Annotated in this window: 58 protein-coding genes and 2 riboswitches (2 of these 60 only partly in view); of the genes, 11 read left to right on the top strand and 47 right to left on the bottom strand. The window is 31.1% G+C overall.

From position 1 onward, the window contains the following. Window positions 1-491: the 5' portion of a hypothetical protein gene (locus ACKRLN_RS08860; protein ID WP_203128302.1), read on the bottom strand. 82 nt of this gene lie to the left of the window's left edge; 491 of the gene's 573 nt are visible here — the first part of the coding sequence; its start codon is at window positions 489-491; its stop codon lies beyond the left edge, outside the window. 84 nt (window positions 492-575) lie between these two features. Between ACKRLN_RS08860 and ACKRLN_RS08855 the strand changes: the two genes are divergently transcribed. From ACKRLN_RS08855 to ACKRLN_RS08835, 5 genes are all read left to right on the top strand, one after another. Then, entirely contained in the window at window positions 576-3,425 is a 2,850-nt protein-coding gene (locus ACKRLN_RS08855; RefSeq protein ID WP_416334888.1) for an insulinase family protein, read from the top strand. Window positions 3,426-3,497: 72 nt separating this feature from the next. After that, window positions 3,498-4,589 (top strand): 5-bromo-4-chloroindolyl phosphate hydrolysis family protein, encoded by a 1,092-nt coding sequence (locus ACKRLN_RS08850; RefSeq protein ID WP_416334887.1) that lies wholly within the window; start codon window positions 3,498-3,500, stop codon window positions 4,587-4,589. Beyond that, window positions 4,586-5,704 carry a toxic anion resistance protein gene (locus ACKRLN_RS08845; RefSeq protein WP_203128296.1) on the top strand — a complete coding sequence of 373 codons (1,119 nt, stop codon included), beginning with the start codon at window positions 4,586-4,588 and terminating at the stop codon, window positions 5,702-5,704. The genes ACKRLN_RS08850 and ACKRLN_RS08845 overlap by 4 nt, the downstream gene beginning before the upstream one ends. A gap of 8 nt (window positions 5,705-5,712) precedes the next feature. Continuing rightward, entirely contained in the window at window positions 5,713-5,973 is a 261-nt protein-coding gene (locus ACKRLN_RS08840) for a kinase to dihydroxyacetone kinase (RefSeq protein ID WP_203128294.1), read from the top strand. A 101-nt stretch (window positions 5,974-6,074) separates the two neighbouring features. Further along, a complete protein-coding gene (locus ACKRLN_RS08835) occupies window positions 6,075-7,502 on the top strand; it encodes a hypothetical protein (RefSeq protein WP_416334886.1) in 1,428 nt (475 codons plus the stop codon). 57 nt (window positions 7,503-7,559) lie between these two features. Here the strand turns inward: ACKRLN_RS08835 and ACKRLN_RS08830 are convergent, their stop codons facing one another. Together ACKRLN_RS08830 and ACKRLN_RS08825 are read right to left on the bottom strand one after the other, a co-directional pair. Then, entirely contained in the window at window positions 7,560-8,483 is a 924-nt protein-coding gene (locus ACKRLN_RS08830; RefSeq protein WP_416335397.1) for an IS3 family transposase, read from the bottom strand. Continuing rightward, window positions 8,417-8,956 (bottom strand): helix-turn-helix domain-containing protein, encoded by a 540-nt coding sequence (locus ACKRLN_RS08825; protein WP_416334885.1) that lies wholly within the window; start codon window positions 8,954-8,956, stop codon window positions 8,417-8,419. The genes ACKRLN_RS08830 and ACKRLN_RS08825 overlap by 67 nt, the downstream gene beginning before the upstream one ends. Before the next feature lie 393 nt (window positions 8,957-9,349). Here ACKRLN_RS08825 and ACKRLN_RS08820 point away from each other — a divergent pair, with 393 nt between their 5' ends. Continuing rightward, window positions 9,350-9,634 (top strand): hypothetical protein, encoded by a 285-nt coding sequence (locus ACKRLN_RS08820; RefSeq protein WP_416334884.1) that lies wholly within the window; start codon window positions 9,350-9,352, stop codon window positions 9,632-9,634. Between the two features lie 94 nt (window positions 9,635-9,728). Here the strand turns inward: ACKRLN_RS08820 and ACKRLN_RS08815 are convergent, their stop codons facing one another. From ACKRLN_RS08815 to pbp4b, 24 genes are all read right to left on the bottom strand, one after another. Next, window positions 9,729-11,132 carry a S41 family peptidase gene (locus tag ACKRLN_RS08815; RefSeq protein ID WP_416334883.1) on the bottom strand — a complete coding sequence of 468 codons (1,404 nt, stop codon included), beginning with the start codon at window positions 11,130-11,132 and terminating at the stop codon, window positions 9,729-9,731. Next, window positions 11,122-11,475, bottom strand: a complete 354-nt coding sequence (locus tag ACKRLN_RS08810) for a hypothetical protein (RefSeq protein WP_203126997.1) — start codon at window positions 11,473-11,475, stop codon at window positions 11,122-11,124. Before ACKRLN_RS08810 ends, ACKRLN_RS08815 begins: the two co-directional genes overlap by 11 nt. Window positions 11,476-11,490: 15 nt before the next feature. Beyond that, on the bottom strand, window positions 11,491-12,501 hold the full coding sequence (tsaD, locus tag ACKRLN_RS08805) for a tRNA (adenosine(37)-N6)-threonylcarbamoyltransferase complex transferase subunit TsaD (protein ID WP_416334882.1): 1,011 nt from the start codon (window positions 12,499-12,501) through the stop codon (window positions 11,491-11,493). Then, window positions 12,501-12,935 carry a ribosomal protein S18-alanine N-acetyltransferase gene (gene rimI / locus ACKRLN_RS08800; protein WP_416334881.1) on the bottom strand — a complete coding sequence of 145 codons (435 nt, stop codon included), beginning with the start codon at window positions 12,933-12,935 and terminating at the stop codon, window positions 12,501-12,503. The genes tsaD and rimI overlap by 1 nt, the downstream gene beginning before the upstream one ends. Before the next feature lies 1 nt (window position 12,936). Beyond that, window positions 12,937-13,608: a tRNA (adenosine(37)-N6)-threonylcarbamoyltransferase complex dimerization subunit type 1 TsaB gene (gene tsaB, locus ACKRLN_RS08795; RefSeq protein ID WP_416334880.1), complete on the bottom strand. Its 672-nt coding sequence runs from the start codon at window positions 13,606-13,608 to the stop codon at window positions 12,937-12,939. Continuing rightward, on the bottom strand, window positions 13,589-14,035 hold the full coding sequence (gene tsaE / locus ACKRLN_RS08790; RefSeq protein ID WP_416334879.1) for a tRNA (adenosine(37)-N6)-threonylcarbamoyltransferase complex ATPase subunit type 1 TsaE: 447 nt from the start codon (window positions 14,033-14,035) through the stop codon (window positions 13,589-13,591). Before tsaE ends, tsaB begins: the two co-directional genes overlap by 20 nt. 74 nt (window positions 14,036-14,109) lie before the next feature. Continuing rightward, entirely contained in the window at window positions 14,110-14,706 is a 597-nt protein-coding gene (locus ACKRLN_RS08785; protein ID WP_295885180.1) for an ECF transporter S component, read from the bottom strand. Window positions 14,707-14,769: 63 nt separating this feature from the next. Then, window positions 14,770-14,891: riboswitch (FMN riboswitch) on the bottom strand. Window positions 14,892-15,063: 172 nt separating this feature from the next. Further along, window positions 15,064-15,726, bottom strand: a complete 663-nt coding sequence (locus ACKRLN_RS08780) for a winged helix-turn-helix domain-containing protein (RefSeq protein ID WP_416334878.1) — start codon at window positions 15,724-15,726, stop codon at window positions 15,064-15,066. A 151-nt stretch (window positions 15,727-15,877) separates the two neighbouring features. Then, window positions 15,878-16,567: a 2,3-diphosphoglycerate-dependent phosphoglycerate mutase gene (gene gpmA / locus ACKRLN_RS08775; protein WP_295885174.1), complete on the bottom strand. Its 690-nt coding sequence runs from the start codon at window positions 16,565-16,567 to the stop codon at window positions 15,878-15,880. Then, entirely contained in the window at window positions 16,567-17,616 is a 1,050-nt protein-coding gene (locus tag ACKRLN_RS08770) for a rod shape-determining protein (protein ID WP_416334877.1), read from the bottom strand. Before ACKRLN_RS08770 ends, gpmA begins: the two co-directional genes overlap by 1 nt. Before the next feature lie 8 nt (window positions 17,617-17,624). Next, window positions 17,625-18,794, bottom strand: a complete 1,170-nt coding sequence (gene metK, locus ACKRLN_RS08765; protein WP_203127006.1) for a methionine adenosyltransferase — start codon at window positions 18,792-18,794, stop codon at window positions 17,625-17,627. Further along, window positions 18,794-19,267, bottom strand: coding sequence for a 2-C-methyl-D-erythritol 2,4-cyclodiphosphate synthase (gene ispF, locus ACKRLN_RS08760; protein WP_416334876.1), 474 nt, complete (start codon window positions 19,265-19,267; stop codon window positions 18,794-18,796). Before ispF ends, metK begins: the two co-directional genes overlap by 1 nt. Beyond that, on the bottom strand, window positions 19,264-19,986 hold the full coding sequence (ispD, locus tag ACKRLN_RS08755) for a 2-C-methyl-D-erythritol 4-phosphate cytidylyltransferase (RefSeq protein WP_203127008.1): 723 nt from the start codon (window positions 19,984-19,986) through the stop codon (window positions 19,264-19,266). Before ispD ends, ispF begins: the two co-directional genes overlap by 4 nt. Further along, window positions 19,987-21,087, bottom strand: a complete 1,101-nt coding sequence (locus tag ACKRLN_RS08750; RefSeq protein ID WP_203127009.1) for a PIN/TRAM domain-containing protein — start codon at window positions 21,085-21,087, stop codon at window positions 19,987-19,989. A 15-nt stretch (window positions 21,088-21,102) separates the two neighbouring features. Next, window positions 21,103-21,582 (bottom strand): CarD family transcriptional regulator, encoded by a 480-nt coding sequence (locus ACKRLN_RS08745; RefSeq protein ID WP_203127010.1) that lies wholly within the window; start codon window positions 21,580-21,582, stop codon window positions 21,103-21,105. Window positions 21,583-21,661: 79 nt separating this feature from the next. Next, complete coding sequence (locus ACKRLN_RS08740; RefSeq protein ID WP_203127011.1) at window positions 21,662-22,567, bottom strand: diacylglycerol/lipid kinase family protein; 906 nt, start codon at window positions 22,565-22,567, stop codon at window positions 21,662-21,664. An 86-nt stretch (window positions 22,568-22,653) separates the two neighbouring features. Continuing rightward, window positions 22,654-23,442: a hypothetical protein gene (locus ACKRLN_RS08735; RefSeq protein ID WP_416334875.1), complete on the bottom strand. Its 789-nt coding sequence runs from the start codon at window positions 23,440-23,442 to the stop codon at window positions 22,654-22,656. Beyond that, window positions 23,442-24,125: an ABC transporter ATP-binding protein gene (locus ACKRLN_RS08730; RefSeq protein ID WP_101540731.1), complete on the bottom strand. Its 684-nt coding sequence runs from the start codon at window positions 24,123-24,125 to the stop codon at window positions 23,442-23,444. The genes ACKRLN_RS08735 and ACKRLN_RS08730 overlap by 1 nt, the downstream gene beginning before the upstream one ends. Further along, window positions 24,118-24,483 (bottom strand): GntR family transcriptional regulator, encoded by a 366-nt coding sequence (locus tag ACKRLN_RS08725; RefSeq protein WP_416334874.1) that lies wholly within the window; start codon window positions 24,481-24,483, stop codon window positions 24,118-24,120. Before ACKRLN_RS08725 ends, ACKRLN_RS08730 begins: the two co-directional genes overlap by 8 nt. 170 nt (window positions 24,484-24,653) lie before the next feature. Continuing rightward, entirely contained in the window at window positions 24,654-25,214 is a 561-nt protein-coding gene (gene thiT / locus ACKRLN_RS08720; RefSeq protein ID WP_203127014.1) for an energy-coupled thiamine transporter ThiT, read from the bottom strand. Between the two features lie 27 nt (window positions 25,215-25,241). Further along, window positions 25,242-25,329: riboswitch (TPP riboswitch) on the bottom strand. A gap of 50 nt (window positions 25,330-25,379) precedes the next feature. Next, window positions 25,380-25,520, bottom strand: coding sequence for a hypothetical protein (locus ACKRLN_RS08715; RefSeq protein ID WP_416334873.1), 141 nt, complete (start codon window positions 25,518-25,520; stop codon window positions 25,380-25,382). 172 nt (window positions 25,521-25,692) lie between these two features. Beyond that, window positions 25,693-26,709: a Wzz/FepE/Etk N-terminal domain-containing protein gene (locus ACKRLN_RS08710; RefSeq protein WP_416334872.1), complete on the bottom strand. Its 1,017-nt coding sequence runs from the start codon at window positions 26,707-26,709 to the stop codon at window positions 25,693-25,695. Window positions 26,710-26,718: 9 nt separating this feature from the next. Then, entirely contained in the window at window positions 26,719-27,837 is a 1,119-nt protein-coding gene (locus ACKRLN_RS08705) for an EpsG family protein (RefSeq protein ID WP_416334871.1), read from the bottom strand. A gap of 118 nt (window positions 27,838-27,955) precedes the next feature. Continuing rightward, window positions 27,956-30,589, bottom strand: coding sequence for a penicillin binding protein PBP4B (gene pbp4b, locus ACKRLN_RS08700; RefSeq protein WP_296142065.1), 2,634 nt, complete (start codon window positions 30,587-30,589; stop codon window positions 27,956-27,958). A gap of 511 nt (window positions 30,590-31,100) precedes the next feature. Here pbp4b and ACKRLN_RS08695 point away from each other — a divergent pair. Both ACKRLN_RS08695 and ACKRLN_RS08690 read left to right on the top strand, forming a co-directional pair. Further along, a complete protein-coding gene (locus tag ACKRLN_RS08695) occupies window positions 31,101-31,517 on the top strand; it encodes a DUF1893 domain-containing protein (protein ID WP_203127019.1) in 417 nt (138 codons plus the stop codon). Continuing rightward, a complete protein-coding gene (locus tag ACKRLN_RS08690; RefSeq protein WP_295885010.1) occupies window positions 31,514-32,053 on the top strand; it encodes an ECF transporter S component in 540 nt (179 codons plus the stop codon). The genes ACKRLN_RS08695 and ACKRLN_RS08690 overlap by 4 nt, the downstream gene beginning before the upstream one ends. 31 nt (window positions 32,054-32,084) lie before the next feature. Here the strand turns inward: ACKRLN_RS08690 and ACKRLN_RS08685 are convergent, their stop codons facing one another. The 5 genes from ACKRLN_RS08685 to ACKRLN_RS08665 form a co-directional block, all read right to left on the bottom strand. Beyond that, window positions 32,085-33,146 carry a DUF4097 family beta strand repeat-containing protein gene (locus ACKRLN_RS08685; RefSeq protein WP_416334870.1) on the bottom strand — a complete coding sequence of 354 codons (1,062 nt, stop codon included), beginning with the start codon at window positions 33,144-33,146 and terminating at the stop codon, window positions 32,085-32,087. Next, on the bottom strand, window positions 33,139-33,495 hold the full coding sequence (locus tag ACKRLN_RS08680; RefSeq protein ID WP_203127022.1) for a DUF2089 domain-containing protein: 357 nt from the start codon (window positions 33,493-33,495) through the stop codon (window positions 33,139-33,141). The genes ACKRLN_RS08685 and ACKRLN_RS08680 overlap by 8 nt, the downstream gene beginning before the upstream one ends. Window positions 33,496-33,653: 158 nt before the next feature. Next, on the bottom strand, window positions 33,654-34,346 hold the full coding sequence (locus ACKRLN_RS08675) for a hypothetical protein (protein WP_296142070.1): 693 nt from the start codon (window positions 34,344-34,346) through the stop codon (window positions 33,654-33,656). Then, complete coding sequence (locus ACKRLN_RS08670) at window positions 34,343-35,344, bottom strand: glycosyltransferase family 4 protein (RefSeq protein WP_296142072.1); 1,002 nt, start codon at window positions 35,342-35,344, stop codon at window positions 34,343-34,345. Before ACKRLN_RS08670 ends, ACKRLN_RS08675 begins: the two co-directional genes overlap by 4 nt. Beyond that, complete coding sequence (locus tag ACKRLN_RS08665; protein ID WP_203127025.1) at window positions 35,313-36,473, bottom strand: glycosyltransferase; 1,161 nt, start codon at window positions 36,471-36,473, stop codon at window positions 35,313-35,315. The genes ACKRLN_RS08670 and ACKRLN_RS08665 overlap by 32 nt, the downstream gene beginning before the upstream one ends. A gap of 100 nt (window positions 36,474-36,573) precedes the next feature. Between ACKRLN_RS08665 and ACKRLN_RS08660 the strand changes: the two genes are divergently transcribed. Then, complete coding sequence (locus ACKRLN_RS08660) at window positions 36,574-36,924, top strand: SdpI family protein (RefSeq protein ID WP_203127026.1); 351 nt, start codon at window positions 36,574-36,576, stop codon at window positions 36,922-36,924. Window positions 36,925-36,942: 18 nt separating this feature from the next. Here the strand turns inward: ACKRLN_RS08660 and ACKRLN_RS08655 are convergent, their stop codons facing one another. From ACKRLN_RS08655 to ACKRLN_RS08645, 3 genes are all read right to left on the bottom strand, one after another. Continuing rightward, window positions 36,943-38,532, bottom strand: coding sequence for a hypothetical protein (locus ACKRLN_RS08655; RefSeq protein ID WP_296142075.1), 1,590 nt, complete (start codon window positions 38,530-38,532; stop codon window positions 36,943-36,945). A 1-nt stretch (window position 38,533) separates the two neighbouring features. Further along, complete coding sequence (locus ACKRLN_RS08650; RefSeq protein WP_295885027.1) at window positions 38,534-39,235, bottom strand: ATP-binding cassette domain-containing protein; 702 nt, start codon at window positions 39,233-39,235, stop codon at window positions 38,534-38,536. Window positions 39,236-39,352: 117 nt separating this feature from the next. Next, window positions 39,353-40,003, bottom strand: coding sequence for an HAD family hydrolase (locus tag ACKRLN_RS08645; protein ID WP_296142077.1), 651 nt, complete (start codon window positions 40,001-40,003; stop codon window positions 39,353-39,355). Window positions 40,004-40,192: 189 nt separating this feature from the next. Between ACKRLN_RS08645 and ACKRLN_RS08640 the strand changes: the two genes are divergently transcribed. Continuing rightward, entirely contained in the window at window positions 40,193-41,638 is a 1,446-nt protein-coding gene (locus tag ACKRLN_RS08640; protein ID WP_296142079.1) for a nicotinate phosphoribosyltransferase, read from the top strand. A gap of 31 nt (window positions 41,639-41,669) precedes the next feature. On the opposite strand, the gene ACKRLN_RS08635 is transcribed toward ACKRLN_RS08640, so the two are convergent. The 5 genes from ACKRLN_RS08635 to ACKRLN_RS08615 are packed head-to-tail and all read right to left on the bottom strand — an operon-like array spanning window position 41,670 to window position 46,949. Continuing rightward, entirely contained in the window at window positions 41,670-42,539 is an 870-nt protein-coding gene (locus ACKRLN_RS08635) for an ROK family protein (RefSeq protein ID WP_296142081.1), read from the bottom strand. Between the two features lies 1 nt (window position 42,540). Beyond that, a complete protein-coding gene (locus ACKRLN_RS08630) occupies window positions 42,541-43,326 on the bottom strand; it encodes a glycoside hydrolase domain-containing protein (protein ID WP_416335396.1) in 786 nt (261 codons plus the stop codon). Continuing rightward, window positions 43,316-44,662 carry a glycoside hydrolase domain-containing protein gene (locus ACKRLN_RS08625; protein WP_416334869.1) on the bottom strand — a complete coding sequence of 449 codons (1,347 nt, stop codon included), beginning with the start codon at window positions 44,660-44,662 and terminating at the stop codon, window positions 43,316-43,318. Before ACKRLN_RS08625 ends, ACKRLN_RS08630 begins: the two co-directional genes overlap by 11 nt. 15 nt (window positions 44,663-44,677) lie before the next feature. Continuing rightward, complete coding sequence (locus ACKRLN_RS08620) at window positions 44,678-46,060, bottom strand: glycoside hydrolase family 1 protein (RefSeq protein ID WP_296142084.1); 1,383 nt, start codon at window positions 46,058-46,060, stop codon at window positions 44,678-44,680. Between the two features lie 10 nt (window positions 46,061-46,070). After that, the gene (locus ACKRLN_RS08615) at window positions 46,071-46,949 is read right to left on the bottom strand and encodes an ROK family protein (protein WP_296142086.1); all 879 of its coding nucleotides are present in this window, start codon (window positions 46,947-46,949) and stop codon (window positions 46,071-46,073) included. Between the two features lie 44 nt (window positions 46,950-46,993). Between ACKRLN_RS08615 and ACKRLN_RS08610 the strand changes: the two genes are divergently transcribed. Further along, window positions 46,994-47,728, top strand: a complete 735-nt coding sequence (locus ACKRLN_RS08610; protein ID WP_203127035.1) for a MurR/RpiR family transcriptional regulator — start codon at window positions 46,994-46,996, stop codon at window positions 47,726-47,728. Here ACKRLN_RS08610 and ACKRLN_RS08605 read toward each other — a convergent pair. From ACKRLN_RS08605 to ACKRLN_RS08575, 7 genes are all read right to left on the bottom strand, one after another. Further along, on the bottom strand, window positions 47,725-49,002 hold the full coding sequence (locus tag ACKRLN_RS08605; RefSeq protein WP_295885049.1) for a glycoside hydrolase family 125 protein: 1,278 nt from the start codon (window positions 49,000-49,002) through the stop codon (window positions 47,725-47,727). The genes ACKRLN_RS08610 and ACKRLN_RS08605 overlap by 4 nt on opposite strands. A 15-nt stretch (window positions 49,003-49,017) precedes the next feature. Continuing rightward, window positions 49,018-51,648 (bottom strand): glycoside hydrolase family 38 C-terminal domain-containing protein, encoded by a 2,631-nt coding sequence (locus tag ACKRLN_RS08600; protein ID WP_416334868.1) that lies wholly within the window; start codon window positions 51,646-51,648, stop codon window positions 49,018-49,020. Next, on the bottom strand, window positions 51,645-52,946 hold the full coding sequence (locus tag ACKRLN_RS08595) for a beta-N-acetylglucosaminidase domain-containing protein (protein WP_416334867.1): 1,302 nt from the start codon (window positions 52,944-52,946) through the stop codon (window positions 51,645-51,647). The genes ACKRLN_RS08600 and ACKRLN_RS08595 overlap by 4 nt, the downstream gene beginning before the upstream one ends. Window positions 52,947-53,067: 121 nt before the next feature. After that, the gene (locus tag ACKRLN_RS08590) at window positions 53,068-54,603 is read right to left on the bottom strand and encodes an ABC transporter substrate-binding protein (RefSeq protein WP_416334866.1); all 1,536 of its coding nucleotides are present in this window, start codon (window positions 54,601-54,603) and stop codon (window positions 53,068-53,070) included. A 72-nt stretch (window positions 54,604-54,675) separates the two neighbouring features. After that, the gene (locus ACKRLN_RS08585; protein ID WP_203127040.1) at window positions 54,676-56,172 is read right to left on the bottom strand and encodes an ABC transporter substrate-binding protein; all 1,497 of its coding nucleotides are present in this window, start codon (window positions 56,170-56,172) and stop codon (window positions 54,676-54,678) included. Between the two features lie 22 nt (window positions 56,173-56,194). Then, window positions 56,195-57,121, bottom strand: a complete 927-nt coding sequence (locus tag ACKRLN_RS08580; RefSeq protein WP_295885064.1) for a carbohydrate ABC transporter permease — start codon at window positions 57,119-57,121, stop codon at window positions 56,195-56,197. Between the two features lie 8 nt (window positions 57,122-57,129). Further along, window positions 57,130-57,671 carry the 3' portion of an ABC transporter permease gene (locus ACKRLN_RS08575; RefSeq protein ID WP_203127042.1) on the bottom strand. Its footprint extends 472 nt past the window's final position, so only the last 542 of its 1,014 coding nucleotides appear in the window; its start codon lies off the right edge, out of view; it ends in the stop codon at window positions 57,130-57,132.

The raw sequence follows: 57,671 nt of genomic DNA, 5'->3' as shown, positions 1-57,671 counted from the left end.
AAATATTTTGAAGAATAATATCCAATTAAATAAACCACCACTGATAATATTAGGGTTGGAATTAGGGCTGCTTGTGTAAATTTTGATTCTGGGACAAATTTCATAACTACAATATAAGAAGTCCACACTTGAAAAAATCCATTTATTGGGACTGTAAGGTATATGTCCTTATATGATTTGTAATTTCTAATTAACAAAAATGTCAAAATGTCAGCCAAAAATGCACTTATCCAAATAGCTAAGACTCCAAATATTGAAAATTTTAGTAAAAATATTCCAAATACAAAAGAAACAAAAGAAATAACTCCAATTTTTTTAATCCTAAGTATTAGAGCAGTAAAAATAAAAGAAAAAGCAGGGGCCATGGCTAAAAGCCTACCTCCAGGTATTGGTAAAGACCTGCCCACAAAATATAAAACAGTACCTAAAACTACCATCAGGGCAAGACAAATTGCCATAACTGTTAGTTCCTGGGTTTTTATTTTCTTCATAAATCCTCCTAAAATATATCTCTGTAATTTTTACCCAATATCGATAAATATTTGTTGGAGTATAGTTAAAAAAACGGAGGAATTATGACTTACACTTTAAAGGAAAAACAAAATTACAAAAAAATGGGTGTTGAGGTTTATCTTTATGAACACGATAAAACCAAGGCACAAGTTGTATATGTAAAAAATGATGATAAAAATAAAACATTTGGTATAGGATTTAAAACTCCACCAACAAACTCTAAGGGCATGGCCCACATTATGGAGCACTCAGTTTTAAATGGGTCAAAAAAATATAGGACTCGCGAGCCATTTATGGATATGGCAAGTTCTTCGCTTCAAACTTTTTTAAATGCTATGACCTATCCAGACAAGACAGTTTACCCAGTTTCTAGCGAAAATGATAAAGATTTTTATAATCTAACTGACGTATATCTGGACGCTGTTTTTAACCCTAGTGTTCGCCACAAAAAAGAAATATTAGACCAAGAAGGCTGGCATTATGAAATTGATAACGACAAAATCACTGGTATTTCTGGGGTAGTTTATAATGAAATGAAGGGCGCTCTTACCGATCCTGATGAACTTGTTTACGATGATTTTATAGCCCATCTTTATAAAAATAGTCCTTATGAATACGAATCTGGTGGAGATCCAGCTGATATTTATAAAATTTCCTATGATGAATTTGTAAATTTTTATGAGACTCACTACCACCCTTCAAACGCTTATATATATTTTTATGGGGATTTGGATATAGATTTTTATTTGGACCACTTGGATAAGGAATATTTATCAAATTATGATTACAAAGACCTTGATTTTGAAATAAAGGTGCCGGATAATTATTATTCTGATATTATAAAATCAACTTATCCTGGCAATAGTGAACAAGAAAACGCTGATTACTTGCTTTATGGATTTTTGACTAAGGAAGGCCAAGATACAAAATACTATCTTACCCTCCTTATCCTCATTAGTGCCTTGTTTCACATGGATTCATCCAAAATCAAAAATGAAATCAACAAAGAAATTGACCCAGATGACTTTTCTGCAAGGGTTGGCTATGGGGTAAGAAGCTCAATAATTTTACAAGCCCAAAAAGCTGATGGAGCAAAACTAGATAAATTTGTTGAAATAATTGAAAATGGTTTGAAAGATGCTGCAAATGGCATGAATAAGGAAAGTTTAAAGGCAGCCTTTTCTATTTTTGAATATGGACAAAGAGATCAATTAATTTCTGTAATGCGAGGACTAACCTACTTTTTAATGTGGCAATTTGATAAGCCAATTTTTGAGACCTTTAATATAATTGACTACTTAGATGAGCTAAGACAACTAATAGATACAAACTATTATGAAAACTTCATCAAAGAAAACTTTTTAGACAATCCAACAAAGTTAATCTATATTGCAAAACCAAGTAGTGATTATACGGCTAATAAACAAAAAGATTTAGACGACTACATTGCAGATCTAAATAAAAATATGAATGATGAAGATTTAGCAAAAATAAAAAGCGATTTAGAAAGATTAGAAATCCACCAAAATAAGGCAGATACTGAAGAAGAAAAAGCCACAATTCCAGTATTAAATATAGAAGATGTACCAACAAAGCTAGAGAAAACTGCTCGTGAACTTATCGATGATAAATTCACCTATATTTACCACGATATTGATACAGCTGGTTTAATCTATACTTCGCTATATTTTGACATAAATCATTTAAATTTAAATGAGCTAGGTTATCTTTCACTTATAAATGACTTTATGGGCTCAGTTGATACAGAAAATATGGCCTATACCGAAATAGATGATGTGCTTTTTCAATACCTATCAAGCCCAAATTTCTCAAATGCATTTATAAATGTAAATGATAAGGATATTGCAAGACTAGAAAAAGTTTCATTTACATCAACTATTGAAACAGCTCAAAAGGGACTTGATTTGATGTCTGATTTTATGTTTAATTCCAAATTTGATAATCAAAAAAGGATTTTAGAAGTCCTTCGTATGAAAAAATCATATTTTGAATCTGGCATGTATGACCAAGGCCATATTTTGGCAATAAATAGAGCAAATGCTCATATCGATAAGGCTTCTATGATTAAAGATGAGCTTAATGGCATTGGTTCTTATTTATTCTTAAAAACTGTCATAGATGAAGTTAAAAATAATTTCGATGAATTTTTAAGTAAAATAAATAGCATTTACAAAAAAATATTTACTGAAAATCTAGAAATAAATATCACTTGCTCAAAAAATGATTTTGAGAAGATGAGAAAAATTATTAACGATAAATTTGATTCCTTATTAGAAAAACAAGATCAAGTAGAAATAGAATTTTATCCTAAATCTTATAAGGAAGCCATCCTTTCAAATGCAAATGTAAACTACATTTCAAAAACTGCAAATATAAAAGAATTTGGCGAAGATTTTGATGGTAAGCTCATGGTAGCTACTTCAATTTTATCAAATCCATACCTTTATGAACTTATCCGTGCTAAGGGCGGCGCATATGGAGCTGGAATCACTGCAAATAGATCAGGACTGATTTCAACATACTCCTACCGCGATCCAAATATTTTAAAAACTATTGAAAGTTTTGATTCTATTGGAGAGCTTACAAAAAACATCTCCCTTACAAGTAGAGACTTTGAAAACCAACAAATTTCATCAATGGGCTCTATTCTTAGACCAAAATCTCCATCTACCCTAGCTGATGAAGATTATGGTAGATATAAAAAAGAAAATCCATTTGATCCAGAAGAAATCTTAGCAGAAATAAAAAGCGCAAGTCTTGATGATATAAAAGCTTATGCAGATTTATTTGAAAAATCTATGCAAAAAGATAATTTAGTAGCCTTTGGCAACAGGGATAGTATAACAAAAGTTAAAGATAGCTTTGATAAGATAATTGATTTAGATGACTAATTTAATATAAATTAAAACTAATTTAAATTTATTAAAGATTAGGGTATGATATTAATAATACAAGGAGTAGCGATGACTGATAATAAAAACAATTTTAACTTTAATGATATAGATTTTTATGGAATTGGCGAGTCTATTAAGAATTCTGTTAATAATACCCTAAAAAAATTTACAGAATCAAAGGAAAAAACAGAAAACTTACCCCAAACTAGAAATAAAGAAGTGTGCGAACAAAAACCCCCAGAGCTTTCCAAGGCTAAGGGTTGGCAGGCAGCATCTATTTTATCAGGAATAATACTAATTCCTCCTACTATAGCATCTGTAATTGACTTCTTTACTTTTGGTGATATTGAGGGGTTTGTCATAATCTTATTTTTAATTGCGCTAACCCTATCCTTTCCTTATATTTCCTGGAAAGCTAGTAAAGAGTATTTTAGACTTACCAATAATTATGTGAGATTTTTGAGAGAACTTGGCAACAATACAGTTATTTCTATAAGAGATCTTGCAAGTGCAGTTGCTCAGACAGAAGAAAAAACTGTATCAGATCTTACAAAAATGATGAAACGCGGCTACTTTCATCAAGCCCGCATAGTAGAAGATGATTCACTTTTTATCCTAGACATCCCTACCTTTAGGCTTTATAAGGATAAGAAAAAAGAAATCCCTGAAGCCAGGGTAAAAACTGAAAGTGAAGATGAAGTTTTAGTAGAAGACTTAAGCTTTGAAAGATCTAGAGAAATCCTTGACCAAGGCAAAGTTGTCATAAACGAAATAAAGACAAGCCAAGCAAAAATAAATGATACAAACTTTAAAACAAATGTAGATAAACTTTTAAAAAATTCAAGAGATATACTAAATATAGTAGAAAAATATCCAGAAAAGTCCTACGCCCTAAATAAATTTAGCGACTACTATTTGCCAACTACCGCAAAACTAGTAGAAAGCTATTGTGATTTTGAAATGATGCGTACGAATAATTCAAAGATAACAAATTCTATGGGGCAAATAAACGAGTCAATAATTACTATTGGCGAAGCTTTTGATAAAATAAAAGTAGAACTTTTATCAGATAGGGCCATGGATATAAAAACTGACATTGACACAATAAACTTACTTTTAAACCAAGAAGGTTATGCAGAAGATGATTGGAGTAATCAATGAGTGATATAAAATTAACTTTAGACGGTGCCGATGAAAATGATAGCAAATTAGATAACATAACCAATGAAAGTCCTGATTTGGTAGAAAATAATGTAAAATTTTCTCCAGAAGAAGAAAAAATGATAGATGATTTTTCTAAAAAGATCAATCTTGAAGATACAAACATCATCCTTCAATATGGATCAGGTGCTCAAAAAAAGATTTCAAATTTCTCAGAAAAAACCTTAGATACAGTTCGTAATAAGGACCTTGGAGAAATCGGGGGGCTGCTTGATTCAGTTGTTATGGACATCCGTGATATGGAGCGTGAAGAAGCTTCTGGTCCCCTAGGATTTTTAAAAAAACAAGTAAATAAAGTAGAAGATTTAAAAGTCCGCTACCAATCAGCAGAAAAAAATATCGATGAAGTAGCCAAAACTTTGGAAAATCATCAAATAACACTTATGAAAGATATTTCAATGCTAGATCAGATGTATGACTTAAACGAAGAATACTACAAAGAAATCACCATGTATATTGAAGCTGGAAATAGAAAACTTCAAGAAACTTATGCAAGTGAAATCCCAGCCATAGAATCCCAAGCTAAAGAATCTAATTTGCCATTAGATGCCCAAAAAGTAAACGATCTAAAAGCTCAAGCAAATAGATTTGAGAAAAAACTTCATGATTTGGACCTAACCCGTATGGTGTCAATCCAAATGGCTCCACAAATCAGGATGGTACAATCATCAAACTCAATAATGGCAGAAAAAATTCAAACCACAATAGTAAATACCATTCCACTTTGGAAAAACCAAATGGTCTTAGCCCTTGGGATGAATCACACAAACCAAGCTATTGCCACCCAAAAAAGAGTAACAGACCTAACCAATGAGCTTTTAAGAAAAAATGCAGATACCTTAAAACAAAACACAATAGAAACTGCAAAAGCTACAGAACGCGGTATTATAGACCTAGATACAATCAAACATACCAACGACCAACTTATTTCTACAATAGAAGAAGTTAGAAATATCCAAATCGAGGGTAAGAAAAATAGGACTTTGGCCCAAGCTGAAATAGCAAGGCTAGAAGATGAACTTAAGAGAAATTTAACAAAAGGAAACAGTAATTAGGAGGAAATATGGTAGATATAGGAGATTTTAAATTTGATACACAATTGCTAATAGCAGGTGAAAATTTAGATGAAGATGAAATCTTTGATCACATTACAGAAAACTTTGAAGGAGACAGCCTACTTGCAGTAGGTGATGAAGAACTAATCAAAATCCACTTTCACACAAATAGACCTTGGGAAATCTTAGAATATGGAGCAAGCCTTGGAGAAATTCACGACATTGTTGTAGAAAATATGCTAAGACAAGCTGAGGGACTAAAAGGTTAATTATACTAAAGCTAGGACTTCTTGTCCTAGCTTTTTTTGATTGAAAAATCCTTAATTTTTAATATAATAATATAAAAAAGTATAAAGAGAAAGAGTATATTATGAAAATTAAAAATTACGGAAAAATACTTATCCTCACCCTTGCTATTGGCTTAGCCGCACCAGTTACAAACTCATTAGCAATCGATACGGAAGTAGAAATCCAAAATATAAATGAATTAAAAAATATTGATAAGGCTTCAAAAAATGAAATAGAAGCCTATAATAATTTATTAGAACAAAAAAACAAGGCTATCACTCCAAATCCAGAGCTAGAAAAAGATTTAGAAAATCTAGCAAACAGATTTGGAGAAGAATACAATCTACGTTATGATTTAAAGGCGAATATTGAACTAATAAAAAAAATAGATGCACAAAGCTTTAAAGAGCTCATAAAAGATAGCCAAAAAGTTTTAAATAGTGATGACCTTGCTAAAATTAAAGATCAAAGCGAATATCTAAAATCTTTAATTAGCCAAGAGCAAAAACAAGAGTCTCTTTTATTGACAGATGAAGAGATTAAAAATATAGATCTAGCCACACAAAACTTTATTACAAACGGCATTCTTTTTGAAGATGAAACAAGTGAAAAACCTCAAAATCTCGAGCAAAATATAAAAGCAGTCCAAAACTCAAAAGCTTATTACTCAGCTGATGTAAATCTAAAATCAAAATACGATGAGATTTTAAATAAAGCTAATGAAAATAAAGAAAATGAAAAAGCAAATGAGCTTTTAAATGATTTTCTAAAAAGTGCAGATAAACTGAACTTTGAAATCCCAGCATCTTTAGAAAAAGAAGATGAAACAGAGATAGAAAATCAATCATTTATAGCTGGAAATACAGATACAAGTGATCAAAATCTAATAGAAGAAAGTCAAACTATAGAAAATCCTACACAAACTACAGGATCATCAGCTACTCAAAACGAATCTGCTTTTTTAAAAAATGATAAAACAAGCAGTAAGTATAAAGAATTATCTGATGCCCAAAAAAGAGAACTTGATGCCATAGATACAAACAAAGATGCTAAATTATCAAACGAAGAGTTAGATGCATCAGCAAACTACACATCTGACCTAGGATCTGACTCATGGCTATATCCATTTACTGAAAAAGCATTAAGTGAATCAAATGCTGATGATAATAAAAAAGATAACGGGGCAGAAAATACTAATGCTGAAGTAAATAAAGATTCAGAAAATCAAAGCCAAGAAAAGGAAGTACCAAAAACAGTAACTATCGACAACGAAACCAAGTCTCCAGAACTAAATGATGAAGACAAAGATACAAACGAAGATACTGACGATGATAAAGAAGAAGAATTTAACGAAACAGAAGCCAACCAAACAGTAGCTCCAAGAGAAAATACTAATGCAGCAAGCATTGTAAAAACAGGTATAAAAAGTCTTGGATATGTAGTGGGTATATTAGTTATAGCCCTAGGCGCTTACTATTTCTTGAGTAAAAATCAAAAAAATAAAAAATAAGCAAAAAGCTAGGTTTTATGAGCTGAACCCATAAACACGGAATAACTTAATAATATTTTAAGCGGAATGTAATCTGTAATCAACAGGTGACATTCCGTTTAATTTTGTCTTTATTCTGTCTTCGTTGTACCATTTGATATATAATTCTATTTCTTTTCTTAATTGATCATAACTTGTAAATTCTACACCATAGTACATTTCTTGTTTTAGTATACCAAAGAAGTTTTCCATCGGAGAATTGTCTAGACAATTCCCTTTTCTTGACATACTTTGTATTATATTTAGTTTTCTTAGTTTACTAGACCATGAACTATGTTGGTAATGGAATCCTTGGTCTGAGTGTATTGCTAAATTGTCTTTAGAACTAATACCTTTTATTGCTTTGTCTAACATTGAGTTGGTCAGTTTAATTGTTGGGTGATGACTTAGTGTATAGCTAATTATCTCGCTGTTGTATGCATCTAGTATTGGTGATAGGTAGAGTCTATCTTCATGACCTTTAATTCTAAATTCAGTTATATCTGTTAACCATAGCCTATTAGGTCTACTGGCTTTAAAGTTACGATTAACTACGTTAGAAGCTATTTTACCTACTTGACCCTTGTATGATGAGTATTTTCTTGACCTAGTTTTAAATTTAGTGCATAAGAGTCCTTCTTGTTTCATGATTCTAAGAACTCTTTTATGATTTACTATTAAGCCTTTGTTTCTTAGAACTGTACTTACTCTTCTGTAGCCATACCTACCTTTAGTTTTTTTAACTACTAATTTAATTTCTTCTCTGATTTCTTTATCTTTGTCTTCTGGATTTTCTAATTTAATTTTCCACTCATAGTATGAAGATTTAGCAAGCTTAGCTACTTTTATCCATTCACTTGCTTTTGTTTCAGGATGTTCTTTAAGAAGATGAAGTATTATCTTTGTTTTTTCCTTGCTTCTGCTTCCTCTTCTAGTAGCAAGGCTTGAAACTTTTTTTCGAATAGTATTTGCATCTTTAGATATTTATTTTCTTCTCTAAGTCTTATTAGTTCTTCTCTTTCAGACTCAACTATTGTTTTTTCGTTCTTTGATTTCTTTTCTGATTTAGACATATCTTTCTTAGGCCTTCCTCTGTTATCTTCTAATCCAGATAAACCACGTTCTCGATATGCTTTCTCCCGGTTACATATTACTGATCCATTAGTGATATCAAAGTGCTCTGCGGTTTGCCTGTATGAGATATTATTGATTTGTCTATATTGTATTACAGATAGTTTAAATTCACTAGTGTATTTCTTGTTATTTTGCTTTTTAGTTAAGTCGTAAAACCCTCCTGAGTTATATTTGTTAATCCAATTTTCTAGAGTGCTATCAGGTATATTGTATTTGTTTGCTATTGCAGGTCGTCCACCTGTTTGACCTGATAAGTACTCCAGAACTAATTTAATTTTAAATTTTTTTGTATATTTTGGCATGAAAAAACCCCTCAATCCATATTCCGGATTTTGGGGTTCAGCTCATTTATCCTAGCTTTTTTAATTGTATAATTTCCAATGACTAATTATCTAATCTCCTAATTTTAATATAAGTTTATTATTTATATATACTATTCATTTTAAGTTTCAAAGATATTCAGCTACTGTTTTATAATAGATAGTATATAATTTTATTTACATTAAATGCTACCTCATAACAAAATACCTATTTGTGTACTTTTAAATATAGTTGTTAAAAATATAATTTTTGAACTTGAATACTATATAATCAGAAGTAGGATTATATTAAATAACCGAAAAAGTTACAAGAAAAGAGACAATGTTGTTAAAACCCATTTATATGGTGAGTATTTTTTGAGGAGAAACAAAGAGATGGATGATGACAAAAAAAGCAAGTCAATGCTATTAAAGTTAATGTGGTTAGACTTTATATTTGGGGTAATAGGAATTATTATAGCCTATCAAATAACAGACAGTAATGTTTCAGACCTCATTTTAAGTAGGACTGGAGGAAGTACTTATGTTAAGGATATAACCTATTCTACGTATTTCTTAATTAAGCCACCTTTACTTATATACTCTGTCCATAGAATATATACCGGCCTTAAAAAACTAGTAATTTATAGCCCAAATTTAGCTAATAAATCTGACAAGTAAAGTTTAAATATAACATTTGTAATAAAAAATATGAGAATTTGATAAATTCTCATATTTTTTTATTTTTCTAATTATAATATTAAATTTTTTATTTTTAAAAATTACCCGCCTCTATTTCTTGGATAGTTTCTATAGAATTTTTAAAGGAAGATGATTCTATATCTGGTACTGTGCGTTTTTCTGCATCTATTGAACCATCTGGTGCATAGCCTAGAGTATTTGTATAGGTAAAAACTAGGCCTGAATTTGGCATAACATCATTTATCACTCCTAGGGTTATCCCATCTCCTCCGGTTGTCTCACCGATTAGGCTTGCTGATTCAGAATTTTTCATAAAGCTTGCCATGCCTTCAGCGGCTGAAAATACCGCTTTATCAACCATTAGATAAATATTTCCATCAAATCCATATTCTTTGTTAGATTCATCAGGGTTTACTGTAATCGTGTCTTTTATATAGTAGTCAAAGTTTTTAAGATCACTTGAATGTTCTAGCTTTACCCCTGAAATATCAACATTTTTTAGGGTTTCGATATTTAAGGTATCATCTGCTAAGATTAATTTGGCCCTATCTGAGTCTTTGAAAAATAAGTGGTTAGTTACTGATTTTGGGCTTTTTAGGATTTTTGGTAAAAGGAATTTTTGCCAATAATCCATATTGCCCCCGTAGTTTTCACGGATGTCTATTATTAGCGCCTTATAAAGGTGTTTATTTCTTAAAAACTCATCTAAAATCGCCTCATCTTGGCTAAATTTTTCTGGGTCAACCATAGAATTTATCTTTAAAATAGCAATTCCTTCTGCTGGACTTTCAAGACTTAAATTCGTCTCTTGTTTTTTATTCATAAATGAAAGGGCTCTTTTTTGGGACTTTTGACCTGAATCTAACGTTTGCTCGCCATCTAGGTCGTAGCGATTTCTCACTACTTGCTTGTTCATTTTTAAAAATTCATAATAAATTGATGGGGTATTCCAATTTTTGGAATAATATTTTAACGTGTTTTGAACATAAGCTTTATCTGCAATCCTAGCGTGGGAATTGTTAAGCTCTCCTATAATTCCTGTCATCTCGTCTATAAATTCTTGGTCAGTTTTTGCATTTTCTATGCGTTTAAGATATTTATTATAGGAGCCAATAAAATCAACATTATACTCTCTTTTTAAAACTCTAAAAAATGGATAATTTGCCTTAAGTTCCTTAAAAACATAATTAAAATCTTCTATCATTTCTTTATTTGTTAGATCTTCTGGTTTTTCTGGAGCGGGCAATTGTAATTTTGGTGGTGTTTGCAAGTCTTTATACCATTTTAAATAAGAGGCAATATCATATTTGTCAATATTATCTGGGAAAAAAACATCATCACTACCGTTAAATCCCCCATCATTGACAATAGTTTTGGTTCGCCTTGCTTCTAGCTGGTCTAATCTTCTTTTTGCACAAGAGGTACTTGTTAGCATAAAAACGAGGACTAGACAAAAAATCTTAATCTTATTTTTCATCAAATCCTCCCCTAAGTACATAATCCCTTTTTAACAAATCATAGATTACAGGGATATTTCCTATTGGATTTACAAGTGAAAAGACAACAATTGCAATAACGAGGATATTTAATCTTTTCCTCTCGCTTCTTGCAATTGCACCTAGACTTACATTTCTAATTCTTAATACAGCTATCCCGTAAATAAATGCAAGGATTCCGAAGATAATTTCAAAGATTTCTTTATAATAAATCCCAAATACCAAAACCCCAATACCAGCTAGTATCCAAATTACAGAACTTATCGTTTGCATTTTATTATATTTTTTTAATAAGTCTAAGTTTTCACTTCTTTTTCTTCTCATAATTTATATTATATCTTAAATTTCTAAATTTGGGTAAACTTTCATAAATTTATCAGATACTTCACCTGCTTGATAGTTTAAATACCCTGCCATGGCAATCATTGCTGCATTGTCTGTGCAAAGTTCAAGGGATGGATAATAAAATTTGATATTTTCTTTAGCACATTCTTCTGCCATACGTTCCCTTAATCTACTATTTGCTGCAACTCCGCCACTTAGGGCAAATTTGTCAAAGCCTGTTTCTTTTAAAAGTCTCATGGATTTTTCTACCAAAACATCCACAACTGCCTCTTGAAAACTTGCAGCAAGGTCTGCCTTATTGATTTCATTTCCCTTTTGTTCTTCTTGGTTCATATGGTTTAAGACCGCTGTTTTAAGTCCTGAAAAAGAAAAATCATATGAATCTTTTTCAAGTCTTACCCTTGGAAAATCTATGGCAGATCCATTTCCTTCTTTGGCAAGTTTATCAATTTTTGGACCACCTGGATAGCCAAGCCCCATTTTTCTTGCAACTTTGTCATAGGATTCACCCGCTGCATCATCACGAGTTTTGCCTACTACTTCATAATCTGTGTAGGAATTTACTTTTACAAGATAAGTGTGTCCTCCACTTACTACTAGTGTTACAAATGGAGGTTCTAAGTCTTTATGGGCTATATAGTTTGCACAAATATGACCTTGCATATGATTTGCACCAATCATAGGTGTATTTGTTGCAAGAGATAAGGCTTTTGCAGCAGATATTCCCACCAAAAGCGAACCCATAAGTCCTGGACCCTTGGTAACTGAAATCAAATCTATATCATCATAGCTAAGATTTGTATCATCCAAGGCTTTTTTTATCAAAGGATTTATAGCTTCTAGATGTTTTCTACTTGCAATCTCTGGCACTACCCCACCAAAAAGTGTATGAATGTCAATTTGAGATGATATTAAATTTATTAAAAGCTCTCTATCATTTTTTAGAATTGCTACACAGCTGTCATCACAGCTGGTTTCAATTCCTAAAGTATAAAAATCTGTCATTACAATTCCTTTTTCATATTATAGGCATCTTCACCAAGTTTTTGGTAATAATTTTTTCTAATGCCCATTATTTCAAAACCAAATTTTTTGTATAAATTTATAGCTGGTATGTTGTTTGTAGAAACTTCTAGCCAAACTTCTTTTATATTTTTTGAAAGACTTGTTTCTACTAGGTGGTTAAGCAAAGCTGTAGCAATGCCCATCTTCTTATATTTTTTATTTACTGCTATGGTAAATATTTCCGCCTCATCCATTACATGGCTTGATATATAAAAACCAACCACCTTGCCGTCTACTTCTGCAACATAATGATTTAAAAATGAATTAGATTTCAAATCTTTTATAAGATTTTTCTTAGACCACGGTTCAAAAAATGCCTGGTTTTCTATGTTATAAACCTCATCTGCATCTGAAATTTCCATTTTTCTAATCATTTTACACCTTATTCTTTTTCTCGTATTCTCTTTCTGCTTGGGATTTTCTAAGGTAATTTGGGCTAATTTCAAACAAATCTGGGCTATCATTTATATGAATAAGCCCTAATCTTATAAGAGACTTGCCAATGCAATTATTAAAATTTATAGGCAAAGTGTGGGCATTTTTAAATTGCTCACAATATTTTTCGCTGATTTCTCCTATAAGTTCTACTTCCTCTTTTAAATCATCAACAAGTTTAATAAAATCTTCTATCTCATAAAGGTCTTCATTTATGATTTCATTATAATCCTTATCATAAACTGCTGCATAAACCCTATTACCTCTAGCATCTAGCATAGGTGCTTTTAGTTTTTCACTTGAAGAATTATTTGCAAGGGCCAAAAGCGTGCTAATTGGTATAAGTTTTTTTTCATTTACTTGCGCTAGAGTTTTTGCCACAGTCATTCCAATTCTAAGACCTGTAAAAGATCCTGGCCCCTCAGAGATGACAAAGGCATCTATCTCTTTAATAGTCATCCCTAATAAATCCAATAAATTTTCAATCATAGGAACCAAGGACTCACTGTGAGTTTTTTGCTGGTTTACATTAAAATCCCCAATAATTTCATTATTACTTGCAATAGTTACTGTAGAAATCATAGTTGAGGTGTCAATTGCTAAAATATTCATTTATCTCTTGCCCCTTTTTTGTATCATCTAGGATTTTAATCTCACGAGTATCTTTATCTATTTTTGAAATCTCGACATTTATCATATCATTTGGCAAGAAATCGCCTCCATTTTCTGCCCACTCTATGAATGTAATGGCATCATCTGGATAAAAATATGTTTCAAAGTCGATTTCTAAAAGCTCATCAGGATTCTCTATTCTATATAAATCAAGGTGGTAAATGGTTTTTTCCCCCTCGTAAATATTTACTATAGAAAATGTCGGAGAGGAGCTATCTTTTATATTAAAATACTCAGCAATAAAGTTGGTAAGGGTGGTTTTGCCAGCACCCATATCTCCTATTAAATTTATAACATCATTTTCTTTTAGAAGGGATGCAAATTTATATGCAAAGCCCTTCATTTCATTTAAATTACTTATAATCATAAATCCTCTTTATCTTAATTATTATACTATTTATAATAAAAAAATCCCTAGATAATCTAGGGATGACTTTAAATTTAAAATTTAAGCGATGGTGATATGCGTTTGTATAGTATTTGAGTTACGATTGATTCGATAGCACCTTTTATAATATTAAATGGAGCTACTGAAAAAATCATAAGTGTGATGTAATTATTTACTAGTGAATTACCAGGAATCATACCTGCAAATGCTTCAAGATCCATATTCATCACCTTGGCATAGATTGGGAAAACTACAAAGGCATTTGATAAAGTTGCAACTGCACTCATAGCAATGACACCAAAAACAAGGGCTAAAATCGAATTTTTGCGAGTTTTTTTGTCTCGATAAATAAGTGATGATACCAAAACAAAGGTAGATCCCACAACAAAGTTAGATAGTTCCCCAACACCGCCTGTCATAGTTTTACTTAGGTTAAGGACATTTTTAATAAGCTGGATTAAAACTCCATACAAAGGCCCCATGGCAAAACCACCAATTAGCGCTGGCACATCAGCTAAATCAACTTTCATAAAGGGTGGAGCTATTGGAATAGGCAATTGAATAAACATCAATAAATACGAGATGCCCGCCAAAATACCAACTTTTACCATTCTGTCTAAACTAAATGATTTACTTCTTCTTTGAATCATAATTACCTCCTAAAATGGGCAAATAAAAAATGCCCTGATCTTGGGGCACGAAAAAATACAAAATATATACTTCTCCCATCCAGACTATAACTGTCGGTTTTGGAATTGCACCAAATCAACCAAAAAAAATGGTTCGCAGACTATAACTGCCGGTTTAGGAATTTCACCTTACCCCGAAACAAGCCCCTCTGGCTAATGGAAGAGTCGCGCCTTAAGCGCGAAAATACCGCAGACGCCAAAGGCGTCGAGGACCAAACTTGTTCCATTAGGGAGAGACTAAACCTATTTAGTTCTTGACAATATTATATCACAATCAAAACTCAATATCAATTACTTTTGAAAACAATTTCACAAAAATCAATCTTTTGGTTTACAACTATCCAAAACCCACTTATAGCCCTTGCGGTTTATGGTTTCTATTGGATTGAGATTTGCTTTTTTAAACTCAAGGCGGATTTTTCTGATATGCTCTCTTACAGACCTTTCTGTGGTCTTCATGCCTTTTTTGTTCATGGCTTCCACAATGTTATCCTTACTTAAAATTCTACTCATATTTGAAATTAAAACTGAGCAAATACTAATTTCAAATTTGGTTAGGTCTAGGATATCATTTCCAATCCTAAATATGCCATTATCCTCCTCCATTGTACAAAACCCAAGTCGGACAATATTTGTATCATTGATCTCTTCTACTTTTTCAAATACTGAGTTAATAAACTCCTCACGAGTATTTGAATGGATGACAAAGTCTTTATCATCTAGTTCTTGCTCATAAGGATTGTCTGTGTTTCTCTCTGTTAGATAAATAACAGGTGTAGTAGTCGTTTGCTTTATGTATTGAATCACCTGCAGACACTTATTGTAAGTCATATCAACCAAAATTAAATCGTATTCACTAAGGTCTAGATCTATAAGATCTTCCATTTGTTCAAATTTATGTATAACTACTTCGTTTTTATCAAATTGGGAATTTAAGAGAGATGAAACACCGTTTTCGTATTCGACTGATGCTATTTTCATATCTACTCCTTTTCTTCATTAATTATAGCCTTTTGGCATATAAATGTAAAGATTTTTTATATAAATTTGCATCGCATTAATATAAAATACAAATTTAACTGAACTTTGTCAAGAAAAAAAGACTTGCCTATGACAAGCCTTATATCAAAATTTATAAATAGTATTTTTTAGTCATTTTTAGATCATCATCTAGTTCGTAAACTAGTGGTTGACCTGTTGGGATTTCTAAGTCCATAATATCTTCGTCAGAGATACCTTCGATGTGTTTAGCTAGTGCTCTTAGTGAGTTTCCGTGAGCTGCTACTAGAATTGTTTCATCTTTTAGTAGTTGTGGTGCAATATTATCAAAGAAATATGGTAAAGCTCTTTCTAGAGTAATTTTTAAGTTTTCTGCTGCTGGAATTACATCTTTTGGCAGATTTTTAAATTGTCTCATGTTTAGTTGTTCTTCTTGAGCTTCTTTTGATAATGTTGGAGGAAGTGTATCATAAGATCTTCTCCAAATGTGAACTTGTTCATCCCCATATTTTTCTGCTGTTTCTGCTTTGTTTAATCCTTGTAGGGCACCGTAGTGACGTTCGTTTAGTCTCCAAGATTTTTCTACTGGGACAAATAATTGTTCAGAATATTCTAGGACATAGTTACAAGTTTTGATTGCTCTTTTTAAGATTGATGTGTGAGCGTGGTCAAAAACTATGCCGGCTTCTTTTATTTTTTTACCAGCTTCAATTGCTTCTTGTTGGCCTTGTTCAGATAAATCTACATCTACCCAGCCTGTGAATTTATTTGCAAGATTCCATTCACTTTGGCCGTGTCTTACCATTACTAATGTTTTTGTCATTATCTTCTCCTTAGTTTTTCATTATTTTCTAACTCTTTTTGCTTAGCTTTTACGGAATCATCAGCACCTTGGTCAATCTCATCAAGCCATGTTAGTGCTCGTCCTGTACCAATGACTACACACTGGTCAGCATTTTCCGCAATATTTACATCTATTTGAAATTTATCAGCTAGTCTTTGGCGTAGGCCAATTGTGTATGCTCCACCACCTGTCAGGATAATTTGTTTTTCGTAAATATCTGCTGCAAGCTCTGGAGGAGTTACCTCTAATACTTTTTTTACCCCATCTACAATCAAATCAACATAAGGCTTGATAGCAAGCTCTATTTCTCCCACAGGTACAAAAACTTTTTGTGGAAGTCCAGTTGAAATTTCTCGTCCTGTAACCTCAATAGATCCATCAAAGTCGGTACTACCTGCTTTAATCTTCACTTCCTCAGCCTTATTATCTCCTAGAAGTAGACCATATCTTTTTCTAATATAATCTTTAATTGCAGTATCAAAAGTAAGACCAGCAACTGGCACTGATGTACTTGCTATAATTTGTCCCATAGAAATTACAGCTATATCAGTAGTTCCCCCACCAATATCTACTATTAATTTTCCACCAGCATCTGTAATATCAATTCCAGCACCAATTGCGGCTGCTAAAGCCTCTTCTATTAGGTATGTTCTGTGAGCTCCTGCATTTTCGCTTGCTTGAAGAACCGCTCTTTTTTCAACTTGAGTTGCCCTACTTGGCACACAAATTAGCACGTCTGGTTTTAAAAGAGCTTTGCTTAATGACTTATCTAAAAAATATTTTAGCATACGTTCAGTAGATGGAAAGTCCGCTATGACTCCGTCTTTTAAGGGCATGACTGCTTTTACATTTCCTGGAGTTCTACCAACTAGTTTTTTGGCTTCATCTCCCACAGCAAGTATTTCATCTTTTAAAACATCAACGGCAATTACTGATGGCTCACTAAGGACAACTCCCTTGTTATTTACAAAAACTAAAACTTTGGCTGTACCAAGGTCTATAGCTACACTTCTTCTAATCCTTGCCATTTTTTCTCCTAATATTTTTTAAGTTCATCTACCTTATCAAGGGCTTCCCAAGTAAATTCTGGATTGTTTCTACCAAAATGACCGTAGCTTGATGTATTTTTATAAATTGGTCTTAGTAGATCCAAATTATCAATAATTGCTTGTGGTCTAAAGTCAAAGTTTTCTTTTACAATTTCTAAAAGTCTTTCATCTTCGTATTTACCTGTTCCAAAACTATCAACATATATTGAAAGTGGACGGGCAACACCAATTGCATAGGAAATACCGATTTCAAGTCTATCAGCAAGACCTGCGGCAACCATATTTTTAGCTGCATATCTTGCCATATAAGCTGCAGATCTATCTACTTTTGTAGGATCTTTTCCTGAAAATGCTCCACCACCAGATTTTGAATATCCACCGTAGGTGTCTACAATTATTTTTCTACCAGTAAGCCCGCTATCGCCTTTTGGCCCACCGATTACAAATTTACCTGTTGGATTTACGTAAATTTTAGTATTTTCATCAATTAAAGATGGATCAATAACTTTATTTATTACTTCAGCTATGATATCTTCCCTAATTTGATCAAGTGACACATCTTCTGTATGTTGGGCAGAAATTACTATATTGTCAATACGAACTAGTTTATCATCATCATATTCAACTGTCACTTGAGTTTTGCCATCTGGTCTTAGGTAGTCAAGAACTTTATTTTTACGAACTTCTGTAAGTCTTTGAGCAAGCTTATGGGCATAGTTTATAGAAACCGGCATATATTCTTCAGTTTCATTATCTGCATATCCAAAGATAATTCCTTGATCTCCTGCTCCAATTTGATCGTATTTATCATTTGTTGACTTAAATTCTTGGGCACTATTTACCCCTTGGGCAATATCTGGTGATTGCTCAATTAAAGATGTAAGAACGGCTACATTTGAGTGATCAAATCCAATATTTGGATCATCATATCCAATTTCTTTTATAGTTTGGCGGACGATTTGTTCTACTGGTGCATAAGCTGTTGTAGAAATTTCTCCAACTACTAAAACTAGGCCTGTTGATGTTACAGTTTCACAGGCTACTCTTGCATTTTTATCTTGTTTTAAACACTCATCTAAGATTGCATCGGAAATTCTATCACAAACTTTATCTGGGTGTCCTTCTGTTACTGATTCACTAGCTATAAATCTACGCATCATTTCTCCTCTAATATTACAACTGCACGAGCTTCAATTCCTAGACCCTCTCCAGTAAAACCAAGGCCTTCACTTGTGGATGCCTTAATGGATACATTATCTGGGTCAGTTTTTAAGTGCTCTGCTAATAAGTTTTTAATTTTATCTCGTCTTGGGCTGATTTTTGGCATCTCACAAATGATAACTGTATCAAGATTGCCAATTTTATAGCCCCTTTGTTCCATAAGCTCAACTACATGATCAAGTAGTTTTAAAGAAGATATATCCTTATATTGAGGGTCGGTATCTGGAAATAATTTTCCTATATCATCTTTAGCTAAAGCCCCTAAAATCGCATCCATAATGGCATGGATTAAAACATCTGCATCAGAATGCCCCAAAAGGCCCTTTTCATAATCAAATTTGATGCCACCTAGGATTAGATCTCTATTTTCTACTAGCCTATGAACATCATAGCCTATTCCAATTTTCATTTATTTTCCTCAATTTCTTCTTGATTTTTTATATAAGCTCTTGCAAACAGGATATCTTCATTTGTGGTAATTTTGATATTTGAATACTCTCCCTCCACTACCTTTACTGGAGTTTCCCTATCAAAAAACTCAAATAGCTGGCTGTCATCAGTTATTTTAAATTCGCTTTTTACGTATTTTTCATACATAGAAAAGATAGTTTTTTTATCAAAGGCTTGGGGAGTTTGGACATTATAAACAAAGGCCCTATTTGGTGTAAAATCAACAACCATATTTTCATCCAAAATCTTTACCGTATCCTTAGTTTTTGTTGCAGTTATCACTGCCTTATATTCTTTTAGTTCACAAAGAGTTTTATAAAAAAGCTCTCTACTTGCAAAAGGTCTTACCCCATCATGGGTTAAGACCAATTTACAATCTTTATTTAAGGCTTTTAGCCCTTCAAATGTCGATAGCTCGCGTGTGCTGCTACCATAAACATATCTTACTTTTTTAGAAAATTTGTCATTTTTTAGTATTGATTTGATAATATCTTCATCTTCTTTTCTGATGACTAAAATTATTTCATCAAATTCATCTATACTTGTTACAGTTTCTAAAGTACGTTCGATTATTTTTTTATCATCTATGTTTAAAAAGGGTTTGTTGATATCGCTATTCATACGTCTGCCTGAGCCTGCAGATGTGATTATAGCTGATAAAAATTTGCCATCAAACATTTATTCCCCTTCACTTTTTACAAATATCATACGTCCTGCAGAAGTTTGTAAAACACTGGTTACAACAGCATTTATAGTTTGGTCGATAAATTTATCTCCATCTTCTACTACTACCATTGTACCATCGTCAAGATATCCTACACCTTGATTTTTACTCTTTCCTTCCTTGATGACATCAATTCTCATACGTTCACCAGGGATTACAACTGGTTTTAGGGCATTTGCAAGATCGTTTATATTTAAAACAGGTATGCCTTGGACATCTGCAACCTTGTTTAGATTATAGTCATTTGTAAATACTTTTGCTCCCAAATCTATGGCAAGTTTTAGCAATTTACTATCTACTTCCTTAATATCAGGATAGTCTTGGTCTGTTATTTTTAAATTTATCTTATCTGACTTTTTAATAGCATTTACGATATCTAGCCCCCTGCGGCCACGTTCACGTTTAAGATCATCTGGACTATCTGCAATGTGTTGGAGTTCTTCTAATACAAATTCAGAAATGATTAGGTCTCCTTCTAAAAAGTCTGTTTCGATAATATCTACTATTCTACCATCAATGATTACTGATGTATCAAGTACTTTTGGACTTGCTGGAGATTTGCTCCTATCAAGTTTAAAAGTAGATTTTAAGTCTTTACTATCTTTACTAGTTTTAAACAAGTTGACAAAATCATCGCTATTTTTAGCTGCCACTCTCCAACCTAAAAAACCTAAACCAAGATATAATAAAATAGATAATAGCACAAAAATTGAATTGCCCACATAAGGTAATTGTAGGCTGGTTAAAGGTCTTGAGATTAAAGTTGCAATTAAAATACCTAGTATTGCACCAACTGTTCCAACTATCAGTTTGCTTGCCGGTATGTCACTCATTTGGCCTTCAAGATTTGAAATACTGGCTATAAATTTATTTGCAAAGGATGCAAATATTACATAAAATATTACCCCACCAATTAGACCTGCTATGACATTTGCAATAATAAATATAATGCCGCTTGGTTCAATAATGAAACTTGCGGCATTGACTACATTTAAAATTACTATGCCAAGGACTACCCCAATTAGCGTGATAAGAATTTCAAAAATTCTTTTCATAACACTCCTTGTTTTTTAAAGTCCGATAGACTCATCTATCATTTGTTCAGCTTTTTCTTTATCTAGAGAACCTGCCATGACCAATTCGCTAGCCATGATTCTTCTTGCTCTATTTAACAATTTCTTTTCTGTGGTTGATAAACCTTTTTCCTTATCCAAAATTGTAAGATTTCTAACCATCTTAGCAATTTCAAAAATATCGCCTGACTTAATAATTTCTTGATTTTCTCTGTATCTTACATTCCAGTTGTTAGACATTTCTGTTGGTTCATCATCCAAAATCTTAAGTACTTCATCGCCTTCTTCTTTGCCGATGACATCTCTTATGTTCATTTTGTCAATATTTGCTATTGGAATTGAAATATCCATAGAACCAATTGGCATTTTTAGGATGTAATAATCTTTTACCTCTCCCAAAAATTCCTTTTTTTCAATAGAATCAATAGTACCCGCACCGTGGTTCGGATATACGATTTTATCGCCGATTTTAAACATTTTTACCTCCTAGGTTCTCATTATTATTATAACAAATTTGAACCCTTTAGTAAATAAAATAAACTTTTGATAAAATCTGTTAAATCCTAGACCTAAGTCCTGTTCTCATCCTAATTTTTTGTCTTAATACCCTAATGTCAGCTAGGGTTGTTGACCCTCCATATTCTCCATCTAGGGACCAGGCTACTTTTTGATTAGTTCTTACTATAAATTCGCTACCTTGGCGAAAGATTAGCATATCATTTTCTTTTCTATTTGTTAGACCAAAAACTATTTTATTTATATCTGCAAGAGACTGAGGTCGTTTTACCATGGTTAGCTCAAAAATTCCATCAGAAAGTCCTACATTTTCACCAGTTATGCCTACAAAACCACCGACAGAAACAGAATTTGTAACCATAAAGTGGATAAATTCTCCACCTATGATTTCGCCATTTACTTCCACTTCCATTTTATATGCTGGTATGTTAACTAGAGGTAAAGTTTGCTTTAATCCTTCAAAAATATAGGCAGAACGGCCAAAAATATTTTTTACATCTTGTCCTGTACTATAAGAAACTTCTGCAATAGTTCCAAAGGCTGCTACATATACAAAATACTTTTCATCTAGTCTTCCAATATCTATATTTTTTTGGTAACCACGGCTAGCAACTTTTGTTGCTTTTTCAATATCTGCAGGAATATTTAATGATTTTGAAAAATCATTTGTTGATCCTGTTGGAATATATCCTACCAGCGGATTTATATCAGCTTTACAAACTGCAGATATAACTTCATCAAGGGTTCCATCTCCACCACTTACAAAGATTTCATCAAAACGATGACCCATTTTTTCTACTATGTAGCGAGCATCCCCTCGACTTTGAGTTGCATAAATGCTTGTTAAATATTCTCTTTCGCTAAGATAATCTACTATCCACGGCAAGTATTCATTTATAATCCTTTGGCCACTATTTGGATTGTAGACAAAAAGGGCATCTTTCATGGTATCTCCTTTATTTCTTTATTTAAGAAAAATATACACTTTATAGGATTTTTGTAAATAAAAAAGATGCCAATCTGGCATCTAATTTACGCTACGGATAGCTTGTCTTTATGGATTTTAAAAGTTGATATATAAAATATTGCTGTGATAATTAGGTTAAATAAACTTGGCAGAATCACTGTTTTCAAAAATGGTGCATTTTCCGCTACTTCAACCCTCAATTCTCCTGAAGTGGCAGTTGTCATATAGTCAGCTAAAATCCACCCTTGGAATTTAGAGAAAGTATATCCAACAATTATAAATATAATTGAAAATACAATTGCTGAAGCAGACTTTGAAGCTCCAAATATTCTAAGATGTCCTGCTGTGTTTGCAAAAGTAATCATAGCTGCAAAAGCAAGCCCAAGCATAAATAAATTTAGAATAACTCCAAAAAATATTTTGCTATCCATCTGGCTAATAGTAGTTGATATATCTCTAAGCATTTGCCAAATGCTGATTGCTTCAGTTGATTGAGTTCTCATCAACAATATAAAATTTATAAACATAGATACAATAATTACCAAGCCTAAAAGTATATAATTTATATATCTTGCTCCTGTTACTTGACTCGCATCAAATGGCAATGCTGAGTAAAATGATGCATTATCAGAATAAAATCTCTTGTCATCATTTTTAGTCATAATTACCAGAGAAATAAGCGGTCCCATTACTAAAAGTATCCCAGAAAGTACCATTCCAATACCAACTAATGCTGAGTTATTAAAAATATTGATTAACTGAGAAAAAATCATAACTGCAGCTAAGGGTAAAAATAACCACAAAATTATAGATTTAATATCTTCCTTAAAAATTTGTCCGAGTAATTTTCCCATTACATAACCTCCGTAAAGTAATCTTCTACACCCATTTGATGTTTTAATCTTATATCATCTACAGTTTCATTTATAATTATTTGTCCATTTTTTACAAAAACAGCCCTATCCAAAATTTTTTCAATTTCAGCAATCAAATGAGTAGATATTAGTAAAATCCCATTATAATCAAAATTTTCAATAATAGTATTTATTACCATCTTCCTTGATTTTGGATCAACACCGCTTATTGGCTCATCTAATAAATAAATTTTTGCTTGTCGGCTAAGTGTTAGGGCAATTTGGATTTTTTCTCTCATACCCTTTGAACATTCTCCAAGTTTTAATTCACTTGAGATATCAAAACCCTTTATCAGTTCATAAAATTTGTTGCTATCAAAATCATCATAAAATTTCTCATATATGCTAACCACTTCATCTATTTTTGTTTTTTTATCCAAAGGCAAGTGGTCTGGTTGATAAGAAACTATAGTATTTGTACGCCCTCCTGGTTTGGATCCATTTATTTTTACAGAACCCATATAATCTCTTTCAAGGCCTGCAAGGATTCTAAGCAAAGTTGTTTTTCCTGATCCATTTTCCCCAACTAGGCCAATTATTTGCCCATCTTCCAAAGTTAAATTTACATTATCTAGGGCTGCCTTACCGCCATAGACCTTGGTTAAATTTTTTATCTCAATCATTTTTCTCCTCCCAATATTTTTTTAATTGGTTAATCGCTTCATCTTTTTTTAAGTTTAAACTTTCTGCACCGCTTATAAAATCATCCGCTATTTTATAAAAAGAATTATCTTCTAATTTAGAAATTAAGTTTTGATCATCTGTTACAAATCTTCCGGCAGTCCTACGAGTTTCTGTAAAACCTGCACGCTCAAGCTCTGCTAGTGCCTTTTGGACAGTATTTGGATTTACCTGATAAAGGCTTGCTAGATTTCTCACCGAATCAATCTTAGAGCCAGCTTGCCATTCACCAGTTGATATTTTTACCTTAAAATCTTCTAGAAGTTGCAGATAAATCGGTCTTGATGCATCAAATTCCATCCGCGCCTCCATTAATTTTTGTATTATTGTATTACTATCTTAGTACAATAATATTATAACCGCTATATTTCATTTTTGCAAGTAGAAAAATAAAAAAATATTAGATAGAAAAAAATATTGAAATTTAGATAAAAAAAGCAACCCCTGAGGATTGCTAATATTTATTTCACTTATAGATCTAGTAAATCTTTGGTAATGAAATTCTTTAATAAGAATAATATTACTAGGGCAATTGCGTATTCTACTGCTAAATATGATGCATTATAAACTATTGAATATACTAAAGCATTTTGTCCTTCTGGAGCATATGATGAGAAGAATACTACACCTGATAATACATGTGTTATATATCTTGCAATAATTGCAATAAATGTTCCTTTTAATACTGGAGCAAATGAACGTGTTCTTTTAAATTCATCTGAGAAAAGTCCTGATAGACCAATGAGTCCGTATGGTAATGGGTAATCTAGGATTGCTTGTATAGGGTGAATTATATATCCACCAAACATCATATCTAAGATTCCATATACAGCTCCGATTAAAAATCCTTTTTTAGCACCGTATCTAAGTGAAAATATGATTAGTGGAATCATTTGGCCTGGTGTGATTTCTCCACCTTGTGGCATTTTAAATAATGTAAAACGCGCTAAAACAAATGATAGGGCAATTGCAAGTGCACCTTCCACTAGCATCTTGGTAGTCCAAGATGATTTTGTCTGATTATTTTGCATAAAAAATACCTCCTTTTGCACATACTTATAGAGGTTTAGACACTTTCCTCCGCAAGCATTACCTTGACCAGGTTAAGGGTATGTTCTCAGCCAACTGGCACCCCTAGTGCATATTTATTATATTACATAAATAAAAAAATGCAAAAATAAAAGGGCTAATAGCCCCTATATTTCTTTTAGATATTTTGTTTTTATATATAAAGAATCACCGTTAAAATCTACCCTTATAAAGCCATTTTCACTTTCATTTAAAATCTTAACAACCGATCCCTTTTCCAATTTATCATATGCAGTAGATTCATCCATTTCTGCATAAATATCAGTTTTTTCACTTACTTCATAAAGTCCACCAATCTGTGGGTCGTCTTGTTTTTGATTTTGTTTTTGATTTTGATAAATTTCTATATTTTGATCCTGGTAACTGTCCTCATTTTTGCAAGAAGTTAGTATAAAAAGGCAAAGAAATAATAAAATTTTTTTAATAATAAATCACCCCTAAAAGATCAATCCCAAGTCTTTTTAGTTCTTTTACTGCATTTTTCAAATCATTTTTTAATGCATTTTTTGAAACTAAAAGGATTTTGTAATCTTCATACTCTGCAAAATCAATTGCATCTGAGCTATTGAAATTTGATTCTTTAATTAAAATATAAGGATAATTTGCTTTCAGTCCCTTTAATTCTTCTAAAATATTTTTATCACTTTGAGGGTTAATCTCTACTGCGTTTAGTACTTCTGAAATATCTGTACTAATATTTTTGTTATCATTATTTTTATTAAGCTCGGATATACCTATCACGGCAGAACCTGCATTTGTTTTTATTTTTCTTTTTACTTTTGCAAGCTCAGCTTCCTTATCTTTTGTAAGATCAGCTAAAACTTCGTAATCTAGTTCGCGGATATCATCAGCAGAGCTTATCTTATCTGAAATTAGTTCTCTAAGTATAAGAAGTAATATTCCAATTAGCGCTCCTACTATTAAGCCTAAAACTGCAAAAATTATGCCACGTAACTTTGAGGCCTTATTTACAACTACATTTTGTAAATACTCGATGTTTTCCATACGCAGATAATTTCTTGCATAAGACCTAAATTCTTCTGCAATTAATGTTAGTGTATCTTCTGCTCGTTTTTCATTTGAATCTTTGTAAGTCAAACTAATTACCCCGCCTTGAGGGTTGACATCATAATCAAAGTTTTTTGAAACCATTTTGCTATCCCAATCTGGATCTATTTTCTCTGTAACAGTTTCAAATAAATTTTCTGATTCTAAAAACTGAGAATATACATTGGCAAGTTTTTCATTTAAAATCAGCTTATTATAGGTAATTGGCTCATCATCATTACTTGTTACAATCAATACAGCCTCAGCCTCATAATCTCCCGGTAAAATATTTTGAGTAAAATAAGCCAAAAATCCAATTAGTAGGGCTGGAATAATAATCAGCCATTTATTTTTTTTGATTGCTTTTCTAATTTCTTGTGTTGTTAACATAAATATCTCCTATTTTAATGAGTGAATCGCATTTAAATTTGTAAAGAAAAAGTCATAGCTTGGCGCCTTGGCCATTAAGAAAATGGCGTATGGGATTAGGAAAACCACTATAGCAAGGGTAATTAAAAATTTGCCCAGCTTATCTATATTTTTTACTTTTTCTAAGACTAAAGGTATATAAATAATTTCCAAAATTGTAAAAAAGGTTGAAAATCTAAAGGCTATGGCTGTTGATGACCTAAATACTAAAAGTACTAAAAGAGCAAACCACATAGCCTTGATACTTGCTTCTTCTATGGAAAATTTTCCAAAATCTTTTTTCTTAAAGTACATCAATGTAGTGATAAATAAGGCTGCTGCAAAAATTATCCTTGGGTCATAAAACTTCATTGCCCCAGCAAACTGTCCAGTAAAGGTGTAGTTTAAAACCTTAGTTGCCATTCGCCCCAAACCAATTGCCGATAAAATTTGGGCAAGAATTCTAAACATAAGGCTAGAAAAAACTGATGCAAGCAAAGCAGCACCTGCAGTTAGTATCTTAAAAAATCTACCAATATCAAAGGCCATAAAAAATAAAAATGGCAACAGTATTACGCTAGCCCTATGAAAAGTCATAGCAAATAAGAAAAATAAAAAGCTTTTAAAAAACTTTTTGCTGACAAAAAAATCTATACTCAAAAGCCCAAGTCCTATGGCAGTTGCAGTTCTTGCCGTTTGCATATCAAATTGGATAAAAATTGGCAAAAATATAATTGCAGATAAAAATGGATTTGCACTTTTCTTTATGGATATATATGCCACTGGTATTATGGAAAGGGCATTCATAATTACAATTATCCACTGCCTTGAAAGGTTAAGAATATTTATCAAATAAGAAAATAATCTAAAGGCAAACTCTACTGGATAGGAAAAGTTTAAAACTTTTGAAAAATCTACTCCAATATCTTTTGCAAACCATAGGTAGTTGTAATAATCTGCATCCCCAGATCCTCTGAAAGCTGCAAAGGCAAACATTATAAAAAACATGAGTCCAGCAGCAAGATTTTTCTTGTTTTTGTCCTTAAATTTTATGAAATTGTTGATTAAAAATAAGCAAAGCTCACTTAAAGTAAATAAAGCAAATCCCATATTTTCCCCTTAATATGAAATATTATATCATTGCCTTAAAATTTTAAAAAGAATTTTAGGTAAAAAAATAAAAAACAGGTCTGAAATATTCATTTAATCAGATCTGTTTTTTATTATTTTATTCTAAGGATTCACTTGTCCACTTATAAAAGTCATAGGCAATATTTTTCCAATAGTTCCAGTTGTGCTCATTTTCTTTTGAATCTATTTTAAACTCAGTATTAATATTACTTAGTTTTAAAGCATCTACAAATTTATTTACATCATCAAATGGTACAGTTGAGTCACCTAGTGAAGTTCTTATATAAAAGTCAACATTTGAATTATTTTTTATATAAGTTTCTGGATGCATTTTTTGATAAAAATCATCAGACCATGGCTTATTAGCTTCTTTAAAAGCGTGATTATTTTTTCTTATATTATTATCTTCATCAAGCTTATACCAAACAGCTGGAGATATCAAGGTTGCTTTTGAAAATTTGTCAGGATACTTAAGGGCAAATCTTGCTGCACCATATCCACCCATAGATATGCCACCAATAGCTCGAGAGTTTCTAGAGTTTTTTGTATTGTAAGTTTTATCAATATATGGAATTAAATCTTCCATAATAGCTTTCTCCATTTTCATACCATCGTTTTGATCAATATAAAAACTATTAAATCCATCTGGAAATACTACTATCATATCTTTGCCAGTTTTTTTTATAACTTTATCCAAGATAGTTTTAGAGTCAAATCTCTCCAATAAATTTGTATGATTGCCTCCCAAGCCGTGTAACATGTATAAAACTGGATATCCACCAGCTTTTTTAGAATCGTAATTCTTTGGTAGATATACATTATAGTTCCAATCGAGTTTTAAATTTGGAGAATAAAGGGTACTAGTTACTCTTTGACTTGGTTTTTCTTCTTTTAAAATATTATCAGCTTTTTTAAATTCTTCTAAAATATTATTTACTTCTATTAGAGTCTTATATTTTTCCTTATAATAGTCATTTACATTTTTTAAAGCAATATAGTCGTTAATTTGTCCAATATTAAAGTAATCATCATTTTCTCTAATTAATCTTTCTTTGCCCTTTAAAAGCTCATCTGATAAGGCAATAATTTGTTCTGGAGAGGACTCTTGTAATGATTTATAAAGCAAAGTTGTAATTGCTCCATATCCCGCTGATAAGGATTGGTCTGAATAAAATACATTTGGATTGTTTTCCTTATTTAAAACTGGAGAGTTTTTCTTATTTGTAAGTAAAGTTATAACCATATTTTCTACTGGATCTATAACTGTTAATGTACCAGTCCAACCAGTATGACCATAGGTTTTTGAGCTAGCAAGATTTGAAAATGCCCATGCGTACTTACCATTTCCCATAAGTCTCCAACCTAAACCATAAGATGGATCGATTTGTTTTGGTCTAGTAAATAAATCTTGAGTTTCTTTATCCCAAAAAATAATATCCCCATATTTTCCATTATTTAACATAATATTAGCAAGTTTTGATAAATCTCTGGCATTTGAAAATAAACCCGCATGTCCACTTATCCCATTCATAGAGTAAAATGCTTTTTCATCGTGGACTTGACCCCAAATTGTATCTCTTCTAATATTATTAAAATCAACTTCGCCATCTCTCGTATTTCCATTTAGTTCAGTAGCTGCTGTGTCATATTTTTCAAATCCATTTTCCAAAGGATTAAATGTAGTTCTAGTAAGCCCAAGAGGTCTTACAAAACTTTCATTGAAATATTCATCTAATTGCATTCCTGTAACTTTTTCAATAATAAAACCTAAAAGCATATAATCTACATCAGAATATATAGTATCTTTTCCAGGTTCATATTTAAGAGGTGTTTTAAAAATCATATTTAGAGTATAATTTTTATTTTGAGAATACAAGTCATTTTTCCCGTTTTTTACACCATCATCTTTATCATATTTTTCATTATGATACTGAGGATCTGCTGGAAAACCTGCCTGGTGCATCAAAATATCTCTTATACTTATATTATTTTTTCCCTTTATGATATCAGCATCAGAATCTTTAAAATCGTCAAAATATTTATTTACCTTATCATCTAAGTTTATTTTTCCTTCATAAACTAATTTTTGAAGAGAGTAGTTAGTAACATACATTTTTGTATTACTAGCTAGATCAAACATAGTTAAGTCATCAACTCTATCTCTTTTTTCCTTTTCAATTGGTCTTCCATCTTTATAATAATTATTTTTATATCCAAAATTATGATTATAAATTTCTTTATTATCTTTCATTATAGAGATTTGACCACCAGCAAAGTCTTTCTTAACTTCTTCATCTAAAATTTTTTCAAGCAAATCAGTGGTGCCTTTATCCAATGTCTCTTTTTTTGTTTCTAAAGGCTTTTCTTCTTTACTTGCTTTAATACTTACATTAGTTTGATCTTTAGAATCTAGGACATCTAAGTAATTCTTACCATCAGCTATATTTTCATCTACCTCTTTTTGATCAGATACTTTCTTTCCATTCAAATAAATTTCACTATCGTCAAAATCATCAATTTCAACTTCGCTTTCCCCTTTTTTTGCATCAAAAGCAAAAGATGAATTTAGTAATATGGAATCGTCATATTCACTTATATCTTTGGGAAACGAATAATCATAATAGATAATGTTTTCATTACTTGAATCCTCATTACTATAATTAGCATCAGAAGCAAAAGAAACGCCTGGAAATAGTAAAGCTACAGATAATATCAAAATGCTTTTTTTCACAATTACCTCCTTATATGAAAACTTTTTCAAGATTATTTTATAACATCCGAAATAATATTTCAACATAAATTTATATCATTTAAATAAATTATTCAACATTTTAATTTACTTATAATATTAAACAAATTCTAAATTTAACACTAACTTTACAATTCTTTTATAAATGCAAAACATTTATGCATTAACATAAATACCAAGGAAACAGTTTGAAGCTGACAGATTGATTTTCATCGCAAATGCGTGCTCTTCCTTAATAATAAATTTGTGTCAACTGTTTACCTTTCCGGGTACAAAAGTCTTAACCCTCAAACTTTTGTGCTTCTCTCACAAACTTAAAAACTCTTCTTAGCATAAATTTTTGCAAAAAATTTTAGTGAGAGTAATCAACAGTCAAGCTGCGGCCTTGGCTGTTTTTTTGTATAAAAAATTATTTTGATATATTTCCTTAATAATAAATCATAAAAATTTTAGCTCTTTTGAATGTAACAAATAAATATGCTAAAATAATACTATGAATAATATTAATTTAGCAAAGACTACACTATTAGAAAATAACCATTCTATAGTTGTAGTTAAAGAAGATAAAGTTGTTTATAAGTCGGATAAAAATGGCTTATTACCTATTATCGATATTTATGACAGTGATGAAAACATCTTAAAGGGTGCAGCTGTTGCAGATAAAGTTATAGGTAGGGCTGCCGCACTTATTTTGATAAAGGCAAATATAAGTGAACTTTACACAGAGCTTATATCAGAAAATGCCATTAGTATTCTGGATGATACAAATATTAAGTATCAATATAATAAGAAAGTAAAGGAGATTAGGAATAGGGATAACACTGATATGTGTCCTATGGAAAAACTTTCCCTAAGCACAGATGATGCTGATCAGTTAATAGCAAAAGTTAAGGAGAAAATTAATAAATGAATACAAAAAAATTAGTATATTCAGCAGTTTTCTTGGCTTTAGGGATATTATTTCCAATGATATTTCACACTTTAGGCCTACCTGGCCAAGTACTATTGCCAATGCATATTCCTATTTTTCTAGGAGCTTTAACACTTGGACCTATTCCAGGTTTATTAATTGGTTTAGTAACCCCAATTCTGTCAAGCCTACTTACTGGTATGCCTCCAATGGTGCCTATGGTTCCAATTATGGTTTTTGAGTTAGCGGCTTATGGATTTTTTGCTGGATATTTTTACGAAAAATACCAAAAAAATGTATTTCTTCCTTTAATCGGAGCTATGATTATTGGTAGAATTGTAGCAGGAATTGTTGCATCTATTGTATTTAATGTATTTAATATGGAAGCTATAAGCATCATTCCATTTATAACTGGATCATTTGTAAAAGGACTTCCTGGAATAATTTTAGCACTTGTCCTAGTGCCTCTTGTCTATAGATGGATGCCAGCTAATATTAAAAATGATTACAATCCAACAACAAATAGGATTGCTTAATAAAAAAAAGACCTTTCTAGGTCTTTTTTTATTATCTAAGATTTATTTTACCAAAGGCTGCTGATGCAATGATTTCTATATCTGTTTTTTCTAGATTTGTAGAAACTTCATAGCCTTTTTCTTTTTGCATTTTGTTTTTAAATTTATCGCTTAAGTTTAATCCTTGGCTTAAAACCTCTGCTTTTATTTCGCCAGCATATGATTCGCTATCTATTACGATATTACCAAATCCTGAGTTTAAGTCGATTTTTTCGCTTTCTTTGATATTATAAATTCTAATATTTCCAGAATCTGTGTCTGCAAATAAATTTTTAGTATTTAGGCCATCAACTCTAATATTTCCGCTAACTGCATCAATTTCTGCTTTTTCACCGCTGATATTAGCAAGATAAATAGATCCATTTACATTATCAATTGTTAAATCACCATTGGTATTTTTGATATCAACTTTTCCATTTGTATTTTGAATGTCGATATCTCCTTGAGAGTTAATAACATTTACTTTTGCATTGATTGAGTTAATGCTGGTATCTGTAAAGTCAACATCTTCAATTTCGATATTACCATTTACTAGGTTGATATTTAGATTTTCGTATAAATTTTTGCCTAGGGCAATTTTTATAATTGAAGTTGCTTCAAGGTTGTGATAGGCTTCATTGACAGTGATATTTAAATCATCTTCAATGATTTCGATATCTAAATAATCAAGAAGTTCACCTTTTTTTGACCAAATATCTTGGTTAATTGTAATAGCAGAGTCATTTGCTCGCTCGATTAAAATTTTACCAGATGGGATATCAATATTGATGTTATTGATTTCATCATCAATTCTCATTTCTTTATTTGTATTTACTTGACCTTTGATGTTGTATTGGTTGATATCAATATTTTCTAGGTCAATATTTGAAAGTGATTCAAAAGCATCAGTTGTTTTTTTGATGACACTTTCTATAGATTGGTTAATCCTTGCCATAAAGTCGCTATCATTACGGCCTTTTTTATTGCCAATGGCACTTAGTAAGTCGTTTGCTTCTTCGACAGTGATTTTACCTTCCTTAAGCATTTCTAAAATTAATTGTTTTTCATCATTCATCTTTTAATTCCTCCAATAATTCACGTGCTTGGTCAGCTGTGATTTCACCATTATCAAGCATATTAAGGATATCTAGACGGCTTTCTTTTTTATCGATTTTACCACCTAGTTTTGCTACTAATTTATCTATTCTATTTCTAACTGTTGGATAAGAAATACCGATTTCTTCTCCTACATCTTTAATAGATCCTCTTTTTTGCAAAAATAATTCTATAAATTCTTTATCTTCTTTATCAAGTCTTGAAAAGTTATCAATTTCAAACTCACCACTTACTTCTGTATAGCAACTATTACATCTATATGATGTGATGATCATCTCGTCACCACAGTTTGGACATTTATTAATCATTGATAGCCTCCTTTTGATAATAATATACTATCACTTTTAATTTTTGTAAAGTCTATTTTAATATTTTTAATATTTTTTGTTATATTTTTAAATTTATGAATTACAATTTGATAAATCATACTTTTGAGCAAATAAAAAAAGACTTGAATTTTCAAGTCTTATAAATAATCTTTCATCCAATATGATTTTAATGTACGGACTATCCATAATATGGTATTTACCATAACAACTGCCAAAAATAGCATTCCTAATAGTAAAAATGATGCCATGCTTATATCGTTATTAAATATTTTTGGGGGAAGAAAGTTATATAAAAATGCTGATACAAAGAAAAATACTATCCATTTTATGCTGGTTTTTAAATTGCCATCAAAATCTGGAAATATAAATTGCTTTTTGCCATAGCGATTTGCAAAATCATCTCTTTTTCTTCTGATTTCTTCACGTTTATTTTTATCTGCTTGGTCAATTTTTGCTGAGTAATAGTGCTCCATGTCTTCATTACTTGTAGCATATTTTAGCAAGTTATCAACTTCATTTTGGCTGTTATCTTGATTTAGAATTTTGCTGGTAATGGATGCTTTTGATTTGTAGGTCTTGCGTTTTTCTCTTAAATCTTTTAACTTTTGGATATCTCTTGTATCTAGCAAAAGTTTTTCTGTTTCAGCCTCATATTTTCTTTGGTATTTCAAAATATTTGTAAAAATAAATACAAATACCAATATGACAAACATTTGGGCTATTAAGACCATTATCTCTCCTGCATTAAAAATTGTTGCAAGGCCCATAAATAGGGCTGGGATTAGGATTGTAATAATGGAAAGACCCAAAAATTTTAAAATAGATCTCATAAATTAAGTACCTTTTCGTAACACTCCACCAGACGTTTGCCGGTGTTTTCTATAGATTTTTCGGCAGCTTTTTTATAGCCCTCTTCTTTTAATGATGGTAATTGTCCCTCTAGTATTCCTTTTATTTTTGTTTCAAAATCATCAATTGAAGACCCCTTATAAATATTTTTGCCATCTACATAATCATTTTCAAATATTTCTATATCACGAATTAGAATGTCTGCCTTACAAGCTAGGGCTTCTAAAAGCACTATTCCTTCTGTCTCTTCGTGGGTTAAAAATACATATAAGTCTGATCCGCTGTAAGCTTCTCTAAGGTCAGTACTTGAAATATAGCCTGGAAAATGTAGATTTGAAGGGGCTTTTTCAATTAATTTTTTAATTTCTGCTGGCATTACTGCATGATTTAGCTTACCGAACCAGACAAATTCGTATTCTGGCATCTTCTTAGCTAAGTAAACAAAATCATCAATACCCTTTCTTTTAATAGGCAAACCTACTGATATTATAGATTTTTTACTCTTATCTAAGCCATACTTATCATAAAAATTGTCCCTATCAAAATCCCTATCTTGCCAAAAATCTAAGTCAATCCCATTTGAAACGACTTCAATAGGTCTTTTTAGATCATAGGATTCTAAAATTTCCTTAGAATAATCAGTAGGGGTTAAAATCAAATCTCCTTTGTTGTAGCAATATTCTAGCCATTTTTTAAAGGCGGGGGCAATTTGATTTGAAAAGGTAAAAGAATTTTTAAAGTCTTCCTTTGTAGAGTGGGCATGATAGATTACCTTTTTCCCCTTTCTTTTTGCTTTTTCTGCAAAGCTCACAGATTTTGGAAAAACTGTATTTATGTGGACAATATCAAAATCTTCCTTCTCATTTAGGGTAAAATTGCAATCCACAAGTGATAAGGCCTTGATTTGGTGGTCAATTGCCTTGCCTACTCCACTTTCTTTAACTGTATCATAATCTTTTGTATATAAAAGAACTTTCATAATCAAACTCGTTTATTGCTTTCTCATATAAATTTTCACACTTGCGACCAAAACTTTCTACAGAGAAATTATCTAAAGCATATTTTCTAGCATTTGCTGATAATTCTTTTTGGTAATCTGGATCTTCTAAAACTTTATAAATATATTCTTTGTATTCATCAAAATTATTAAATCTAAATCCATTAAAGCCATTTTTTAAAACACCATCTAGGGACTCATCATCACGGCAAACGGCAACTAAACCATTTGAAAGTGCTTCATAATAAGTAAGTCCTTGGGTTTCTGAAGTGGATGATGTAGTAAATATATCTGCTGCTTGGTAATATTTATTTACCTCACTTGGATCAACCATGCCCACAAAATGAGCATTTGCCTTTATTTTTTCATTATAAGCTATAAGCTTATCATTGTGAGGGCCACCACCTACTATAAAAAATTCAATATTAGGATCATCTAGCCTATGGTAAAAATCTATCAATTCCTCAATATTTTTCTCCTCGCCCAAACGTCCTAGATATAATAATATTTTTTTATCCTTTGGTATATCAAGCTCATCCCTTAAATCCTCATCATATAATTTTCCAATATGGACTCCGGTTGGAATTACTGCAATTTTTTCTCTATCTATATTATAAGACTCTAAAATATTTGCAGTTTTTTCAGTAGGGGCAATCATATAATCGCACATATCTGAAAAGTTTTTGCTAAAGGCTGCCACAATTTTTACACCTGCGCGTTTATTTTTTGTAAAATAGTGGGTGTAATCTTCATACACTGTATGATAGGTGTGGACAAGGGGGATATTTAAAATTTTTGCCAAAGTTTTTCCCATTACAAATGTAGAAAACTCACATTGGCTGTGAACAATGTCTGGCTCCCATTTTCTGATATTTCTTAAATGAGTTTTGGCCAAAATATTTGTAATACGAGCTTCTGGATATATTCTTTTTGCAGAAAGAGATCCTATGTAGTACACTTCCTCAGTTTGATAACTAGAAATGGTGTTTGAAAGTGTTAAGACTCTTACTTCGTGACCTTGACTTTCTAAATAATTTTTTAAATTTAATACTGATCTAACTACCCCGTTTACAACAGGATAGTACCAATCGCTTGTTATAAGTATTTTCATAAATTCCTCTCATATTACTATATTAGCTATTGATCCTTTTTACAATTCATCTTTAATTATCAATTTATTTTAGTATAGTTTATTTGAAATGAGGTGAAAAATGGGACCCCTAATTGCAACTGACATCATGCTTTTAATATTTAGTATTTATATAGGAATATTTTTTAGGCAATTTCATAGTGGCTATCCAGAAATGAAAGTAGGTTTTCACTTATGGGAAGTTTGCTATAATCAGGATACTTGGGAATACGGCAACAAATTTGCAGGCAATCTTTCAATTATCCTAGGCATATTATTTTTTGGAATTATTTATCCTATTTGCCTATATCTTAAGCTTGAAAGATCCTATATGACAGGCCTTATAATTATATTAACAATCCTTTTTCTTTTGCTATTATTTCTTATAGTGAAAATAAGGATGCGCAAAAAATTTAATCTAAAAGATAAATAAGACGGTGCTCATACTGTCTTATTTTTTTATCCTAAAAGTATTTTTGCCATAAATTTTAACTAGCGCATGAAAAATAATTATTAAAATAAGCATTATAGTGCTTACAATAATTAAAGTTAATTGTCCATTAGATGTTTTTCCAATAATCAATGGAATAAAAATTACATTTGCATAATTTAATATATTGTATAAAACTTTGTAGCCATGTCCAACATTAGCAGCCTCAAAGTTAAAGGGTTGGAAAATATAATAAATAAATAGTTCAAAGGCCATATAAAATAAAAAACTTGCTAGTACAAAAATCTCACATACAATTAAATTTTTAATTCCTAGTGCTGGGAAAAGTACAAAAGCTAAAGCATTTATCAAAATCCCCGATAAAAGGCCAATTAAATTTATCTTTAATAAAGATTTGTATCTAAGCTTATACATGGCAAAAATCGCCTCTTCCTCCTTATAAAACCCATATTGGAGCAAGGACCTATCGCAGTTTAAAAACATAGCCCTGCTAGAATTTGGATTATTAAAGAGTATCGATACAAATATTGATTGAGTTAATAGCAAAATATTTTCCATAGCAAAGTTAGATTCACCAAGTTTATATTTTGCAAAGCCTAGGGCAAGGGCAGCTATGGCAAAAATAATACCAGCTTTTTTTAAAATTGGTTTGGCAAGAAGTCTCTTGTGCCTTGTAAAAAATAAATTGTTTAAAAGTTCATAGCCACTTCCATTTTCTTTTTTACCAGCTTCTATGTCAGTATCTTTTAAGGCCAAGCTATCATTGGCAATTTGATCAAAATCTAGACTTATATTAACTTCTTCGTCCTTTGCATCCTCTAATACCTTGCCATAGTCATCTAATTTTAATAGATATTTCATTGCAAAAATAGATCCTATAAGGCTAATTACAAATATTACCAGCAATATAAGAGTGTTATAAGTCTTTACATTCATAAGGATTACAAAAAGAATTATAAAGGATAGGATGTTTACCCACCACTTATCCGCATAAATTTCCTTTTGATTATTTGAAATCCTTAGTGTAAAGGTGTTTGAAATTATTCTTACAAAGGCAAGGATAAAGCTTAGTAAAAATCCATTTTTGAGACCTAGAAATATCGCAAAAGCAAAGGCTCTTCCAAATCCTATCCTAAGGGGGTCAAAAACTCCTCTGATTAATCCACTTTCTTTAGGTGCCAATCTGTACTGATTATTTAGATTACGCATATCAACCTTATTGCCCGCAATACTGTTTGAATTTATGGCAGCACTTAGGTAAAAGGCTAAAAATGATAGGTTTGATAGGGATAGGTCGACAAATTGATTAGTCCCAAGTCCATCAAATTGTCCTGGACTTTTTATAAGCCAGAGGATAAACCCTCCAAAAGCCAAAGCCATAAAGTAAGCAAAAATGCTTTTTAAAATCTGACCCAGAACAGAAAATATGGGCCCTAGGGCATAGACAAATTTTTTAAACCCATAAGCCCTATATTTTTCTCCTGTGTATTTGCCAATTATTGGCAGATGGTGGAAAAAATAAATAATTTGGTTGATATTTTTGGCCAGATTTGCGTTTTCTATAATCCTATATTTTTTGTAATATTCCATACTAATCCTCCTTTTGGAGTAGGTCAATGACCCTATCTTCAAAATCAGGATTATTTTTTATTTCCCTATCCACTTCCTCTATTTGACCCTTATGTAATAAAACTATCTCATCTGATATGTCCTTGGCTAGGTCTAAAATGTGGGTTGAAAATATTATAATATGGTCATGTTTTATAGACTTTATGAGGTCTTTCATTTCTTTTTGAACAACTACATCTAGGGAATTAAGGGGCTCATCCATTAAAATAACTTTTGGTTTTAGTATAAGAAACATCATCATTTGAAGCTTATTTCTCATCCCAGTCGAATATCCTTGGATAAGTCTATCCTTATCATCTTCATCAAATTTTACTAGGTCAAAATAATAATTAGGATCAAGGGACCCTGCAATTCTTTTTCTATTTACATCTATAAAAAAATTTATAAACTCCCTAGCAGTTAAAAATCTTGGTAACTCTGGCTCTGCTAGCATAAAGAATACATCCTTACTATCAAGATTTATTTTTTCGTCATTATCTATTAGATAAATCTCCCCACTATCTTTTTTAAGTTCTTTTGCAATCAAAGAAAAAAGAGTAGTCTTTCCAGCTCCATTTCTTCCCAAAAGAGCATAGATAATCCCTTGGTCAAATGTAGCATCTAAATTTCTTAAGACACTCTTTTCTTCAAATTGTTTTGATAAGTTTTCAATTACTAATTTCATTTTTTCTCCCATCCCAAGATTATTTCACAATAAGGATATCAGAGAAAAATGATAATATCTAGTTTTATTAATAGTATTTAATAACATTTTAAATATATTTAATAAATTAACGCTTTATTATAGCCTTTTTATAGATGTAATTTCACTTGGTTCATCTATAATTGCATTTGGATTTTCTGCCTCTAGCACCTCACGATCTCTAAAGCCCCATGAACATCCTATGGTAAATATGCTAGCATTTCTCCCGCATCTCATATCTACTTCACTATCGCCAAAGTATAAAATATCTGAAAATGGCACATCAAAATGGTTGGCGATAATCATAATGCCTTCTGGAGATGGCTTTCTTTTATAATCTTCCCTATAACCTAGGATGTAGTCAAAATATTTTTCGCCAAAAATAGATTTTAACACTCTATTACTGGTTTCATCTGGCTTATTAGAAAAAGCAGCTAATATTTCCCCATTTTCCTTTAACTTATCCAAGGACTCTTTGACTCCATCAAAGGGTTTGGTTAGATGTAGGGGATCGTTGTTGTAAGACTCGTTGTATCTATTATAGATTTCTTCTTTTAATAGCTCATCTCCGGTAAATCCAACATAATTTAAAGTTTTATCCAACAAAACTCTGGGGCCATTGCCGACAAACTCTCTAGTTTTTTCTTTGGGAACTGATTTTAATCCGTATTTTTTGAAAGTTTCGTTTATATGAAAGTTTATTGAATCAATAGTATTTAAAAGTGTCCCGTCGATGTCAAATATATACATTTTACCTCCTTTACAAAATTTAAGCTCTTAGTCTATCTTTACCCTAATAGAATAATATTTTAATATTATTTTGGATAAAGTATGAGAAAAGGGCATAATTATTGGTAAGAATAATTTTGCAAATGTTTGCAATTTTGTCCCATTGTATATACAATTAAAGAAGAAAAAGATTTTGAAAAGAGGGTTTTTATGAGTAATGTAAGAAATTTATCCATGCTCAGTGATTTTTATGAATTTACCATGGCCAATGCATATTTTAACCATGGTATGAAGGATACAATTGCTGTTTTTGATGCATTTTATAGGACAAATCCTGATGAAGGTGGATATTCAATATTTGCTGGGCTAAATGATGTAATTGATTTTATAGAAAATCTACATTTTACAGAAGATGATATAGCTTATCTAAAAGAAGTGGGAGATTTTTCAGATGGTTTCCTAGACTATCTTCGTGATTTTAAATTCACAGGTGATGTATGGGCCTTTCCTGAAGGATCAGTTATGTTTCCAAATGAGCCAATCATCACAGTTAAGGCTCCAATTATAGAATGCTCTATTGTGGAAACATACCTATTGCTTTCTATGAATTTTAATTCACTGATAGCTACAAAAACAAGTAGAATAGTAAAAGCAGCTGGCGATAGGCTCGTAATGGAATTTGGTGCTCGCCGTGCCCAAGGTGCAGATGCTTCTCTAACAGGAGCTCGTGCTGCTTTTATAGCTGGCGCACCAGTATCAAGTAATACTCTTTCTGCAAAAACATATGGTTTTAAGCCATCTGGAACTATGGCCCATGCTTGGATTCAAGCCTTTGATAGTGAGTATGAAGCGTTTAAAATTTATGCAGAAACTTATCCAGAAAATTGTACTCTACTAATTGATACCTACGATACAATTAATAGTGGATTGCCAAATGCCATGCGTGTGTTTAAAGAAGTTTTGGAACCAAAAGGCCTTACTGGTGGGGTAAGACTTGACTCTGGAGACCTTGCATACTTATCTAAAGAAATTAGAAAAATCCTAGATGATAACGGATTTACTGATACTAAAATCGTTGCAAGCAACTCCCTAGACGAATTTAAAATCAACTCCTTAACTGCTCAAGGGGCAAAAATCGATGCCTTTGGTATTGGTGAAAGACTTATAACTAGTAAATCTGATCCAGTTTTTGGTGGCGTTTATAAACTGGTAGGAATATACGAAGATGATGAATTAAAAGCACGTATTAAAGTTTCTGAAAACGTAGAAAAAATTACAACACCAGGATTTAAAAAAGTTTACAGACTTTATGATAAGGAAACTGGCAAGGCAGAAGCTGACTATATCACTCTTCGTGAGGAAGAAGTTGATGAAAGCAAACCACTAGTTATTTTTGATCCATTATTTACTTGGAAAATGAAAAAAATGGACAATTACGAAGCTCGTCTTATGCAAGTTCCTATTTTTGAAAATGGAAAATTAGTCTATGATCAACCATCTATAGAAGAAATCCACGACTACTGCAAAAAAGAACTAGATAGTATATGGGATGAGGTAAAAAGATTTGACCAACCGCACAATTATTATGTAGACTTATCCCAAGACCTATGGAGCCTAAAGCAAAATCTAATTTTAGAAGCTAAAAGAGGATTATAGATAAATATTTTTTATAGAAAAAGGAGACTAGCTAAAAGTCTCCTTTTTCATATTCTTCTTTAGCAAGTATATAGCCACCTATAAGTCCTGCTTCATTTCCTAAATTTGGGAATACTATATATTCTTCACTACTTGGTAAAATCAAATACTCTCCTTTGATTTTATCAAATTCCTCTCTAATTTTTTCTATCATACCATCCTTATTTGCAACTCCTCCACCGATTATTATTATATGAGGTCTTAAAATTGCAGTATAAGTATATAAAACTTTAGCAATATATCTTGCTGTTATTAAAAAAGCAGGATGATCAATATCTAACTCTTCACCTTTGCTACCCGCTCGTTTTTCAATAGCAGGACCTGAACAGAGTCCTTCAAAACAGGAATCGTGATAGTCACAAACGCTTTTAAAGTTATCATCAATTTCTCTTGATATTTCAATATGTCCCATTTCTGGATGAGAAAAGCCTTCGACTATCATTCCATCAACTATAAATGATCCACCTATGCCTGTTCCAATTGTTAAATACAAAGAACTCTTCTTATTTCTAGCAGCTCCTAAGAAAAATTCTCCTACCCCAGATGCTCCAACATCTGTAGTAAGTCTGATTGGGATATCCAAATTATTCTTTAAAGTTCCTATCAAGTCAAAGTTTCTCCAAAGTTTTTTTGGTGTTGATAAGATGTAACCATAACTTTTAGAATCTTTATCCAAATCAATAGGTCCAAAAGCTCCTACTCCTATAGATTTTATCTTCTCTGTTTTAAAAAAATCACTTACTTGTTCTAAATTTTTATTTGGATCTTCTGTTTTTATCCTTATTTCTTTTATTATTTTTCCATTCTCATCAAATATGGCGCACCTAATTTTTGTACCACCTAATTCTATTGAACCATACATATTATTCTCCTGTTTCTGGCACTAGGCCTAAAGTAAATTTAATTTCACTTGCATTTATAAATTCTCTATGAGACATTTTTCTGTCCTTGTAAACTTTACCATTAACTTTCATTGTCTTGATAAATTTCTTTTGATGGTAATTTTCTTCAGTAGTTATTTTTAAAATATTTCTATTTGCAAGTTTTACATTTATTTCATCAAAAAATGGAATACCTATTATATATTCTTCTTTCCCTGGCGCAACTGGATATATACCGATACTAGATAGTATAAACCAAGAACTAAGTGAGCCGTTGTCTTCATCGCCTGGATATCCCTTAAAATCATAGGAAAAATAATTTAGTAAAAGTTCCTTTACTAAAAGTTGTGTTTTATAAGGCTTCTCTACATAATAATATAAATAAGGCAAATGAAATGAAGGTTGGTTTGATATTGCTATTTGACCAAAGTGTGCAGCTTCTAATTCTTTCATTTCATGAATTACTTCTCCATACGATCCAATTTTGAAATCGGATGTCTCATTTGCTATTTCATCAAGTTTATCTTCAAAGGCCTTTTTTGATCCAAATAAACTGACAATACCTTCAATGTCATGGTAAGCATTAAAACTATTTTGAAAAGCAGATCCTTCAGTATAAGGCGAACCCCAACTAAATTTATCAAACTCTTCATTAAAATTACCATTTCTATCCTTGGCCCTAAACCATCCTATATCTTTATCAAAAAGATTTTGATAAGCTTTAGATTTTTTATAGTAAGTATTTGCTAATTCATCTTTAGCTAAGATTAGCTAAGATTTCAGCTACTTTTCCTATAGAAAAATCTGACAAGCTATTATCTAAAGTTTGGTTTACTGATTCGTGTAAATCAGCTGGTACATATCCTAATTCATCCATCAGATTTGCACCAAATCTGCCATACTTACTCTTATTATTTTCTGGTTTTGCGGACTTTATCATTGCTTCTAGCAGTATTTCTGACTTATCATTTCCTATTTTTTTTGTTAAAAGATCAGCTATAGTATTATCAACTAAAGTTCCTGGCATCATTGATCTCTCATCTGGCGATAGCCATTTTGGTAAAAATCCGGTATCTATATAAGTATTTATAATTCCTTCTAAAAGATCTTCTAAAAATTTGGTGTCAATTAAACTAAGAAGGGGAAATAAAGTTTTTTGCCCATCCCAAAATCCTATATTTGTAAACAACTTTCCATTTTTTATTGTTTTATTAAAAGTATCATAGTGGATTTCTTTATCGTCTTTATCAATTTCAAAAAATCTCATAGGAAATAAGTACGCTCTATATAAGCAGTGGTAGAAAAATTTTCTTTGTTTTTCCTTGCTGTATGAATTGTATTTTTGGTATAAATCATCTTCTTTTCTTATATTTATTTCAAAATTATTAAAAACTTTTTCCCATTTTTTACTTGTAGATGAAACTAATTTTTCAAAATCTTTTTCTAATCGTTGATGATTTATAATAGCTTGGTCGATTGAAATAAATGAAGTGCTTATATATAAATTTGTATTTTTACTATCAGTTATTATTTTATAAGCAGATTCCGTATTTTTTAAGTCAAAATCATTATCTAAGTCAATTACAATATACATTGTAAAATCTTCATCTTCACTATCATAGCAATTTTTTACACTCCCTAAAATTAGCTTATCTTTTCTTTCAAGAAAAAGACCATCTGCATATATTAAAAAATTCGCTTTTGTATTTGCCTTATAGCTAATAATTCCAGAATAAATATCATTAGTAATTTCTGCTATTGACCCATCTTCATATATTATTTTATTATAATTAGGCCTAAAAATAGAGCTAGTGGTATCATATTTAATATTTTTTTCTAAATCAAAAGGGAGTATTGTAAGATATGAATAATCCCCCATCCATGGGCTAGGTTGATGGGTTAATCTGAAACCTTTAAAGTTATCTTCATTTGGATTAAACCACCATTCATTTTTATCAACATTACTTTGCACTGCAAAATAATTTGTTCCATGAGGCACACCTACTAATGGTAAGGTATTTCCATTAGAAAATTCTCTTTTAGAGTCCGTTCCAATCCTTGTATCAGTAAATCTAAAATCATTTAAAATTTCTTTTATAGACATATTATTTTTTCCTATTTAAAGTTCAAAACCATTATTTTCACTTAATTTCTTAAACCATTGACCTGACTTCTTTATTTTTCTTTGGCCAGTATTTAAATCTAATTCTACAAGACCATATCTATTTTTATAGGCATTTAGCCAGCTCCAGCAATCTATAAAAGTCCAAAGTTGATAACCCTTACAGTTTGCTCCCTCATTGATAGCCTTACTTAGCCAGTATAGGTGTTCTTTTATAAAATCAATCCTATAATCATCTTTTATCTGCCCATTTTCTCTAAATCTTTCTTCATTTTCAACACCCATACCATTTTCTGAAACTATCCACTCTATGTTTTTATAATTGTCACGGATATTTATTGCAATATCATAAAGGGCTTTTGGATATATTTCCCAACCTCTATATGGATTCATACGTTTGCCTGGCATATCATAAGTTAAATAATATTTGCTAGGCATAAAAAGTGCATCCTCTTTATATTGATAAGAATTTTCCCTCACTCTTAGGGGCTGATAATAGTTTACTCCTAGAAAATCAATAGTATTTTCTTTTATAATTTCAAGCTCTTCTTGGCTATATTCCGGAGTGAGTTTTTCATTTTTTATTAAGTTAATAAGTTTTTCAGGATATTTTCCAAAGACTGAAGGATCTAGAAATGAGGATTTATTGATTAATTCTGCCATTTCTGCTGCTTTTAAATCACCATCATTGTTGCTTCTTGGATAAGCTGGTGTTAGATTTAAAATTATTCCAATTTTTTTATTAAAATCCATTTGTTTATAGTTTTTAATAGCTAAGGCTGAGGCAAGCTGAGTGTTAAATGCTGCTTGGACTGCTTTTTTAGGATCTACTTCTGCTGGATAGTGATAACCATAAAGATATTGGCATTCTACTTGGACTATCGGCTCATTAAAGGTAAACCAACCATCTACTAAATCATCAAAAAGTTCAAAGCATTTTCTAGCATAATCCTTATAAGCTTCTACGGTTTTTTTATTAGTCCAGCCACCTATATCCATAAGATACATTGGCAAGTCAAAGTGAAATAAGTTTATATAAAGAGTAATATTTTTTTTGCGAATCCTAGAAAAATAATCTCTATAAAAACTAACAGCTTTTTGATTTATCTTTCCATCTATATCTGGTATAAGCCTAGCCCAGTTTATAGATGTCCTATAAACATTTTGTCCAGTTTCTTCTAACAAGTCTACATCAGTTTTATAATTGTTATAAATATCTGTCGTTTTACTTGGCCCTACTTGCTTATAAAATTTATACGGATCTATTTTATACCAATAGTCCCATATATTCTCAGATTTATTGTCTATATTTCCTGCACCTTCTGACTGAGTGGCTGATGTAGCCGTTCCATATAAAAATCCTTTAGGAAATTTAATCATAATTCCTCCTTTACTTTAATAATCTTTTTTCTTCTATAGATTGTTTTAAATTTGCGTAGGCCCCGTATAAGTTATTATCATTAAAAAACGATACAGGGCTAATCTCTATATCTATAGATTTGAAAACCCCTGTGTTTAATTTGTTTTTAATCTCTCTTACAAATCTCTCATCACTAGAAATAGCCCCTCCTAAATAAATTTTTTCTGGATTTACAGTATAAAAAATATTGTATATTCCCATGGCTAAGTAAGTAAACATCTGGTCTACTTCTGTAAAATAGGGTTCTTTTTTTTGCATGTATTTATCAAAAATTAAATACGTACTTTCATCTATACCATATTTTTTTATCATTTTTCGCCTGATATTTGGTAGAGTTGCTAGTTTAGAAAAATTATCAAAATTACCTTCTTCATTTTTTAAAAGCATATAGCCAAATTCTCCAGCTTCTAAGCTTTTACCTTTTATAATTTTGCCATTTTTTGTTATAGCTCCACCTATACCAGAGCCTATAATTAAAAAAGCTAGATAATTTTTATCAACTTTCCCATAAAAAATCTCCGCTAAGGCAGCACAATTTGCATCATTTTCAATGGCCACTGGGAGATTAAATTTATTTTTTATTTCCATGGCAAAATTATATTCTGTAATAAACTCAACTGCGGATTTTCCGTAAATATTGCCTGTAGAAGAATCAACAGTTCCTGGAGAAGAAAATCCTATGCCATCAAGCTTGTGGTTTTTAGCAAACGAATTAATTTTATCTTCAAAAAACTTTAAAAGATCATCCATACTTCTCTTCTGTTTTGAAGAAAATTTTTCAACTATTTTATCATTTTCTATCAAAGCATATTTATTGCTTGAACCGCCTATATCAAATACTAAATACAATTTTTATCTCCTGTGTTATAATTTACTTGTAGAAAGGAGCTACAATGACTGTTAGTTCTTATGAATTTATCATGGATATCATAAGTTCCAATGATATTAGCCTTTCAAAATCTGAAGAAAGCATTTTAAATACCTTAAAAATAAATAACTACGATATTACAAATTTTGATATAGCAGATTTTGCTAAAACTTTTTTTGTTTCAAATGCCACTGTAACTCGCTTTTCTCAAAAGCTTGGTTTTTCTGGATATCAAGAACTAAGATATGCCATTAGTGAAACAAAAGAAGTCTCTATATACAAAAGCCAAGATATATATCTAAATATGGTTAGTTCTTTTAAAGAATTGCCAGAAAGGACTATTAAGCTTATAAAAAGTTTAAATAATTTTCCAAAAATAGCTATAATTGGCATAGGTTCATCTGGGCTTTGCGCAAATGAATTTGTCTATAAGCTAAGAGAGCTTGATTTATTTACTTCAGATTATGCCAAAGAGCCTTATTCGATAAATCTTTTAACAAAAAATTTAAGCTATAATGACCTTTTGATTGCTATCTCCTTAAGTGGGGAAAATCACACAATATTAGAAGGCGTAAATAACGCTATTGATAAAGGAGCCCCAGTTTTTTCCATAACTAGAAACTACGATTCCAGTTTAGGAAAAAAATCCGATTACATAATACGCACTCCTGCTTACCCTAATCATAGTTATGAAATATCAAAAATGGCACCTATTCTCATTACTATGGATATAATTTGTGAGATTTATCAAAACAATTAGTTTTTAATTAATTCTAATCCTAGATAATTTAAAATAGCCTCACAAAACATAGAATTTGACCAAGAAAACCAATCTCTTGTGTATTTATTAGGATCATCTTTGTCAAATCCTTCATGCATAAGATAGGTATTTGCATGTGTATTTTCAAAATATTTTAGTATTTTATTTTTCTCACCTTCATTTGTGCTTGTCATCATTTGTATACTTAAAGCTATATGCCAGATATAATCTTCTGGCGTATGGTCTGATCCTATTCCATCTGCTGCTTTTCCAATAAAATAATTTTTATTTTTATTTGATAAAATGGCTTTTCTAGTATTTTTATAAAGAGAATTATCCCTATCTATATATTGCAAATATGGTAAAGACAATAAAGATGGTACATTTGCATCATCCATAAATAAATAGTTTCCTAATCCATCTACTTCATAAGCAAATATTTCTCCAAAATCTGGATCATTTATTATCCCATAGTCTTTTATTCCTTGATTGATTTCTGTTGCAAGATTTCGCATTTTTTCCGCTAATTGCTTATCTTTTTTTGCATCAATAAGACAATTAGCTAATTTGTTTAAAGTAACTACTGCAAAGGCATTTGCAGGGATCAAATATTGGTAAAGACAGGAATCATCACTTGGTCTAAAACCTGTCCAGCTCATACCAGTATAAGCAACTTCCGTTCCTCTTTTTCCAGTTCTTAAAGAATCTGTCTCTTTCCATGGATTTGGTCTTTCAAACTCGTAGCTAGATCTGCTATGGTCTTGTTCTAAGGCAATTAAATCTACTATATTTTTTAATATCCTAATAAATTCATAATCAAAAATAGAATCATCCTTAGTTTTTTCATAGTAAAGGTAAGCAGTTTGCATTACATAACATAAGGAATCAAGTTCGTATTTTCTCTCCCAAACCCAATCAGACTCAAAATCTGTTATATCTTCCTTGCTCCAAGAACGTCCATTAGCCTTTATATTAAAAGCATTGGCATAGTAGTCCTTGTCCACTAAAAAAATTTGCCTTTTTAATACTTTTTTTATTAAATCATCAGCCTCTTTACTATCTATATAAAAAAGTGGTCTGATTTGTCCGCTTGAATCTCTTAACCACATGGCATCAATATCGCCTGTGATTACAAAAGCATCATTTCTATCTGTAAGCTTTATAGTTGTTGTAAAGGTATTTTTTATAGTATTAGCAAATATTTTTTTTATTTCATCACTTAACTTATCAGAATTATTTACATATTCTATAAGGGGATTTACTATATTTTCCATATATTAGCCTCCTAATTATATATCTAACTTTATGGTTCTAATTTCAAAGGCATCTAGGGTATTTTTATCTACCGTTTTTTCTTCTTTTTTATTGCCCAAAATACTATATATTACACCATCTGCATTTATATTTTTTTCTTTATCATCTGGATTATAAGTTCTAAAAATTGCTTCTTTCTTATCATTTCTGTAAAGAACTGAATATAGGTTTTCACCAAGATCTACATTTGGGATTATATTTTCTTTTTGATTTGCAATATTTTTACCTAGCTTAACATCAAAAAATGGCACTCTTTCAGCCAAGGATCTTTGAATAGATGTATTCGCTTTTTCAGAAAATATATCTAAATATAAATCAAATTCCATTTCTCCCTTATCTCCTAAAAGTTGAGCTTCAGGTGTTGGAAAATATCCCCAATCTCCTAATTCACCAATAGATCTAAATAAGGTTAGATACAAGCCTTCATTTTTTACCTGCTCATATTCAGCTATACCTAAGCTAGAAATAGTAAATCCGTTGTCTTTTTCGTCTTTTACTTGAACATATCTATTTAGATTTTGAGAATAATCAGGATTTACCCATGTTTTTGGTGGATACATATTTCTTTTTACAGTTTCAAAAATAGATTCTGCATGAATAACTGAAGTATCTAAACTATGACCAAAAAGTATCCTCATCCTATGGTCTTTAGCAATATTCTTTAGTTTTATATGGCAATCAATAGTTCTTTTTTTATCATGAATTCTTATAGTTTTTTCAACTATCATATCAACATACTCTTCTGATCTGTTAGACTTTCTGTTAGTAATATCTACAAGAGTTATTTGTTCTTCTTTTAAGCTATCTGCCGCTGATTTTGGAATGGATATCTTCTCTTTTAACTTTATAGTAAATTTATCTGAACTTTTGTGGATATCTTTGCTTATAAGTTTGCCACCTAAGATTCTTTTTTTATCATAAGACTGCCTATAAATATATTCGTTGCCTATGTCTCCACTATCTTCTATCATAAAAATATTTTTGTATACGTTACCTGTACTTTTATCAGTAATATTTAAAGAAGCATTATCATTTATCCTAATCTCAAAATAATCATTTGAAATTACATCTTTTTTTACTTTTAAATCTTTAAATTTGCCTTCTCCTTTTACTAGCCTAAAGATTTTTTTCTCATAAGAATCTAGATCTGCTAAAAATGTTACATTTACCTGCCTTGCAAAATATGGTTTTCTAAATGAATCCTCTGGCAATTCATAGGAAAAATTAGTTCCCATATCTCTTATCTCGACTGCTATTTCACATCCCTTTTGATCTATCAATTTTAGTTCTGGTAAGCTTACCGCCTTTAATTCATTGACAACTTTTCTAAAGTTTTCTCCAAAATATTCTTTTTTTAAATCCAAATCAACACTAACTAGCCTACTTCTTTTATAAGGAAGGGTGTTTATTAGAGCAAAACTTATATCGTTAGAATCATTATAAGTATTATCCGCAATGATTTCTCTTGCCTTATCATCCAAATAGTCTAAGGCCTCACTAGCATCCTTAAATCTTCTTTCGTTTCCATCATGCACTGAATCTATGGAGCATCCACATATGCTATCGTGAGGATGGTTTGATATTAATCTTTCATAGATATAATCAAAACTATCATTAGGATATAGTTCCTTATTTACAAAAATTGTATACAAAGGCTGGCTAATTTCTTCAAGTCTCATCTCTAAAGTTTTATTAGCTTTTTTCAAATAGTACCTAGATGAGGAAGTGCCTTGTAAAGTATACCAGCCATCGGTAGCTTGAGAACGCAATTCTCCTTTGATTGTAGCAAGTTTATTTGGATCAACTTCTTTTTTTACAGCTTCATAATACTTATCTAAATTCGAGTGTATAAATTCATAGTCATCATATAGGCTATTTGCTTTTTCAATTATTTCTCCTATATTTTTTTGAACTGGAGAGTGGTCACAGCCATTCATTAAAAGAAGTTGGTTAGTGGATGCATATTTTTCCATATCTGCTATTTTTTGATCCATATATTTCTTGAGCCTAGCAGTTTCTATTGGTATATCTACACCATTGCAATACCAATTAGCAAAAAGAATACCTAAAACTTGCGAACCATCTGGAGCTTGCCAAAATAATTCCGAATTTTTGGATGTAAAATCTTCTACAACTACATTGTTTAACCCAGTAGCTTTTACTCCTCTACCAAAATATGCAACATCTATATTAGCTTTATTAAGTATCTGAGCAGCTTGTCCAATATTTCCAAAAGTATCTGGGAAATATCCAATTTGTGCAGGCTTTCCTAATTTTTTAGACTTTTTAAGACCTAGTTGTAAATCTTTTATATTAGACTCAGCAGAAGTCAAAAATGCATCTTGTAAAATATACCAAGGGCCTATAATTATTTTTCCATCTTTTATTAGTCTATAGAGGATTTCCTTATTTTCTGGTTTTACTTTTAAATAATCTTCTATGGGTAAATATTGGCCATCAAATTGAAAGTACTTAAAGCTTTCATCTTCACAAGCCTCTATTACACCATCAACAAGATCTACTAATCTCATAGTATGATTTTCTAAAGGCATATACCATTCTCGATCCCAATGTGTATGGGATATTATATGAACTGTTTTTTTCATAAATTCTCTTTGCTTTCCATTAGTTTTTTATAAATTTCTTCTAAAACGCTAGATGTCTTAACTACTCTATCTTCTATTTCATCTAAGCTAAACTCTTTATAAATTCTTACCTTACATTCTTTAGATTTTTTATAAAAGTCAGCAGCTTTAGAATAATCTTTGTTTATAGCACATTTAACAGCTTTTAATAAGTATTTTAGACTTGTAAAAAATGAAATTACTTCTTTATAAAGATTTTGGTTACTATAATTACTTTCATAATTATCAATTGCCTCTAATTTTTGGTCTATCAAGTAAATTATTTTTTCATAATCTCTTGCTTTAAAAGCAGCTGCTAACCTACTATCTTCTAAATACTTTTTATTTTCTTCTCTGCTATAGATATCTGATCCAAAGAAAGAATCTGCTATTAGATATAAATCATCTGCTACACCTTTATCTAAATATATAAGTCCTTTTTTAAAGACTTCTATTGCTTTATAATTACTCGGATCTTTTAAATATTCATTTATCTGAAAAATGGATAGTTTGGAAAGTTCTGCTTGATTCATAGGATTTATTAAAAATGAATCAAAATTTAATGATCTGCTATCAAAAAATTCAAATACTTCCATAAAGATTTGATCTCTTTTATAATCATTTACCGGCCAATTAAACCATATATTTGGTTTTTGGTTAGCAAGTTTTATAAATTCTTCGTTTGCATCATATCTTAAAGGAGCTACTACATCATAACCTGTCCACATTATTTTTAAGTTTTTAATATTTTTAAATAAGTCAAAATATGAACATGCTTTATCGTCAATCCAGCTTTGGTTGTACCATGGATGGACAAAGAGTAATTCTCTATTTTCAAAATCAGATATAAAATTTAATATATCTTTTACTAATTGTAGATGATATTCTCTTTGCTCATAAGCCTTTTTTTGATCGACATCATCCATGCAAAGGGCAAAAGATTTTATTCCTATACTATGTAATTGTTCATATTTTTTATATATACGTTCTATTTCGTTTTTATAATCAGAAAAATCAATTAAGTTTTGCCCTGGATGTATAGCCCAGACAAAGTCTATATTTTTTCTTTGAGCAAGTTTTGCTAGTTTTTCTAGTTCTTTAAGCTTATTATCTGGATATAAATCTCTCCATTTTACATTGTGGTAAGGGTCATCTTTAGGTGCATATATATATTGGTTCATATTTATATCCGATAAGAAATTGATCATAGAATATCTTTGTTCAAAAGTCCATGGTATTCCATAAAAACCTTCAATGACACCTTTTTTAATTTCTGTCATAGAAACTCCTTTTAATATTGAAAATATTTTTTTATTATCTTTAATCCTAATTTAAAAATGAAAATAAGTTCATTTTGCTATTTATAATTAAAGACTTACACAAAAGTGTAAGTCTTTAATATTAGTTCTTTTCACTGCTGAAAGTGTCAAGTTGATTTTGGATTTCTTCTATTGCTTTATCAATGCCTGCTGTTTCTAGTTGGTCTAAAAACTCTTGATAGTAAGCATCATCAAATGCTCCAGTTTTAAGATTGTTGTAATATCTTTCAATTGTAGCTTGAATATTTTCTAATTCACCTTGGATATTTGTTTTATCAACTCTAAATCCTAGGGTTGGTGAAGCTACTAACTTATCTTCAAATTCTTTTACTTCTTCATCAAATTCAGGATCTCCAATTCCTACACCATCTGCCATAGGAGTTCTATTAAACATTGATAAGTATTGGAAGCTTGCTACATCATATACTTCATCTTTTGTTCCAAGCTTTTTAACTTTTCCATCTTTTAATTCATAGTCTACTCCTTCAATACCGTATGATAATAGGTCTTGAAGTTTTTTATCTGTAAACATTCTTTCAACAAAGTCTAAAGCTTGGTCTTTGTATTCAGATTGGCTATTGATTCCAACTAATTTTCCTGTAGCTTTTTCATTATCTACAGGAATAGATTCTCCTATTATAGAAGCTACTTTTGGTTCTTCTTCCTTTGACCAAATAGCCTCTGATCCAGGTTCTCCTTCGTATTCTCCTACAAGTGATGCTTCATAAGCTCCTTTCGCTTCATCAGCTTGGATTTGTGGTGCATCTGGATTTATTAAACCATCGTCATAAAGCTTTTTCATTTGATCAATCTCTGCCTTAAAGTCAGGATCTTTATAAAGGTTGTAGGCTACTAATTTGCCATCTTTTTCTTTTACTCCTATACCTTTTTCAACTTCAAAAGCAGGATTTTCCCTTGCTAGTAAAAAGTCACTTGCAACATTGAATGGATATTCAACTTGATCTTCATTATCTTTTACTTCTTTTAAATATTCTTCTAGTTGTGTAGTATTTTGTATATCTTGGTATGGTATGTCATACTTTTCTACATATTCTTTGTTCCATACAAATTGATTAGCTGCAACTACTCCAGGATACGCTGCTGGCAATGCATATAAAGGTCCATTTATTTTTGTACCTTCAATCATCCTATCATCTATTAATTCTTTAGCACCTTTAAGTTCATTATCTAAATAGTCAGACAAGTCTAAAAATGCGTTTTGGTCTGCTAGAGTTTTATAAGGACCTGCCCAACTAGATGTAAAGGCTAAATCCCAATCTTCTCCAGAGTTTACAGCTAGTTGTAATTTTTGTTGGTAATCTCCCCAATCATAAAATACTGTATTTATATGATATCCTGCATCTACGCTATCTAGGTATTCATTTGTTGCATCTACTACATCTTGGTGATTAACTGGTTCTTCTCCTATATTAAAATATGTTAGTGTAGGTATATCACCACTATCACTTGTTGTTACATCATTAGCTTTTTCTGAGCTTGTAGTTCCTTTTTCACCGTTATCAGTATCTTTATTCTCAGAGTTATTTCCACAGCCAGTAACTCCAAGTGCTAATGCTAAAATTAAAGCAAATTTCTTTTTCAAATTAAATGTTTTCATACTCTTCTCCTTATGAAAATGTATTATTTTAATAAGATATAAATATATAACTTAATTAAAATCTCATTAAATTTATTTATCTTCCCATTTATCTAATTGTTCTTGAACATCTTTTACTAATTTATCTATGCCTGCAATATCAAGTTTTTCTAAAAACTCTTGGTAGTATTCTTCGCTAAAGGCTCCAGTTTTTATATTCCTTTCGTATTGCTCAATGACTTCTTCTACATTTTCTGCTTCTTTTTCATTGCCAGTTTTATCAAAGTTAAATCCTAAAATTGGTGAAGCTTCTACCCTGTCTAAGTATGTATCAAGCATTTCCTTTTTACTTTTTTCATCTGTGTTAGCATTTACAGTTGGTGTCATCATTTCTGATGCTAAAAATGTAAATCCTGGTACTTCGTAGCCGCTATCTTCTATAATATCAACTTTTTCATCAACTAAATTATAGTGTTTGCCTTCTATACCATAAACTAAATATCTCATTAGTTCTGGGTCACTATACATTCTATTTAAAAAGTCCATAGCTTCTTTGGCGTGTTCAGTTTGAGAATTTATTGCTGCAAGAGATCCAGTTGCTTTTTCATTTGTAACTAGGGCTTTATCTTCTGCAAATGAAGAAACCACTTCAGTATTATAGCTTCTGGACCATATGTTATCAGGATTTACTCCTCCCTCACCTTTTGCTACAAGAAAAGTATCCCCTGATTGGGCATTGGATGCTTCTAGCTGTGGAGCTGACGGATCGATATAACCTTTATCCATATAATCTTTCATAGTAAAGGCTAAATCTTTTACCTCTTTGTTAGCCCATTTATTATATGCAATAAGCTTTCCATTTTCATTTTTTACTGCCACTCCTGGTGTAGCTACAGATTGTGGATCTTTTGTCTGAAATATATAATCACTAAGCACAACAAATGGATATTCTACACTAGCTTCTTTTTCTTTAACTTCCTTTAAATATGGTTCTAAGTCAGACTCTGTTTTTATATCATCAATAGGAATATCATATTTATCCACATATTCTTTGTTCCAGATAAAGTAATCAGCTGGTACTATATTTTCTGCTGTAGCTGGTACTCCATAAAGTCTACCATTTATGCTAGCTCCTTTTATAACTTCATCAGAAGCAGAGTCTAAAATAGCTTTTCCATCTTCTTTTATAAGATCAGTTATGTCTAAAAACGCACCTTTTTCAGCCATATTCTTATAAGGTCCAGCCCAGCTGGCAGTAAATGCAATATCCCAATCATCTCCAGCATTGGATGCTAATTGCAATTTTTGCTGATAATCTCCCCAATCAAAATATTGGAAACTTATATGGTATCCTGCATCTTTGTTATCTAAGTATTGATTTATACTTTCTGCCACCTCATCTGTGTCTGCTTGTGGTGGTCCTACATTGTAATAAACCAATGTAGGCACTTCATCTGAATTATTTTCTTGCTGCTTTACTTGATTTTTAGAATTACTTTCATCATTTTCTGCTTGATTACTACAAGCTCCTAATGATACTAACAAAGCTAGCAAGATAGCAACTTTTCCACTTTTTGAAAATATTTTCATATACCCCTCCTATATATAAAATTTATTCTTTAACAGCCCCTAAAGTTAATCCACTTATAAAATATCTTTGGAAAAATGGATATGCAATAAGGATTGGTGCTGTAGTAATTACTACTATCGCCATCTTTAAAGATTCTTGAGGCAGGGTTTTTCTAATCTCGCCTGCTAGTCCTCCCAAGGCATCTTTTCTAAGGGACAAAAAGTTTGTTGAGTTTTGAATTCTCATAAGCATATATTGAACAGGTATCTTATCTTCACTATCAATATATAACATAGCTTGATACCAGTCATTCCAATAAGCTAAAGTTAAAAATAATCCAACTGTAGCAATTATTGGTAATGAAAGTGGCAAAATAATCTTAAAGAATATTTGCATCTCATTTGCCCCATCAATTGTTGCAGCTTCTACGAGTGCATTGGGTATGCTTGTTTGAAAATATGTTCTCATTAAAATAATATTATATGAACCAACAAGTCCTGGTAAAATCAAAGCCCACATAGAATCTTTAAGTCCCAAAAACTGTGTCATAATTAAATAATTTGCTACAAGTCCTCCACTAAATAGCATAGGAATTGTAGATACTTTGGTAAAAAACCCTTTATATTCATAATCTTCTCTGGATAAAGAATATGCATACATAGTGGTAAGAATTAAGGCAAGTATTACACCTACTACTGTAATAATAATTGAATTTTTGTATGACCTTGCTATTTGTCCACCACTTTTAAATATGAACTTATAAGCTTCTAAGGAAAATTTTTCAGGTATTAAGGAATAACCATTTGATTTTATAGTGGCTTCATCTGTTATAGATATCATTACCACAAACAAAAATGGTAGTATAGCGGATATAGTAAGAAGTATTAATACAATATTTAATATTACATTAGAAGTTTTACTTATCTTTAAAGGATCATATACTTTTTTTTGTGTCTTTTCTTTTTGCATATAAGCTCCTAGAATAGCGATCTTTGGGGATCATAACGTTTTACAATTTTATTAGAAAATAGAATTAAAATAGTACCAACAACTGATTGTAGTAACGAAACTGCTGAAGATAATCCTATATCCCCTGTTTGTAAAAGCGCTCTAAATACATATGTATCAATTACATTTGTAACATTATATAATGGCCCTGAGTTTCTAGGCACTTGGAAAAACAAACCAAAATCTGCCCTAAATATATTTGCCAGTGATGTTACAAAAATTATTATAATGACAGGTTTTAAAAGTGGTATCGTGATTTTTTTTGTTTGCTGCCACTTAGTTGCGCCATCCATAGCTGCTGCTTCATAATAGGTCCTATCTATGCCCGAAAGGGCTGATAAGTAAACTACTGTATTATATCCTAGACCCTTCCACGAGTTAATAAGTACTAAAAAGAATGGCCAAAATTTTGTATTTGTATACCAGTTAATTTTATCCCCACCAAGGCTAACTATCAGTCTATTTAACAAACCCTTATCAGGAGATAAGAATGCAAAAACTGCATAGCTTA

Origin of the sequence: Anaerococcus sp. AH8042_DFU013_CI05, assembly GCF_047936775.1 — a bacterium.
Taxonomy (GTDB): domain Bacteria; phylum Bacillota; class Clostridia; order Tissierellales; family Peptoniphilaceae; genus Anaerococcus.
The sequence above is the reverse complement of the archived record's forward strand: the minus strand, read 5'-3'. Positions and strand labels throughout refer to the sequence as shown.

What these genes read in the sequence shown, in the direction of transcription:
- ACKRLN_RS08660 (WP_203127026.1), top strand. Translation starts at nt 36,574, where the DNA reads ATGGGACCCCTAATTGCAACTGACATCATGCTTTTAATATTTAGTATT.
- ACKRLN_RS08730 (WP_101540731.1), bottom strand. Translation starts at nt 24,125, where the DNA reads ATGATTGAGATAAAAAATTTAACCAAGGTCTATGGCGGTAAGGCAGCC.
- ACKRLN_RS08780 (WP_416334878.1), bottom strand. Translation starts at nt 15,726, where the DNA reads ATGAAAATAGCATCAGTCGAATACGAAAACGGTGTTTCATCTCTCTTA.
- ACKRLN_RS08580 (WP_295885064.1), bottom strand. Translation starts at nt 57,121, where the DNA reads ATGCAAAAAGAAAAGACACAAAAAAAAGTATATGATCCTTTAAAGATA.
- ACKRLN_RS08710 (WP_416334872.1), bottom strand. Translation starts at nt 26,709, where the DNA reads ATGTTAACAACACAAGAAATTAGAAAAGCAATCAAAAAAAATAAATGG.
- rimI (WP_416334881.1), bottom strand. Translation starts at nt 12,935, where the DNA reads ATGATTAGAAAAATGGAAATTTCAGATGCAGATGAGGTTTATAACATA.
- ACKRLN_RS08745 (WP_203127010.1), bottom strand. Translation starts at nt 21,582, where the DNA reads ATGTTTAAAATCGGCGATAAAATCGTATATCCGAACCACGGTGCGGGT.
- ACKRLN_RS08600 (WP_416334868.1), bottom strand. Translation starts at nt 51,648, where the DNA reads ATGAAAAAAACAGTTCATATAATATCCCATACACATTGGGATCGAGAA.
- ACKRLN_RS08595 (WP_416334867.1), bottom strand. Translation starts at nt 52,946, where the DNA reads ATGACAGAAATTAAAAAAGGTGTCATTGAAGGTTTTTATGGAATACCA.
- ACKRLN_RS08585 (WP_203127040.1), bottom strand. Translation starts at nt 56,172, where the DNA reads ATGAAAATATTTTCAAAAAGTGGAAAAGTTGCTATCTTGCTAGCTTTG.
- ACKRLN_RS08735 (WP_416334875.1), bottom strand. Translation starts at nt 23,442, where the DNA reads ATGGGAAAATTACTCGGACAAATTTTTAAGGAAGATATTAAATCTATA.
- gpmA (WP_295885174.1), bottom strand. Translation starts at nt 16,567, where the DNA reads ATGACAAAAACATTAGTAATGGTAAGACACGGCCAAAGTGAATGGAAT.
- ACKRLN_RS08625 (WP_416334869.1), bottom strand. Translation starts at nt 44,662, where the DNA reads ATGTCTATAAAAGAAATTTTAAATGATTTTAGATTTACTGATACAAGG.
- ACKRLN_RS08725 (WP_416334874.1), bottom strand. Translation starts at nt 24,483, where the DNA reads ATGGAATTTGATGCATCAAGACCGATTTATCTGCAACTTCTAGAAGAT.
- ACKRLN_RS08645 (WP_296142077.1), bottom strand. Translation starts at nt 40,003, where the DNA reads ATGTATATATTTGACATCGACGGGACACTTTTAAATACTATTGATTCA.
- ACKRLN_RS08705 (WP_416334871.1), bottom strand. Translation starts at nt 27,837, where the DNA reads ATGGGATTTGCTTTATTTACTTTAAGTGAGCTTTGCTTATTTTTAATC.
- ACKRLN_RS08685 (WP_416334870.1), bottom strand. Translation starts at nt 33,146, where the DNA reads ATGAATGATGAAAAACAATTAATTTTAGAAATGCTTAAGGAAGGTAAA.
- ACKRLN_RS08810 (WP_203126997.1), bottom strand. Translation starts at nt 11,475, where the DNA reads ATGAGAAGAAAAAGAAGTGAAAACTTAGACTTATTAAAAAAATATAAT.
- ACKRLN_RS08635 (WP_296142081.1), bottom strand. Translation starts at nt 42,539, where the DNA reads ATGTATGGTTCAATAGAATTAGGTGGTACAAAAATTAGGTGCGCCATA.
- ACKRLN_RS08650 (WP_295885027.1), bottom strand. Translation starts at nt 39,235, where the DNA reads ATGAAATTAGTAATTGAAAACTTATCAAAACAATTTGAAGAAAAGAGT.
- ACKRLN_RS08610 (WP_203127035.1), top strand. Translation starts at nt 46,994, where the DNA reads ATGACTGTTAGTTCTTATGAATTTATCATGGATATCATAAGTTCCAAT.
- ACKRLN_RS08620 (WP_296142084.1), bottom strand. Translation starts at nt 46,060, where the DNA reads ATGATTAAATTTCCTAAAGGATTTTTATATGGAACGGCTACATCAGCC.
- ACKRLN_RS08670 (WP_296142072.1), bottom strand. Translation starts at nt 35,344, where the DNA reads ATGAAAGTTCTTTTATATACAAAAGATTATGATACAGTTAAAGAAAGT.
- ACKRLN_RS08820 (WP_416334884.1), top strand. Translation starts at nt 9,350, where the DNA reads ATGGATGATGACAAAAAAAGCAAGTCAATGCTATTAAAGTTAATGTGG.
- thiT (WP_203127014.1), bottom strand. Translation starts at nt 25,214, where the DNA reads ATGCAAAATAATCAGACAAAATCATCTTGGACTACCAAGATGCTAGTG.
- ACKRLN_RS08825 (WP_416334885.1), bottom strand. Translation starts at nt 8,956, where the DNA reads ATGCCAAAATATACAAAAAAATTTAAAATTAAATTAGTTCTGGAGTAC.
- ACKRLN_RS08680 (WP_203127022.1), bottom strand. Translation starts at nt 33,495, where the DNA reads ATGATTAATAAATGTCCAAACTGTGGTGACGAGATGATCATCACATCA.
- ispD (WP_203127008.1), bottom strand. Translation starts at nt 19,986, where the DNA reads ATGTTTGATGGCAAATTTTTATCAGCTATAATCACATCTGCAGGCTCA.
- ACKRLN_RS08750 (WP_203127009.1), bottom strand. Translation starts at nt 21,087, where the DNA reads ATGAAAAGAATTTTTGAAATTCTTATCACGCTAATTGGGGTAGTCCTT.
- ACKRLN_RS08785 (WP_295885180.1), bottom strand. Translation starts at nt 14,706, where the DNA reads ATGATTCAAAGAAGAAGTAAATCATTTAGTTTAGACAGAATGGTAAAA.
- ACKRLN_RS08740 (WP_203127011.1), bottom strand. Translation starts at nt 22,567, where the DNA reads ATGAAAGATGCCCTTTTTGTCTACAATCCAAATAGTGGCCAAAGGATT.
- ACKRLN_RS08605 (WP_295885049.1), bottom strand. Translation starts at nt 49,002, where the DNA reads ATGGAAAATATAGTAAATCCCCTTATAGAATATGTAAATAATTCTGAT.
- ACKRLN_RS08835 (WP_416334886.1), top strand. Translation starts at nt 6,075, where the DNA reads ATGAAAATTAAAAATTACGGAAAAATACTTATCCTCACCCTTGCTATT.
- ACKRLN_RS08655 (WP_296142075.1), bottom strand. Translation starts at nt 38,532, where the DNA reads ATGGAATATTACAAAAAATATAGGATTATAGAAAACGCAAATCTGGCC.
- ACKRLN_RS08675 (WP_296142070.1), bottom strand. Translation starts at nt 34,346, where the DNA reads ATGAGATCTATTTTAAAATTTTTGGGTCTTTCCATTATTACAATCCTA.
- ACKRLN_RS08770 (WP_416334877.1), bottom strand. Translation starts at nt 17,616, where the DNA reads ATGGCAAGGATTAGAAGAAGTGTAGCTATAGACCTTGGTACAGCCAAA.
- ACKRLN_RS08855 (WP_416334888.1), top strand. Translation starts at nt 576, where the DNA reads ATGACTTACACTTTAAAGGAAAAACAAAATTACAAAAAAATGGGTGTT.
- ACKRLN_RS08640 (WP_296142079.1), top strand. Translation starts at nt 40,193, where the DNA reads ATGAGTAATGTAAGAAATTTATCCATGCTCAGTGATTTTTATGAATTT.
- ACKRLN_RS08715 (WP_416334873.1), bottom strand. Translation starts at nt 25,520, where the DNA reads ATGGATGAATCTACTGCATATGATAAATTGGAAAAGGGATCGGTTGTT.
- tsaD (WP_416334882.1), bottom strand. Translation starts at nt 12,501, where the DNA reads ATGACAGATTTTTATACTTTAGGAATTGAAACCAGCTGTGATGACAGC.
- tsaE (WP_416334879.1), bottom strand. Translation starts at nt 14,035, where the DNA reads ATGATTATAAGTAATTTAAATGAAATGAAGGGCTTTGCATATAAATTT.
- ACKRLN_RS08590 (WP_416334866.1), bottom strand. Translation starts at nt 54,603, where the DNA reads ATGAAAACATTTAATTTGAAAAAGAAATTTGCTTTAATTTTAGCATTA.
- tsaB (WP_416334880.1), bottom strand. Translation starts at nt 13,608, where the DNA reads ATGAATATTTTAGCAATTGACACCTCAACTATGATTTCTACAGTAACT.
- ACKRLN_RS08815 (WP_416334883.1), bottom strand. Translation starts at nt 11,132, where the DNA reads ATGAAAAATAAGATTAAGATTTTTTGTCTAGTCCTCGTTTTTATGCTA.
- ACKRLN_RS08845 (WP_203128296.1), top strand. Translation starts at nt 4,586, where the DNA reads ATGAGTGATATAAAATTAACTTTAGACGGTGCCGATGAAAATGATAGC.
- ispF (WP_416334876.1), bottom strand. Translation starts at nt 19,267, where the DNA reads ATGAAAATTGGAATAGGCTATGATGTTCATAGGCTAGTAGAAAATAGA.
- ACKRLN_RS08695 (WP_203127019.1), top strand. Translation starts at nt 31,101, where the DNA reads ATGAATAATATTAATTTAGCAAAGACTACACTATTAGAAAATAACCAT.
- ACKRLN_RS08840 (WP_203128294.1), top strand. Translation starts at nt 5,713, where the DNA reads ATGGTAGATATAGGAGATTTTAAATTTGATACACAATTGCTAATAGCA.
- metK (WP_203127006.1), bottom strand. Translation starts at nt 18,794, where the DNA reads ATGCGTAGATTTATAGCTAGTGAATCAGTAACAGAAGGACACCCAGAT.
- ACKRLN_RS08850 (WP_416334887.1), top strand. Translation starts at nt 3,498, where the DNA reads ATGACTGATAATAAAAACAATTTTAACTTTAATGATATAGATTTTTAT.
- ACKRLN_RS08690 (WP_295885010.1), top strand. Translation starts at nt 31,514, where the DNA reads ATGAATACAAAAAAATTAGTATATTCAGCAGTTTTCTTGGCTTTAGGG.
- ACKRLN_RS08665 (WP_203127025.1), bottom strand. Translation starts at nt 36,473, where the DNA reads ATGAAAATACTTATAACAAGCGATTGGTACTATCCTGTTGTAAACGGG.